The sequence below is a fragment of the Micromonospora sp. NPDC005298 genome (assembly GCF_040607375.1).
Classification (GTDB): Bacteria; Actinomycetota; Actinomycetes; order Mycobacteriales; family Micromonosporaceae; genus Micromonospora.
This window is the reverse complement of record NZ_JBEXGP010000006.1, coordinates 56633-112703: the sequence shown is the minus strand read 5'-3', so window position 1 is coordinate 112703 and position 56071 is coordinate 56633. Positions and strand designations below refer to the sequence as shown.

General features: G+C 73.5%; 52 protein-coding genes and 2 pseudogenes (2 of these 54 cut by a window edge). 28 read left to right on the top strand and 26 right to left on the bottom strand.

Annotation, left to right across the window (positions count from 1 at the left end):
- On the bottom strand, positions 1-1197 hold the 5' portion of the coding sequence (locus ABZS77_RS13735) for a bifunctional NAD(P)/FAD-dependent oxidoreductase/class I SAM-dependent methyltransferase (protein ID WP_354822233.1). Its footprint begins 378 nt before the window's first position; the window shows 1197 of its 1575 coding nt (coding positions 1-1197); it begins with the start codon at positions 1195-1197; the stop codon falls past the left edge of the window.
- Between the two features lie 75 nt (positions 1198-1272).
- Here ABZS77_RS13735 and ABZS77_RS13730 point away from each other — a divergent pair, with 75 nt between their 5' ends.
- Entirely contained in the window at positions 1273-1866 is a 594-nt protein-coding gene (locus ABZS77_RS13730; protein WP_354822230.1) for an XRE family transcriptional regulator, read from the top strand.
- 17 nt (positions 1867-1883) lie between these two features.
- Here ABZS77_RS13730 and ABZS77_RS13725 read toward each other — a convergent pair whose 3' ends face one another.
- Both ABZS77_RS13725 and ABZS77_RS13720 read right to left on the bottom strand, forming a co-directional pair.
- Positions 1884-2546 (bottom strand): response regulator transcription factor, encoded by a 663-nt coding sequence (locus ABZS77_RS13725; protein WP_354822227.1) that lies wholly within the window; start codon positions 2544-2546, stop codon positions 1884-1886.
- Positions 2543-3673, bottom strand: coding sequence for a sensor histidine kinase (locus ABZS77_RS13720; protein ID WP_354822225.1), 1131 nt, complete (start codon positions 3671-3673; stop codon positions 2543-2545). The genes ABZS77_RS13725 and ABZS77_RS13720 overlap by 4 nt, the downstream gene beginning before the upstream one ends.
- Before the next feature lie 144 nt (positions 3674-3817).
- Here ABZS77_RS13720 and ABZS77_RS13715 point away from each other — a divergent pair, with 144 nt between their 5' ends.
- Genes ABZS77_RS13715 through ABZS77_RS13705 form a run of 3 tightly spaced genes read left to right on the top strand, consistent with a single transcriptional unit; the run spans position 3818 to position 5529 of the window.
- Positions 3818-4807: a carboxymuconolactone decarboxylase family protein gene (locus ABZS77_RS13715; RefSeq protein ID WP_354822222.1), complete on the top strand. Its 990-nt coding sequence runs from the start codon at positions 3818-3820 to the stop codon at positions 4805-4807.
- A gap of 9 nt (positions 4808-4816) precedes the next feature.
- A complete protein-coding gene (locus tag ABZS77_RS13710) occupies positions 4817-5269 on the top strand; it encodes a DUF6220 domain-containing protein (protein ID WP_354822219.1) in 453 nt (150 codons plus the stop codon).
- Positions 5266-5529, top strand: coding sequence for a hypothetical protein (locus tag ABZS77_RS13705; protein ID WP_354822216.1), 264 nt, complete (start codon positions 5266-5268; stop codon positions 5527-5529). The genes ABZS77_RS13710 and ABZS77_RS13705 overlap by 4 nt, the downstream gene beginning before the upstream one ends.
- Before the next feature lie 63 nt (positions 5530-5592).
- Here the strand turns inward: ABZS77_RS13705 and ABZS77_RS13700 are convergent, their stop codons facing one another.
- The 6 genes from ABZS77_RS13700 to ABZS77_RS13675 form a co-directional block, all read right to left on the bottom strand.
- Positions 5593-7560, bottom strand: coding sequence for a discoidin domain-containing protein (locus ABZS77_RS13700; RefSeq protein ID WP_354822213.1), 1968 nt, complete (start codon positions 7558-7560; stop codon positions 5593-5595).
- Positions 7561-7713: 153 nt separating this feature from the next.
- Positions 7714-7893 carry a hypothetical protein gene (locus ABZS77_RS13695; RefSeq protein ID WP_354822210.1) on the bottom strand — a complete coding sequence of 60 codons (180 nt, stop codon included), beginning with the start codon at positions 7891-7893 and terminating at the stop codon, positions 7714-7716.
- Positions 7894-7912: 19 nt separating this feature from the next.
- The gene (locus ABZS77_RS13690; protein WP_354822207.1) at positions 7913-8791 is read right to left on the bottom strand and encodes a carbohydrate ABC transporter permease; all 879 of its coding nucleotides are present in this window, start codon (positions 8789-8791) and stop codon (positions 7913-7915) included.
- A gap of 11 nt (positions 8792-8802) precedes the next feature.
- Positions 8803-9777, bottom strand: coding sequence for a sugar ABC transporter permease (locus ABZS77_RS13685; protein ID WP_354822204.1), 975 nt, complete (start codon positions 9775-9777; stop codon positions 8803-8805).
- Positions 9778-9847: 70 nt separating this feature from the next.
- Positions 9848-11170, bottom strand: a complete 1323-nt coding sequence (locus ABZS77_RS13680) for a carbohydrate ABC transporter substrate-binding protein (protein WP_354822201.1) — start codon at positions 11168-11170, stop codon at positions 9848-9850.
- Between the two features lie 166 nt (positions 11171-11336).
- Positions 11337-12350, bottom strand: a complete 1014-nt coding sequence (locus tag ABZS77_RS13675) for a substrate-binding domain-containing protein (protein WP_354822198.1) — start codon at positions 12348-12350, stop codon at positions 11337-11339.
- An 81-nt stretch (positions 12351-12431) separates the two neighbouring features.
- Here ABZS77_RS13675 and ABZS77_RS13670 point away from each other — a divergent pair, with 81 nt between their 5' ends.
- Entirely contained in the window at positions 12432-14255 is a 1824-nt protein-coding gene (locus ABZS77_RS13670; protein WP_354822195.1) for a beta-galactosidase, read from the top strand.
- Positions 14256-14331: 76 nt separating this feature from the next.
- Here ABZS77_RS13670 and ABZS77_RS13665 read toward each other — a convergent pair whose 3' ends face one another.
- The 3 genes from ABZS77_RS13665 to ABZS77_RS13655 all read right to left on the bottom strand — a co-directional run bounded on the left by ABZS77_RS13665 (position 14332) and on the right by ABZS77_RS13655 (position 18363).
- Positions 14332-16161: a glycoside hydrolase family 15 protein gene (locus ABZS77_RS13665; protein ID WP_354822192.1), complete on the bottom strand. Its 1830-nt coding sequence runs from the start codon at positions 16159-16161 to the stop codon at positions 14332-14334.
- A gap of 55 nt (positions 16162-16216) precedes the next feature.
- Entirely contained in the window at positions 16217-16693 is a 477-nt protein-coding gene (locus ABZS77_RS13660) for a hypothetical protein (protein WP_354822189.1), read from the bottom strand.
- Positions 16694-17043: 350 nt separating this feature from the next.
- Positions 17044-18363 carry a hypothetical protein gene (locus ABZS77_RS13655; RefSeq protein WP_354822186.1) on the bottom strand — a complete coding sequence of 440 codons (1320 nt, stop codon included), beginning with the start codon at positions 18361-18363 and terminating at the stop codon, positions 17044-17046.
- A gap of 253 nt (positions 18364-18616) precedes the next feature.
- Between ABZS77_RS13655 and ABZS77_RS13650 the strand changes: the two genes are divergently transcribed.
- Positions 18617-19597: a DUF2804 domain-containing protein gene (locus ABZS77_RS13650; RefSeq protein WP_354822183.1), complete on the top strand. Its 981-nt coding sequence runs from the start codon at positions 18617-18619 to the stop codon at positions 19595-19597.
- A 15-nt stretch (positions 19598-19612) separates the two neighbouring features.
- Here the strand turns inward: ABZS77_RS13650 and ABZS77_RS13645 are convergent, their stop codons facing one another.
- Together ABZS77_RS13645 and ABZS77_RS13640 are read right to left on the bottom strand one after the other, a co-directional pair.
- On the bottom strand, positions 19613-21328 hold the full coding sequence (locus tag ABZS77_RS13645; RefSeq protein ID WP_354822180.1) for a sulfatase-like hydrolase/transferase: 1716 nt from the start codon (positions 21326-21328) through the stop codon (positions 19613-19615).
- A gap of 182 nt (positions 21329-21510) precedes the next feature.
- Positions 21511-22170, bottom strand: a pseudogene (locus ABZS77_RS13640) (CDP-alcohol phosphatidyltransferase family protein); the annotation flags it as partial.
- 118 nt (positions 22171-22288) lie between these two features.
- Here ABZS77_RS13640 and ABZS77_RS13635 point away from each other — a divergent pair.
- From ABZS77_RS13635 to ABZS77_RS13605, 7 genes are read left to right on the top strand one after another with little or no spacing between them, the layout of a single operon-like run.
- Positions 22289-23272 carry an NAD(P)-binding protein gene (locus ABZS77_RS13635; protein ID WP_354822452.1) on the top strand — a complete coding sequence of 328 codons (984 nt, stop codon included), beginning with the start codon at positions 22289-22291 and terminating at the stop codon, positions 23270-23272.
- Between the two features lie 2 nt (positions 23273-23274).
- The gene (locus tag ABZS77_RS13630; RefSeq protein WP_354822177.1) at positions 23275-23673 is read left to right on the top strand and encodes a 6-carboxytetrahydropterin synthase; all 399 of its coding nucleotides are present in this window, start codon (positions 23275-23277) and stop codon (positions 23671-23673) included.
- Entirely contained in the window at positions 23673-24752 is a 1080-nt protein-coding gene (locus ABZS77_RS13625; RefSeq protein ID WP_354822450.1) for a glycosyltransferase family 4 protein, read from the top strand. The genes ABZS77_RS13630 and ABZS77_RS13625 overlap by 1 nt, the downstream gene beginning before the upstream one ends.
- The gene (locus tag ABZS77_RS13620; RefSeq protein ID WP_354822174.1) at positions 24749-25570 is read left to right on the top strand and encodes a class I SAM-dependent methyltransferase; all 822 of its coding nucleotides are present in this window, start codon (positions 24749-24751) and stop codon (positions 25568-25570) included. Before ABZS77_RS13625 ends, ABZS77_RS13620 begins: the two co-directional genes overlap by 4 nt.
- Positions 25571-25617: 47 nt before the next feature.
- Entirely contained in the window at positions 25618-26571 is a 954-nt protein-coding gene (locus ABZS77_RS13615; protein WP_354822171.1) for a lysylphosphatidylglycerol synthase transmembrane domain-containing protein, read from the top strand.
- Between the two features lie 58 nt (positions 26572-26629).
- Positions 26630-27313 carry a GTP cyclohydrolase II gene (ribA, locus tag ABZS77_RS13610; protein WP_354822168.1) on the top strand — a complete coding sequence of 228 codons (684 nt, stop codon included), beginning with the start codon at positions 26630-26632 and terminating at the stop codon, positions 27311-27313.
- Entirely contained in the window at positions 27310-28011 is a 702-nt protein-coding gene (locus ABZS77_RS13605; protein ID WP_354822165.1) for a dihydrofolate reductase family protein, read from the top strand. The genes ribA and ABZS77_RS13605 overlap by 4 nt, the downstream gene beginning before the upstream one ends.
- Here the strand turns inward: ABZS77_RS13605 and ABZS77_RS13600 are convergent.
- Positions 27978-28448, bottom strand: coding sequence for a hypothetical protein (locus tag ABZS77_RS13600; RefSeq protein ID WP_354822162.1), 471 nt, complete (start codon positions 28446-28448; stop codon positions 27978-27980). The two genes, ABZS77_RS13605 and ABZS77_RS13600, sit on opposite strands and share 34 nt — an antisense overlap.
- Positions 28441-29679 (bottom strand): annotated as a pseudogene (locus ABZS77_RS13595) (molybdopterin-dependent oxidoreductase); the annotation flags it as partial. The gene ABZS77_RS13600 and the pseudogene ABZS77_RS13595, both read right to left, overlap by 8 nt.
- A gap of 220 nt (positions 29680-29899) precedes the next feature.
- Here ABZS77_RS13595 and ABZS77_RS13590 point away from each other — a divergent pair.
- Positions 29900-30979, top strand: coding sequence for an NAD-dependent epimerase/dehydratase family protein (locus ABZS77_RS13590; RefSeq protein WP_354822159.1), 1080 nt, complete (start codon positions 29900-29902; stop codon positions 30977-30979).
- On the opposite strand, the gene ABZS77_RS13585 is transcribed toward ABZS77_RS13590, so the two are convergent.
- A complete protein-coding gene (locus ABZS77_RS13585; RefSeq protein WP_354822156.1) occupies positions 30976-32367 on the bottom strand; it encodes a hypothetical protein in 1392 nt (463 codons plus the stop codon). The genes ABZS77_RS13590 and ABZS77_RS13585 overlap by 4 nt on opposite strands.
- Before the next feature lie 145 nt (positions 32368-32512).
- On the opposite strand from ABZS77_RS13585, the gene ABZS77_RS13580 reads away from it, so the two are divergent.
- The 3 genes from ABZS77_RS13580 to ABZS77_RS13570 all read left to right on the top strand — a co-directional run bounded on the left by ABZS77_RS13580 (position 32513) and on the right by ABZS77_RS13570 (position 34565).
- The gene (locus ABZS77_RS13580; protein ID WP_354822153.1) at positions 32513-33187 is read left to right on the top strand and encodes a glycosyltransferase family 2 protein; all 675 of its coding nucleotides are present in this window, start codon (positions 32513-32515) and stop codon (positions 33185-33187) included.
- Positions 33184-33864: a DUF2064 domain-containing protein gene (locus tag ABZS77_RS13575; protein WP_354822150.1), complete on the top strand. Its 681-nt coding sequence runs from the start codon at positions 33184-33186 to the stop codon at positions 33862-33864. The genes ABZS77_RS13580 and ABZS77_RS13575 overlap by 4 nt, the downstream gene beginning before the upstream one ends.
- A 77-nt stretch (positions 33865-33941) precedes the next feature.
- Positions 33942-34565: a class I SAM-dependent methyltransferase gene (locus tag ABZS77_RS13570; protein ID WP_354822448.1), complete on the top strand. Its 624-nt coding sequence runs from the start codon at positions 33942-33944 to the stop codon at positions 34563-34565.
- Positions 34566-34576: 11 nt separating this feature from the next.
- On the opposite strand, the gene ABZS77_RS13565 is transcribed toward ABZS77_RS13570, so the two are convergent.
- Together ABZS77_RS13565 and ABZS77_RS13560 are read right to left on the bottom strand one after the other, a co-directional pair.
- Positions 34577-35590, bottom strand: coding sequence for a HAMP domain-containing sensor histidine kinase (locus ABZS77_RS13565; protein WP_354822147.1), 1014 nt, complete (start codon positions 35588-35590; stop codon positions 34577-34579).
- A complete protein-coding gene (locus ABZS77_RS13560) occupies positions 35583-36278 on the bottom strand; it encodes a response regulator transcription factor (protein ID WP_354822144.1) in 696 nt (231 codons plus the stop codon). The genes ABZS77_RS13565 and ABZS77_RS13560 overlap by 8 nt, the downstream gene beginning before the upstream one ends.
- A gap of 120 nt (positions 36279-36398) precedes the next feature.
- On the opposite strand from ABZS77_RS13560, the gene ABZS77_RS13555 reads away from it, so the two are divergent.
- Both ABZS77_RS13555 and ABZS77_RS13550 read left to right on the top strand, forming a co-directional pair.
- Positions 36399-36521, top strand: a complete 123-nt coding sequence (locus tag ABZS77_RS13555; protein WP_354822141.1) for a hypothetical protein — start codon at positions 36399-36401, stop codon at positions 36519-36521.
- A gap of 69 nt (positions 36522-36590) precedes the next feature.
- Positions 36591-39257 carry an Hsp70 family protein gene (locus tag ABZS77_RS13550; RefSeq protein ID WP_354822138.1) on the top strand — a complete coding sequence of 889 codons (2667 nt, stop codon included), beginning with the start codon at positions 36591-36593 and terminating at the stop codon, positions 39255-39257.
- A 9-nt stretch (positions 39258-39266) separates the two neighbouring features.
- Here ABZS77_RS13550 and ABZS77_RS13545 read toward each other — a convergent pair whose 3' ends face one another.
- A complete protein-coding gene (locus ABZS77_RS13545; RefSeq protein WP_354822135.1) occupies positions 39267-39698 on the bottom strand; it encodes a Rieske (2Fe-2S) protein in 432 nt (143 codons plus the stop codon).
- A 151-nt stretch (positions 39699-39849) separates the two neighbouring features.
- On the opposite strand from ABZS77_RS13545, the gene ABZS77_RS13540 reads away from it, so the two are divergent.
- Positions 39850-40422 (top strand): nucleosidase, encoded by a 573-nt coding sequence (locus ABZS77_RS13540; protein ID WP_354822132.1) that lies wholly within the window; start codon positions 39850-39852, stop codon positions 40420-40422.
- Between the two features lie 9 nt (positions 40423-40431).
- On the opposite strand, the gene ABZS77_RS13535 is transcribed toward ABZS77_RS13540, so the two are convergent.
- A complete protein-coding gene (locus ABZS77_RS13535; protein WP_354822129.1) occupies positions 40432-41619 on the bottom strand; it encodes a low temperature requirement protein A in 1188 nt (395 codons plus the stop codon).
- A 164-nt stretch (positions 41620-41783) separates the two neighbouring features.
- Between ABZS77_RS13535 and ABZS77_RS13530 the strand changes: the two genes are divergently transcribed.
- From ABZS77_RS13530 to ABZS77_RS13520, 3 genes are all read left to right on the top strand, one after another.
- Complete coding sequence (locus ABZS77_RS13530) at positions 41784-42623, top strand: S1 family peptidase (RefSeq protein ID WP_354822126.1); 840 nt, start codon at positions 41784-41786, stop codon at positions 42621-42623.
- 87 nt (positions 42624-42710) lie between these two features.
- A complete protein-coding gene (locus tag ABZS77_RS13525) occupies positions 42711-43742 on the top strand; it encodes a sugar kinase (protein ID WP_354822123.1) in 1032 nt (343 codons plus the stop codon).
- A complete protein-coding gene (locus ABZS77_RS13520; protein WP_354822120.1) occupies positions 43723-44331 on the top strand; it encodes a bifunctional 4-hydroxy-2-oxoglutarate aldolase/2-dehydro-3-deoxy-phosphogluconate aldolase in 609 nt (202 codons plus the stop codon). Before ABZS77_RS13525 ends, ABZS77_RS13520 begins: the two co-directional genes overlap by 20 nt.
- 42 nt (positions 44332-44373) lie before the next feature.
- Here the strand turns inward: ABZS77_RS13520 and ABZS77_RS13515 are convergent, their stop codons facing one another.
- From ABZS77_RS13515 to ABZS77_RS13495, 5 genes are read right to left on the bottom strand one after another with little or no spacing between them, the layout of a single operon-like run.
- Positions 44374-44931 (bottom strand): GNAT family N-acetyltransferase, encoded by a 558-nt coding sequence (locus tag ABZS77_RS13515; RefSeq protein ID WP_354822117.1) that lies wholly within the window; start codon positions 44929-44931, stop codon positions 44374-44376.
- A complete protein-coding gene (locus ABZS77_RS13510; RefSeq protein WP_354822114.1) occupies positions 44921-46975 on the bottom strand; it encodes a penicillin acylase family protein in 2055 nt (684 codons plus the stop codon). Before ABZS77_RS13510 ends, ABZS77_RS13515 begins: the two co-directional genes overlap by 11 nt.
- On the bottom strand, positions 46972-47784 hold the full coding sequence (locus ABZS77_RS13505) for an ABC transporter ATP-binding protein (RefSeq protein ID WP_354822111.1): 813 nt from the start codon (positions 47782-47784) through the stop codon (positions 46972-46974). Before ABZS77_RS13505 ends, ABZS77_RS13510 begins: the two co-directional genes overlap by 4 nt.
- Before the next feature lie 29 nt (positions 47785-47813).
- The gene (locus tag ABZS77_RS13500; RefSeq protein ID WP_354822108.1) at positions 47814-48842 is read right to left on the bottom strand and encodes an iron chelate uptake ABC transporter family permease subunit; all 1029 of its coding nucleotides are present in this window, start codon (positions 48840-48842) and stop codon (positions 47814-47816) included.
- Positions 48839-49789, bottom strand: a complete 951-nt coding sequence (locus ABZS77_RS13495) for an iron chelate uptake ABC transporter family permease subunit (RefSeq protein ID WP_354822446.1) — start codon at positions 49787-49789, stop codon at positions 48839-48841. The genes ABZS77_RS13500 and ABZS77_RS13495 overlap by 4 nt, the downstream gene beginning before the upstream one ends.
- A gap of 230 nt (positions 49790-50019) precedes the next feature.
- Here ABZS77_RS13495 and ABZS77_RS13490 point away from each other — a divergent pair, with 230 nt between their 5' ends.
- From ABZS77_RS13490 to ABZS77_RS13470, 5 genes are all read left to right on the top strand, one after another.
- Positions 50020-51051 (top strand): ABC transporter substrate-binding protein, encoded by a 1032-nt coding sequence (locus ABZS77_RS13490; protein ID WP_354822105.1) that lies wholly within the window; start codon positions 50020-50022, stop codon positions 51049-51051.
- 158 nt (positions 51052-51209) lie between these two features.
- Positions 51210-52748, top strand: a complete 1539-nt coding sequence (locus ABZS77_RS13485; protein ID WP_354822102.1) for an aspartate aminotransferase family protein — start codon at positions 51210-51212, stop codon at positions 52746-52748.
- 35 nt (positions 52749-52783) lie between these two features.
- Positions 52784-54061, top strand: coding sequence for a lysine N(6)-hydroxylase/L-ornithine N(5)-oxygenase family protein (locus tag ABZS77_RS13480; protein ID WP_354822099.1), 1278 nt, complete (start codon positions 52784-52786; stop codon positions 54059-54061).
- Positions 54058-54636, top strand: coding sequence for a GNAT family N-acetyltransferase (locus ABZS77_RS13475; protein ID WP_354822096.1), 579 nt, complete (start codon positions 54058-54060; stop codon positions 54634-54636). The genes ABZS77_RS13480 and ABZS77_RS13475 overlap by 4 nt, the downstream gene beginning before the upstream one ends.
- Positions 54633-56071, top strand: the 5' portion of a protein-coding gene (locus ABZS77_RS13470) for an IucA/IucC family siderophore biosynthesis protein (protein ID WP_354822093.1). 388 nt of this gene lie beyond the right edge of the window; the window shows 1439 of its 1827 coding nt (coding positions 1-1439); it begins with the start codon at positions 54633-54635; its stop codon lies beyond the right edge, outside the window. The genes ABZS77_RS13475 and ABZS77_RS13470 overlap by 4 nt, the downstream gene beginning before the upstream one ends.

The window sequence follows — 56071 nt, the reverse complement described above, 5'->3', positions numbered from 1 at the left end:
GACGGTGTCGGCGTGCTCGGCGGCGCGGGCCAGTGCCGTGGTCGAGATGTCCACAGCGGTGACCCGCCAGCCCCGCTCGGCCAGCCACACCGCGTCGGCGCCCTCGCCGCTGCCCACGTCCAGCGCGCGTCCGGGGGGCAGGTCGGCGGCCTCGGCGACCAGTTGCGGGTTCGGCCGGCCGCTCCACACCGCCGGCTTGGACAGGTAACGCTCCTCCCACGCCGGCTCCTCGAACGCCGTGGCCACCATCTGCCGGTAGGCGGTCACCGCCGCGCGGGTGTCCTCGGCGATCAGGTCCGCGTTGATCGCCGCGCCGGCGGTGAGGCCGGCCGCGGCGGACGCGATGACCTGGCCACGGATGTCGGCCACGTTGCCCGCCACCCAGACACCCGCGACGGTCGTCGCGCCCGTGGCGTCGGCCGGGATCTGGGTGCCGACGACGTGCCCGCCCATGGTCACCTCCTCCGGCGCCAGACCCAGAGGGACCAGCAGGTCCGCGCGGGGAACCGTCCGGGCCGCGACCACGACCGCGTCCAGCGCCACGACCCGGCCGTCGGCGAGTCGTACGCCGGACAGCGCGTCCCCGGTCACCTCCACCTCCGCGACCGGTCCCGGCACCACGGCGATGCCCCGGGCGGCGAGCCGTTCGGCGGTCTCCGCGTCGGGCGCGGGGGCGTCGTGCAGCAGGAGCAGCACGTGGTCGCTCCACTGTCGCCACATCTCGGCCTGGTGCACACCCATCGGCCCGGTCGCCAGGACGCCGATCCGCCGGTCCCGCACCTCCCAGCCGTGGCAGTACGGGCAGTGCAGCACGTCGCGGCCCCAGCGCTGGGCCAGCCCGGGCACGTCGGGGAGTTCGTCGGTCAGCCCGGTCGCCACCAGCAGCCGGCGGGCCCGTACGGCGCTCCCGTCGTCGAGGGTGAGCCGGAACCCGTCGTCGTCGCGGGTCGCGGCCCGCACCTCGCCGGTGCGGAACCGCCCGCCGTACCCGGCCACCTCGCCCCGCCCGACGGCAAGCAGCTCGCCCGGGGGCGTGCCCTCGCGTCCCAGGTAGTTGTGCACGTGGCCGGCCGGCGCGTTGCGCGGCTCGCCCGAGTCGATCACCAGCACCGACCTGCGGGCCCGGCTCAGGGCCAGCGCCCCACTGAGCCCGGCGGCGCCGCCGCCCACCACCACCACGTCGTATGTCTCGTCCACCGGTTGTCTCCCTCTGTCCGTCGTTCCGCCCCACCATCCGTCGCCCCCGAACGGATGGCAACTATCCTTGCCGTTATGGCAAATGAGGACGCCGCCGCGCTGGCCGCCGTCGGCCCCCGACTGCGGGCGCTGCGCCACCGGCGCGGGACCACGCTGACCCAACTCTCCGAGCTGACCGGCATCTCGGTGAGCACCCTGTCCCGGCTGGAATCCGGCAGCCGCCGACCCACCCTGGAGTTGCTGCTCCCGCTGGCACGGGCCCACCAGGTGGCGCTGGACGAGCTGGTGGACGCCCCGGCCACCGGCGACCCCCGCGTACGCCCCACGCCGATCGTCCGGCACGGCATCACGTTCCTGCCGCTGACCCGCCGACCGGGCGGCCTCCAGGCGTTCAAACTGATCTTCCCGCCGGACACGCCCGACGGCGACCGGACCCAGCAGACCCACGAGGGTCACGAGTGGCTCTACGTGCTCTCCGGCCGGCTACGGCTGCTGCTCGGCGACCGCGACCTGACGCTCGACCCGGGCGAGGTGGCCGAGTTCGACACCCGCGTGCCGCACCGCATCCTCAACCCCGGTCCCGGAGCCGCCGAAGCCCTCGTCCTCTTCGGCCCGCAGGGCGAACGGCTGCACGTGCGCGCCCGCCCCACGAACACCGGGGAACGGTAGGCGCGCGCCCGAGGACGTCACCGGCGGCGCGGCGTGACCAGTCCCGACTCGTACGCCCACACGACCAGTTGGGCGCGGTCGCGGCAGTGCAGCTTCGCCATCGCCCGGTTGACGTGTGTCTTGGCGGTCAACGGGCTGATCACCATCCGCTCGGCGATCTCCTCGTTGGCCAGCCCCCGGGCGACGAGCTCGACGATCTCCTGCTCGCGGGCGGTCAGCACCTCGCGTCCGGCCGTCGGCTCGGCCGGCGGTGGGCCGGCCACGAACTCGCTGATGAGCGTCCGGGTGACCGCCGGGGCGAGCAGCGCGTCGCCGCGGGCCACGACGGCGACGGCCCGCAGCAGGTCGGCGGGATCGGCGTCCTTGAGCAGGAAACCGCTGGCGCCCGCGCGGAGTGCGGCGAACACGTACGGGTCGAGCCCGTAGTTGGTGAGGATGAGGACGCGCACGGCGGCGAGGTCCGGATCAGCGGCGATGCGCCGGGTGGCGTCGATACCGTCGAGCCCCGGCATCTGCACGTCCATGAGCACGACGTCCGGGCGCAGGCGTCGCGCCAGGTCGACGGCCGACGTGCCGTCGGTGGCCTCGCCGACGACCTCCACGTCGTCCTCGGCGTCCAGGAGTGCCCGGAATCCGGCCCGCATCAGCGCCTGGTCGTCGGCGAGCAGGACCCGGATCATGCCGGGCCGTCCACCGGAAACGTCGCCCGTACCGCGAAACCCCGGTCGTCGCTGGCGGCGGCCCGCAAGGTGCCACCCAGCCCGGCCACCCGTTCCCGCATGCCCCGCAGGCCCACCCCCGGCGTCGTCGTCCGGCCCGGCGACGCCTGACCGTCGTCGGTGACCGAGACGGTCAGCTGCGCCGGGGCGTACTCCACGTGGACCCGCGCGGTGGCGGGGCCGGCGTGCCGGGCCACGTTGGTCAGGGCCTCCTGCACGACGCGGTACGCCGCCTGGTCGACCTCGGCGGGCAGCTCCCGTGCCGGACCGGTGACGGTCACCTGCACCGGTACGCCGGCCGCCCTGGTCCGCTCGGCGAGCTCGTCGACCCGGCCCAGTCCGAGACGGTCCCCGTCGGTGGGGGAGCGCAGGACGTCCAGTGTGGTGCGCAGCTCCCGCATGGCGGCGCTGCTGGCCTCCTGGATCGCCAGCAACGTGGCCGACGGTTCCGTGCCGTGTTTGCGGGCCAGGTGCACGGCGATCCCGGCCTGCACCTTGATCACCGAGATGTTGTGGGTCAACGAGTCGTGCAGGTCCCGGGCGATGCGCAGGCGCTCCTCCCCGGCGCGACGCAACGCCATCTCCTCGCGGGTGCGCTCGGCCTCGACCGCCCGCTGCTCGACCTGTTCCAGGTAGGCCCGGCGCTGCCGCGCGACGAGCCCGGCGACGTTGGCCGCCACGAACCAGCCGAGCAGGAGGGCGGTCCGCTCGACGATCAGCTGACCGGGCCGGTCGGCGGGGGCGACCGAGATGTCGTGGGCCAGGAAGCCGCCGAGGAAGACGACGCTGGCGACCGCGGCGGCCGACCGGTGCCCCCGCCAGGCCGCGACGTTCACCACGCCGAGCACGGGGAACGCGGCGGACACTCCCGGGTGGACCCGGACGTGCAGGGCCAGCATGGCGGCGGTCACCACACCCAGCGCCACCAGCGGATACCGCCGGCACACCGCCAGGGCCGCCGCCATGGCCAGGACCAGGACGACGTCGAGCGCCCGGATCGTCGCGGCGTCCGGCGCGAGCGCGGCGCTACCGAGCAGGAGGCCGCCGAGGGCGAGGCCGCTGAGGGCGTACGGCAGGTCGCGGCGCATGTGTCGAACTGTAGAACGGGCCGTCGTCGGGGGGCATCCACCGCCCGTGGTAGGAGGACGTACCGCGGGCGCGGTATCGGCGACCTCGCAGGTGTCTGCGGCGGCACGACGCTTTCCCGGCCCGTCGCGGCAAGCATCGAGCCCATGACATACCGCTTCTTCACCCCCACCGCGGCCAGGGCCGCGACCGGTACGACCGCGCGGGTCTACCAGCAGTTGCGGGACGACTTCCTCGGGCCGGTGCCGACCTTCCAGGCCCTCGCGGCCGTACCGGAGGTGCTGGCCGCGACCTGGGCACTGATGCGCGAGGGTCTGCTCGCCGGGAGCGCGTCCCGGGTCGACCGTGAGGTCGTCGCCGCGGCGGTGTCCCGGGCCAACCGCTGCCCGTTCTGCCTCGACGCCCACGTGATGCTGCTGCACGCCCTGGGCGAGCACGAGCTGGCCGAGATCATCGCCAGGGGTGGGACACCGCCCGAGCCGAGGCACGCCGAGCTGGTCCGCTGGGCCGAGGCGAGCCGCACCCCGACGGCGACCGACTGGACCAGCCGGTACGCCCCCGAGGTCACCGGCACCCTGCTCGCCTTCCACTTCATCAACCGGATCGTCTCGGCGCTGCTCGCCCCCGACCTGCTGCCCGGCGGCCTGCAACGCTCCCCGCTGGTGCGCTCGGTCGGCGGCCGGCTCTACGCCAGGACGGTCCGGGGGTCGACGGAGCCCGGCCGCAGCCTCGCCCTGCTCGGCACCGGCGCCGGCACGCCGCCGGCCTGGGCGGGGCAGAGTCCGGTCGGCGTCGCGTACGCGGCGCTGCGGGACGCCGCGAACCGGTGCGGGGACCTGCTGGGCGACGTGGCGCGCCAGACCGTCACGGCCACCGTGCGCTGGGAGGACGGGCGGTTTCCGGCCCGGCCCTCGGACTGGGCCGTCGACCTGGTCCGGGACGTACCCGGCACGGACCGCGTCGGGACACGGATCGCGTTGCTCGCGGCGTTCGCGCCGAGCGCGATCAGTGCGGGCGACGTGGCGCTGTGGCGGCTCTCCCATCCGGGGGACGCCGACCTCGTGCGGCTCGTCGCGTACGGGGCGATCACGGCCACCGATCACGTCGCCCGGGCCCTGACCTCGGCGCACCTCTAGGAGCTCACCATGCGCGAGGCGTTCGTCATCGTCAGCATCCTGTTGCTCGTCTCGTTCGCCCTGCAGTTCGTCTTCGCCGCAGTGGGCGCGTTCACGAAGCCCGCCGGCGACGGCGCGTACGCCCTGCACAGCGTCAACGGCATGGCGGTCATCCTCGTTCTCACAGTGCTCACCGCCCTGTGCGCCGCGATGGCGAAGGCACCGGGCCGGATCGTCGGACTGGCGGTCCTGCCGATCGGGCTCGTGGTCGTGCAGGCGCTCATCGCCATGCTCGCGAACGCGTCCACCGACGCCGCCGGCGCCAGCACGCCGCTCGGCCTGACCATCGCCGGGCTGCACGCGGTCAACGGAATCATCGCGGTGCACGTCGTGGTCGGCGTGTTGAGGGCAGCGCGACAGCTGGACCGACCGGGACCTGTCGACGCCGCACCCGTGACGGTTCGCGAGGGGGAGCCGGCATGACCACCGGCTCGCTCCTCGCGGCCGACCTCGTGATCGCGGTCCTGGCGGCCGCCGGATGGCTGGGCGGTGGCGCGGCGTCCGCCGCTCGGCGTCGCCCGCTCGCGCTGGGGCTGGCGGCGTTCGCGCTGCTCGCCACACTCGCCCGCGCGGTCACGATCATCGCGCTCGCCCGCACCGGCTGGTGGTTCGCGGCCGAGAAGGTCCTCATCGCCGCCCCACTGTCGCTCGCGGGGATGACGCTGCACCTGATGTACTCGTGAGCCTCCGCCCACGGGTACGCGGGGAGCCTCCGGCGCGATGCCGGAGGCTCCCCGATGTGCCTGTCAGTTGAGGGCGTAGATCTCCGCGGCGGTCGTCCACGGGTTGCCGTTGACCTCGCTCAGAGCGCGCAGCCGCAGGTACTGCCCGGTCTTCGCGGTGAACCGGACCTCCTTCTGGCTGGCGTTGTTGGCGAAGGTGCCGGTGGCCACGGCCGTACCCCAGGTGACGCCGTCGGTGCTGACGTAGACCTCGTACTGGCCGATGCGTCCGTTGGCCGCGCCGGAGCCGCTGTCCTGCCGGGGCAGGTAGCGGATTCCGGAGACCGAGTAGCTCGCGCCGAGGTTGATCTGGATCTCGTGGGGCATCGGGGCGTTGCCGCCGGTGTACCTGGTGTGCCAGATCGTGCTGAGGTTGCCGTCGAAGGCGTTGGTGGCCGCCCCGTTCTCGGCGGCGGTCTCCTGGCTGTCCGTGTACTTCAGCGACCAGCCGGTGCGGGGGATGACGCCGGCGCTGGGCACGCAGACCGTGCTCAGCTGGTGCGCGCCCCGGTCGGGACGGCATCCCTGGGTGACGGCGCCACCGAAGTAGTCGCGGCTGCCCGGGGCGGTCATCACCTGGCCACTCGCTAGTGCCGGTGAGCCGGCGCGAAGCCGGTAGCCACCGGCGTCACTGATCGAGGTGGCGGTGCCCGGCGAGACGAACAGCGGATCGGCGGTGATCTTGTTCGAGTCGGTGGGTTCGCCGGCCGGGTGCTGGCCGTAGAACACGTTCGAGTCGAACAGCAGAGCGCCGGCGTTGTAGCTGGCCTGGGTCGTGGTCACGTAGAAGATGTTGTTGTAGAACTCGACGCTGGCACCGGCTGAGCCGTTGCCGTTGTTGATGATCTGGGCTGCCTCGCCCACGTAGAAGACGTTGTTGTAGATCTTCGTGTTGGTGAGCTTCCCGCAGACCAGGTCGAAGATCTGGCCGCGGTCGTTCTGGCTGATGTTGTAGCGCACGATGTTGTCCTTGGTGGTGGAACCCCCGCCGTTGCAGAGCAGGATGAAGCCGCCCTCGTTGTCGTGGCTGTAGTTGTACTGGTAGATGGTGCGGATGTTGCCCTCGTCCAGGTCGAGGCCCTGGCCGTCACAGGTGCTCCGGCCACCGCTGACCTCGTTGAACTGGAACACGGCGTCGTTGATGTTCCAGCCCCAGATGCCGGCGGCGCACTGCGCGGGCTCGCGGACCCGGAAGCCGTCGACCCGGTTGTTCTCGACCAGGGCGCTCTGGGTGTGGTGCACGTCGATGGCATCGCCGCCGATGTCGGTGACCGTGTTGCCCCGTACGACGACCCGGGTCTGCGGAAGCCAGTTTCCGCAGGTGGAGCCGCAGTTCGGGTTGGCCAGCTCGGGTCGGACCATCCAGCGGGTCCAGAAGTGGATGCCGTAGCGGTCGACGGTGGCGATCGTGTTGTTGTTGATCAGCACGTCATCGAACTTCGTCTGCGTGGTGTAGCCGAGGACCTCGAAGAAGATGCCGGCGCTGGCGTCGTCGTCCTTCTTGGTCTGGTTGCCGTTGACATCGTGGACGCTGAGCCCGGTCACCCGGTAGTAGGTGCCGGTGCCGGAGTTCTCGCGGATGATGTGCACGCCACGGCGGGTGGCGATCGCCGACCCCTTGTTGGAGATGTCCAGGTTGCGGATCTCCCAGTACTGCTGGTTGTAGAGCTTCACGACGTCGATGACGGCACCGTTGCCGGCCAGCACCGGCTTGGCGCCGCTGCCGTAGGCGTCGATGATGATCGGTGCGCCGGCCGCGCCGGAACCCTTGGGGAAGAGTTGCTGGTTGGCGCAGGTCGTGCCTCGCCGGATCAGGATCTGATCTCCGGCGGCGAACGTCTTGGCGTTCACCGGCGTGAAGCTGTTCCAGGGGCTGGCCTGGGTGCCGCTGCCCGAAGTGCTCGCGGAGCAGTCGACGTAGTAGTTCGTTGCGGCTGCCGCGGCGGGGGGCGCGGCGACCAGTATTGCGGTGGCTAGCGTGGTCAAAGCCACCAACGAGGACCTGAACAAACGCATCGGAAGTCCTAACCATGGGGGTGGTGGGGAGCAGTTCACTTCCTTGGAGCTGTGCTGCGCGTACGACCGGGGGTGAGGCCAGCGACGGGCCCGGGGGACCACGGGCTCCTCGGCCGACGCCGGTCCGGGTCACCGGAACTTTCTGTTGTAGTCCGCGAGAAGGCCGATCAGCACGGCGAGGGCCACGAGCATGATCGCGAGGTTGCCCCAGCCGACCGTGGGCCGGACGACCACCACGGTGACGACGCAGGCGAGCGCGACCAGTGTCCGGGCGACGACGAGCAGTGCGGCACGGGTCGGTTCCTTCATGACATCCCTTTCTCGGGCCTCAGCCCTTGACGCCGCCGGCGGCCATGCCCTGGATCAGGCGGCGCTGGATCAGCGCGTACAGGAGCAGCACCGGCACGATGACGATGACCATGCCGGCGTAGAGCCGCCCGGGGTCCGCGGCCGCCTTCTGCGCGGCCAACAGGTTGAGCAGGCCGACCTGCAACGTCTTGCCCTCACCGGGCAGCAGCGTCAGCGCGATGATGAAGTCGTTCCAGTAGGCCAGGAAGTTGAACAGGATCACCGTGGTGACCGCCGGGCGGGCCATCGGCAGCATCACCCGCGTCATGATCCGGAAGCGGGATGCCCCGTCCAGCAGCGCCGCCTCCTCGAAGTCCCCCGGAATCGACCGGAAGTACGCGCTCAACAGGTAGATCGTGAACGGGATCGAGGTCGCCGCGTAGACAAGCGAGAGCATCGCCGGGTTGTCGAGGAAGAACCCGTCCGGGAACACGTCGACAAGTGCGCGGTCCCAGTCGACAAGCATCAGGAAGATCGGCACCACGATGTAGTTGACGTTGACGAAGAGCCCGGCCAGCAGCGCCACCTCGACGATGCGCTTGCCGCGGAACTCGTACCGGGCGATCACGTACGCCGCCGGCACCGAGACCGCCAGCACGAAGATCAGGCCGAGGAGGGTGACGAGCACCGACGTGGCGAAGTAGCTGCCCATCTGCGCGCCGCCGAACGCGTCGACGTAGTTCTGCAGGTGCAGGCCCTCAGGCAGAGTCCAGGGGCTGCCGAAGAACTCGCTCTTGCGCTTGAGTGAGGCCACCAGCACCCAGCCGACCGGGACCACGATGAGCAGGGTGATCGCGCCGACGAGCAGGTGGGTGAGGCCACGGCCGGGCCGCGGACCAGATTTGTTGATCGTGGTCATGGGAGTGTCCTCTAGAACTGGAGGGGCTCACGCCGGGTCGCGCGGCTCACCAGGAGCGACACGAGGAACGAGAAGGCGAAGATCACCACGCCGATGGCCATGCCGTAGCCGTAGGTCGAGTTCGTGTACGCCTGCTTGTACATGTAGCTGAGCAGCACTTCGGACGCGCCGTCCGGACCGCCACCGGTCATCGCCCGGACCAGTACGAAGCTGAGGTTGACCGCACTGAGGATGAAGAAGGTGAGCGTCGTTCGCAGGTTCTGCCAGATCAGCGGCAGCGTGACGGCGAAGAACTGCCGGGCGGCCGACGCGCCGTCGAGCGCCGAGGCCTCGTACAACTCCTCAGGGATGCTCGCCATGCTCGACATGTAGATGACCATGTAGTAGCCCAGCGACTGCCACAGCATCGCGATCGCGACCGAGTAGAGCACCAGCTTCTGGTCGCCCAGCCACACCCGTTGCAGTCCGTCCAGCGAGAGCAGCCGGAGGGTGCCGTTGAGCAGGCCGTTCTCCTGGTCGTAGATGGCCGAGAAGATGGCCGCGATGACCACGACCGAGAGCACGTTCGGGACGTAGAGCACGAACCGGTAGAGGGTGTGGCCGCGCAGCTTCTGCCGGGTCATGACGGCCGCGAGGAACAGGCCCATCCCCATCGTCACCACGGTCACGACCACGAGCAGCGCGACAGTGTTCTGGAACGCGCGCAGGAACTGCTCGTCGTCGATCAGCTTGCTGAAGTTGTCCAGGCCGATGAACCGCATCTGCGCCGAGAAGCCGCTCCAGCTGTAGAGCGACATCCGGAACACGCTGACGGTCGGCCAGATCATGAACAGCGCGAACAGTGCCAGCGCCGGCAGCAGACAGGCGGCGACGAACCGACCGTCGCCGCGTCGGCCGCGTGCGGCGGTACCGCGCGTCGACGCCGGGGATCGACCGGGCGCTCGCTCGCTGGCGCCCGGGGTTGGTGGAGTGAGGGTCGTCGTCACCGTGACCAGTCCTTGGTTCTCGCGGGGGAGGGGATCGGCGGCAGCCCGGTCACGGGCTGCCGCCGGGGCGTCACTTGCCCGCCTGCCGCAACTTCTCACTGGCGTCGTTCAGCGCGGTCTGCCACTGGTCGACGGTCTTGTCGCCGCTGATGATGCTGTTCGCGGTGTCGAAGAGCGTGCCCTTGATGTTCACGCCCTCGACCGGCGCGGTGCTGGCGAAGCCACCGACCAGGGCGGAGATGCTCGGGTCCTCGTAGAGCTGGTAGAACGGGGCGATCTCGGGGGACAGCGTCGAGGCCTTGCCCTTGATCGGCTGGATCGCGTTGGCCTTGGCGAAGATGCCGGCGGCCTCGTCGGAGTAGAGGTACGCGACGAAGTCCTTCGCGGCGTCCTTGTTCTGGGCGCCGCTCGGCACCCAGGCCGACTCGACGATGGTGGTCAGGTAGCGCTTGGCGCCGGCGGCGACCGCCGGCAGCGGGGCCATCGCCCACTCGAAGCCGGTGGTGCGCGGCGCGTCCTTCATCTCGCCGACGACCCACGTGCCATTCGGCATGAAGAGGGTCTTGTTGTCGAGCAGGGACTGCTGGTTCTTGGTGAAGTCCTGCTCGTTCGCGTACCCCACTGTCGTCTTCGCCGCGTAGCTCAGCAGCTTGGCGGTGATGTCCAGGACCTGGCGCGCCTGGGCGGTCTTCCAGACACCCTCGGAGTACGTCATGGCGTCCTTGTAGAACTGCTCACCGCCGACGTCCGCGAGCAGCGCGAAGAAGAACGAGTCCAGGTAGCCCGCGGTCGGGTACGTGAACAGCGCGATGCCTTCGGCCTTGGCGGCGTCGCCGAGCTTGAACATGTCGTCCCAGCTGGTCGGGACCTGCCAACCCTTCTGCGCGAAGAGGCCCTTGTTGTAGACCAGGCCGGTTGGCGCGTAGTACATCGGCATCAGGTAGGTCTTGTCGTCGTTGTACGGGTTGGTGCTGAGGTTGCCGACGATCCCGTCGGCGAGCTTGGACCGCACGGTGGACTGTTCGCCCGGCACTGTCATGTCCAGGACGCCGGTGAGGTCCTCCAGCGCCTTGTCCTTGACAAGCGTCTCGGCGAGCGCGGCCTTGCGGCCCTGGGGCAGCACCACGACATCGGGGAACCTGCCAGCCTTCATGTTGGGGCTGATCTCGTCCTCAAGGGTCTTCGAGAGCTGCAGCTGCACATCTACGTCGGGGTGCTTCGCCTTGTAGGCGTCGACGACCTGGACGTACATGTCCCGGCCGTAGCCACCCTCGAAGGCCGCGATCTTCAGCGTCTTCTTGCCGTCGGCGGCGTCGTCGCCTCCGGAACAGCCAGCGAGCAGGCTCAGCGCTGTCGCTGCGGCGACCGCTAGGACGAGTGGTCTTCTCAACATGGGGGGTCCTCCATGGGCGGTGCGCACGGCGGTGCGGAATTGAGCGGCGTGGACGAGGCATGGCATGGGCCTACAAGATCGCGGGGCGGCCATGCGTTGTTACTGTGGCACCCGTAACATGAGCCGTCAAGAACGATGTGCCGACAGCGCGGAGGGGGTCAGGGGGTCAGCGGGACCGCGGCGCGGCGGTCGACTCCCGGACGATGAGGCTCGGCTGCGCCCCCGACTCGCCGGCGTCCTCGGTGCCCAGCAGAAGCGCCACGGCGGCGGCCCCGGAGCGGTAGAAGTCCTGGCGGACGGTGGTGAGCGGTGGGTGGCAGTACGCCGCCAGCTCGATGTCGTCCACGCTCACGATCGACACGTCCGCGGGCACCGAGCGGCCGCGCTCCCGCAGCGCCCGAATCACGCCGAACGCCATTTCGTCGCTGGCCACGAAAATGGCCGTGACCTCGGGAATCATCGCGAGGATCTGCCCCTGGCGGTAGCCGGACTCGGGCGACCAGTCGCCCTCGAGCGCTGGCGGCGCGTCGATTCCGGCGGCGGTCAGGCACTCCTGCCAGCCCTGCCGGCGCTGCCGTGCCTCGATCCACTCGTCCGGTCCCGCCACGTGCCACACCTGGCGGTGCCCGGAGTCGAGCAGGTGCTGGGTGGCCATCCGCCCGGCCTCGTGCTGGTCGATGCCCAGCACCCGGGCGCCGGTGGTGCGCGAGCCGTCCACCGTGACCGTGGGGATGTCCCGGGTGATGTCCTCCATCCGCTGGGTCACGGAGATCAGCGGGACGGCGATGACGATGCCGTCGACGCCCTGATCGGAGAGCTTGAGCAGGGACTTCTCCATCATGGCGGTGTCCAGCTCGGCGATTGTCGCGATGCTCACCGAGTAGCCCGCCTGCCCGGCGGCCGCCTCTACCCCGGCGGTCACCGCCGAGCGCGAGTAGTAGCCGCCGGACTGGAGCAGGACCAGGCCGAGCGTGAAGCTGCGGCCTGAGGACAGCAGCCGGGGAGCGCCGTTGTACCGGTATCGGAGCTGCTCGACGGCGGTGAGCACGCGCCGCCGGGTCTCGGCGTTGACGTTCGGCGAGTCGCGCAGGGTGCGGGAGACCGTCTGCGCGGACACACCGGCGGCGCGTGCCACATCAGCCATGCTCGGCTGCTTGCCACGCATTGTCGCCTCGGTCATCGGGCCGCCCTCCTGGAAACCTGTTACGGCCGCATCCTATCGGCATTGTTAGAAATGGCACGGGTAACATAGGCTGCCGCCATGATCGAGACGACCCGGCGGGGCAGCGCGGTAGCGCCGCCGACGAGACCCTCTCCCGCGCTCGGCTGGCACGACCGCCAGCTCCACCGGCACGGGGTCCCGCACCGCCTCCTGTCCGGCGCCCTGCACTACTTCCGGGTCCACCCCGACCTGTGGCGCGACCGGATCCGGCGGCTGGCCGACCTGGGTCTGAACACCCTCGACACGTACGTGCCCTGGAACTTCCACCAACCGCACGCGGATCACGCACCCCGCTTCGACGGTTGGCGTGACCTGGAGGCGTTCATCGCGCTCGCCGGCGAGGAGGGCCTCGACGTCGTCCTGCGCCCCGGCCCGTACATCTGCGCGGAGTGGTCCAACGGCGGGCTGCCGGCCTGGCTCACCGCCCGCGACGTCGCCCTGCGCACCTCCGACCCGGCCTTCACCGAACCGGTGGAGCGGTGGTTCGACCACCTCATACCCCGCATCGCGCGGCAGCAGACGCACGCCGGTGGACCGGTCGTGGCGGTACAGGTCGAGAACGAGTACGGCAGCTACGGCGACGACGAGGCGTACCTGCGCTGGAATCGCGCGGCCCTGGTCGACCGCGGCATCACCGAGCTGCTGTTCACCGCCGACGGCCCCACCGAGCTGATGCACGACGCGGGTACGGTGCCCGGAACGCTCGCCGCCGCCACCCTCGGCTCGAAGCCCGAGGCCGCCCGTGCCCTGTTCGCCCAGCGCCGCCCCGACGAACCGTTCGTGGTCGCCGAGTACTGGAACGGCTGGTTCGACCACTGGGGCGAGCGGCACCACGTGCGCGCCGTGGACAGCGCCGTCCGCACTCTCGACGCCATCATCGCCGAGAGCGGAAGCGTCAGCCTCTACATGGCGCACGGCGGCACCAACTTCGGGCTGTCGGCCGGTGCCAACGCGGAACGAGGCCGGCTGCAACCCACAATCACCAGCTACGACTCCGACGCGCCGATCGCCGAGGACGGGACGCTCACCGCGAAGTTCCACGCCATGCGCAGGGCGCTGGGCGCCACCGGCCCGCTGCGGGTGCCCGAGCGGATGCCGGTCCTCGCGCCGGCGCGGGTGCCGTTGACCCACCAGGCCGACCTGATCGCCGGCTTGCGCGCCGTACCGGCACCGGAGTCGACGGGGCCACGGCCGGCCACCTTCGAACAGCTCGGCCTGGACGCCGGGATGGTGCTGCTCACCGCCCACCCGAAGATCCCCCCGGGCGAGCACACCATCGTCCTGACCGACGTGCGCGACCGGGCCGTCGTCCTCGCCGACGGTGTACCGATCGGAGTGGCCGACGGTGCGCACCCGGATATCCCGATTCACGGCACCGGCGCGCCCGTGCGCCTGGAGATCCTGGTGGAGAACCTGGGCCGGATCAACTACGGCCCGCTTGTCGGACAGCACAAGGGCCTGCTCGGCCCGGTGCTCGTCGATCGCCGGATCGTGCACGGCTGGACCAGCTCCCCCATCGCCCTGACCGAGTGGACACCTGATGACCTGCGCCGTGCGACAGGTGCCGGACCGGCCTGCACCGGCGCCGGTTTCGCCGTCGCGACGGTACGCCTCGACGAGCCCGCCGACACCTTCCTGGCACTGCCCGGCTGCGCGCACGGCCTGGTCTGGGTCAACGGGTTCCTGCTCGGCCGCTACTGGGACATCGGCCCGCAGGTCACTCTCTACTGCCCGGCGCCACTGCTGCGCAGCGGCGAGAACACAGTCGTCGTCCTGGAGACCGACCGCCTCGGCTCCGTCCTGGAACTGCGCGACCGGCCCGAGTTGGGCCCCACCGAGGAGTACGTCGAGGAGTTCGAGTGACCGACGAGCGGGGTACGGTGCCGCGCTTTCAGCCCGATCGCGGCACCGGATCCGCCCGCCGTGGCCCGGCGCATGGTCATTCCCTGGCACCCTCATCGGCGCTCGGGGCGTCCCGGATCGCGAGCGCGGCCTGGATCAGCGCGGCGTGGGTCAACGTCTGGGGGTAGTTGCCGAGGAACGCCCCGGTCGCCGGGTCCACCTCTTCGCCGTAGAGGCCTAGTGAATTGGCACGTCCGAGCAGTTCCCGGAACAACTCGACCGCCTCCGCGCGTCGTCCGGTGTGTGCGAGGGCCTGCACGAGCCAGAACGAGCAGGGCAGGAACGCGCCCTCGGAGCCGGGGAGACCGTCGCGCCCCGGTGGATAGCGGTAGAGGAGCGGGCCACCGGCGGAAAGCCGGTCGCGGATGGCGTCTACCGTGCCGCGTACCCGAGCCGACCCGGGATCGTCGACGCCAAGCAACGGCAGGACGAGCAGTGCCGCGTCCAGCTCTGACGAGCCGTAGCCGCGGACGTAGCTTGCCTGCGACGGGTCGAAGCCCCGGAGCCGGACATCGGTGGCGATGGCATCCCGGGCGCGCTGCCACCGGCGGCGTTGCCGCTCGGAGAGCCGGTGGGTGTCGGCGATGCGTAGGGCACGGTCGACGGCGAGCCAGCCCATGAGCGTGGAATGCACATGCTGGACGGGCTCGCGTACCTCCCAGATGCCGGCATCGGGCTCCGGCCACCGCCGGGCGACCAGATCGGCGAAGCCGCGTACCGCCCGCCACATCTCCGAGTTCAGGGGGTGTCCCGCCTGCACGAGCACCCACGCGGCGTCGACCACCCAGCCGTAGCCGTCGAGCTGGTGCTGCTCGGCGGCGGCATTGCCGACCCGTACCGGCACGCTGTCGAGGTAGCCGCGCCAACCGGGCAGCTCCCGCTCTCGCGGTACGTGGCGGCCGTCCAGGGTGAGCAGCGCCGGCAGGCGTGGTCGCTGCAACCGGCTGGCGTGCAGCAGCCAGGCGAGGAATCCGTTGGCCTCGTCGAGTTTGCCGACGCCGAGGAACGCGTTGACACTGATGCTGGCGTCTCGCGGCCAGACATAGCGGTAGTCCCAGTTGCGCACCCCGCCGGGGTCCTCCGGCAACGACGTCGTCGGTGCGGCCACCGGCGCCTGCGAGGGAGAATAGGTCAACAACCGCAGGGTCAGCAGACTGCGTACGACGCTCTCCCGGAACGGCAGCGAGACGTCGATGTCCGCGGCCCAGCGTCGCCAACGGTCCTCGTCGGCGACGAGAAGGTCCCAGGCCGCAGCCGGCTCGACGTGGACCAGCGGTTCGCGATGGGCGATGGCCAGCACGATGGTGACCGGATCGCCCGGGGTGACGGTGAGCGCGGTGGGCGTACCCGGTTCGACGGTGAGGTTTGGTGCGCAGCCCAGCGACACCGCGAGGGACCCCCACTCACACACGAGATCCCGGCCGCGGTGGTGGACCCTCGGTCGGCGGTGCCGGGCGCCGAGCCGGGGATCGAATTCCACGACGGCGTCGACCGGACCTCCCTGGGCGGACAGGCGCCGCACGAGCAACGTCGTGGGCAGCAGCCGTCCGTCGAGTTCGGCCACCATGGCCTCGGTGAGGGTGAGGCGAGCGCCGTCCACCGTCCACGTCGTCTCCAGCGTGGCGCTGTGCCGCCGGTAGCGCCGTTCGACGACCGGGGCGGGCGCGGCGGGGCCGACCCGGAAAGCCCCCGCCGCCGGGCCGCCGACCAGGCGGCCGAACAGGGGGTCGCCGTCGAAACGGGGTACGCAGAGCCAGTCGATCCCGCCGTCAGCGCCGACGAGGGTCGCGGTGCGGGTGTCACTCAACAGCCCGTAGTCGGTGATGGGTGCCGGAGACCGCTGGTGGGCCAGGGGGACCCCGCTCACGGAGAACCACCGGCGACGAGCGGCGAGCGACCCCGCTCGCCACGCCCGGTGCCGCTCACCGGGCCTGAAGGAGCAGCCCGAGGACCACCCCGTAGATGACATGGACGACAGCCGTGACGGCCGGGGTCTGAACGCCGTAGTTGAGACCGAACAGGCCGGGCGGCTCCAGCACCGCCGTGCTGGCCGGGCCGGACCGATGTGACGCCATGCGCGGATGGACACCGGGCAGCAGAGGCAGGAGCACGGTCAACGCGATCGCGACGTGCAGCGCACCGAGCAGTGCTCCGATCCACCAGGTGGCGCGATGCAGTACGGCGAACACGGCCGCGTACCCGAGAGCGAAGCCCTGGCCTGCGGCGAGGTGCATGAAGAACCCCGCGACCCGGGCCCGGTCGGGATCCTCGGTGACGATGGTTCCGAGCACCAGCGGAAGGTCGAGACGGGTGAGCCCGACCATCTGAGCAGTGATCATCGACGCGGTCAGCGCCGCGGTGGCGACGATCCCGAACAGCGCCCATCCGGCCCAGTCCATCTCAGCGGGAGCCGGCGTCGTCGGCTTGCCGCGCGTGACACCTGTACGCGCCGGCGCGGACAGGCGGGCGTGGCGGCACCTGTCGAACGGGAACCATGCCGCCGGTCCGTACGCGGCACGGCCATCTGAGCCCGGACATCGCACGCCTTCCGGCTCGCACGGGAGAGGCAGGGACAGCACCGTCCGTGGCGTGAGCCCGCATTCGACTCTCCGCCCCGGCGGTCACCCGGACCTACCCTAGGCGCAGGACAGGCGCCCGACCGGCGGTTCGCCGGACAGGCGTGCTGACGGACAGCGCGTCGGGCCCCGGTCGACCGCGTGCGGCGGACGTCCGGAGCCCGACAGGCCGGTCAGGCGCGCTTGCGACGGCGCTTGAGCAGGAGGAATCCCGCGCCGGCCGCCAGCAGGGCGGCACCGCCGCCGGCGGCGGCGAGCGGCAGGGTCGAGCGACCGCCGGCGGTGAGGTCCTCGGAGCCGGACTCGGGGACCAGTTCCGAGCCGTCGGTCGCGGCCTCGGTGTCGGTGCCGGCGCTCGCGCTGGGAGTGGGGGTGGGGGTGGCGGCGCTCGGGGTTGGGGTCGCCGACTTCGAGGGAGCCGCGTCGACCGCGGAGAGCGGGTCGCCGTTGAGCGCGATCTTGACCTTGGCCTGACCGCCGCCGGAGGAGACGACGGCGACGGACACCTTGCTGGCCTTGTCCGTCAGTTTCGTGATGGCGTCCGTGTTGGCCGGTGCGTTGTTGGCGGCCGTCTTGTTCGCCGCTGTGGTGTCGATGAGTGACGAGGCACCGTAGGAGCCCTTGGGAACGCGGTAGGCGTGCACGCCCTCGAGCTTCGCGTCGAAGTTGCCGGCCGCGTGGCGGTACTCGATGACGAGCCGGTCGCCGCCCAGGGCGATGTCCAGGGCGCGGGTCCCACTACCCTTGCCGTGCAGGGAGCGCAGCGTGTAGACCCCCGACTTGGTGACCTTGACAGACGCCCCGCCGGAGAGCCAGCCGGCACGGATCATTTCCGGTGCGGAGAAGCCGGCCGGCCGGTACCCACCGGCCATGATGCTCGTGTGGCTGGCGCCCGCCGACTTGCAGGCCCCCAGGTTGCCGCCGGGGCACTGGAGGCGACCCTGGTGTCCGAAACCCAGGTTGTGCCCGAGTTCGTGGCCGACGACGTCGATGCCACTGGCGGTGCCGTACAGGTTGATCCAGGTGGTCGGGCCGGGCAGGGTGGCGAGGCCGGCCCAGGGGCAGTTCGTCTTCTGTGCCGGGAAGACGATCGAGAGGCTTTCGTAGTCCTTGCCCGCGACCAGGCCCCGCTTGGTGAGTTCCTCCCGGGTCATCTGGTTGATCTTGCCCTGCGGGCAGCCGGCGGCGCTCAGGTTCAGCTTGATCGGGCCGAGGAACTGCTCCTTGACGGCGGGCACCAGCGTGTACTGCCCGCGCGACACCTCGGACAGGTACGACGCGGCCGAGTCGCTCTTCGTCCCAAAGTAGGTGTCCGGCGTGGACGCCTTCACCTTGTCCGGGAACTGGAAGGAGGCGTCGCTGAACTCCACCAGGACGGGGAGCATCTTCCTCTTCACCGGTGCGGCGGCCGCGGGGGTGCCGGGGAGCACGGCGGTGGCCAGCACGGCGATGCCTGTGGCCGCAGCGATACGGCCGAGGGCAGACAGCTTCATGGGGTCCTATTCCTTGAGGGGATGCCGGAGGGCCAGGGACGCCGATGTCCGTGGCCGCCCGGCAGCGTCGGGCCGCGTGGGGCTGAGGCGGCCGATGGCGAGGGGGTTCCTGCCGGTCTCGTGCGGGTTCGTGGCCGCAGGCGGGGCCGGGACGCCCGGGCCTATGACATCGTATGTCCGATGTCGTATGACCGTAGGGCGCATCGATGTGTCCGTCAAGCCGGCGGGGCGGTGGGGCGCTATCGTGCACCTCGTGACGCACGAACGTGAGCTGTCCTCACCTGTCGACCTGTGCCAACGGGACGGGCGGCTCAATCCCGCCGCGGTGGGCTGGACCCGCCGCCCCCTGCACACCGCGAACCTGCGCGGCTGGGGCCGGACCAAGCGATGGGAGTACTGGGGCATCGTGACCCCACGGCACATCGTCGGGCTGGTCGCCTCGTCGCTCGACTACGCCGGCGTGCACAGCGTCTACGTGCTCGACCGGGACAGCGGCACCGAGACCAAGGCCGACACGGTGGTGCCGTTGGCGCGCGGGACGGCGCTGCCGCCGCACTGCGGCGTGGGCGAGGCGGGCGCACGCGGCGGTGACCTGGTGATCCGGATCGCCCAACGCCCGGACGGCACCACCATCTCGGCGAGCGCCCCCGGCGTACGGCTGGAGGTGGACGTGCCGTTGCCGGCCGGCCACGAGTCGCTCGGGGTCGTCGTGCCGTGGAGCCCCACCCGATTCCAGTACACCGTCAAGGACGTCGGCCGCCCGGTGCACGGCACCCTCGACCTGCACGGCCGGACGTTCGAGATCGGCGGCCCGGACGCGTTCGCCGTGCTGGACCACGGTCGCGGCAGGTGGCCGTACTCGATCACCTGGAACTGGGCGGCCGGCGCGGCCCCGGGACGGGCGATCCAGCTCGGCGGCCAGTGGACCGACGGCACCGGTGTCACCGAGAACGGCCTCTTCGTCGACGGTCGGCTGCACAAGATTGGCGACGAGCTGCGCTGGACCTACGACCGGTCGGACTGGCTGCGCCCGTGGCGGATCAGCGGGGAACGGGTCGAGGCCGAGTTCCAGCCGTTCCACGAGAAGGTGGCCCGCACCAACCTGGGTGTGGTGGCGAACGAGACGCACCAGTGTTTCGGGCACTTCTCCGGCTGGGCGACGACCGACGACGGGACGAGGGTGAGCCTCGACGGGCTCGTCGGCTGGGCCGAGGAGGCGCGCAACCGCTGGTAGTGATGCCGGTCGAGGTCAGCGCGGCGCGGCCATCGGCTTCGTCGACGGCCCGAAGGCGGTCAGGAACCGGTCCCGGAAGGTGTCCATCGGCCACACCGGCGCGTCCGGTCCCGGGCGCAACCCGGACTGCCAGCCCCAGCTCCCGACCTGGTCCAGCACCGCCTGGTCGCGCGCGACGATGGTGATCGGCACGTCCCGGCTGGCCCCCTCGCCGCTGACCACCGGCGCGGGCTGGTGGTCACCGAGGAAGACCAGCACCAGGTCGTCGTCCCCGTAGGTCCGCACGTAGGAGATCAGCGTCTCCAGGGAGTACGCGATGGCCTGCCGGTAGCCGGCCCGCGCGCGGCCGGTGTCCTCGGCGTCGCCGCCGTCCTGCGCCGCCTGGCCGCGGTAGACCGAGCCGTCACCCACCTGGTCCCAGCCGATCATCCGGGGCACCGAGGTCCACGGGGAGTGGCTGGAGATCAGCGGTATCTCCGCCATGATCGGACGGTCCGCGTCGGCGCGTACCGTCCGCTGGAAGAACGACAGCGTGTACTGGTCGGGCATCGGCGCGTAGCTGAACTTCGGCCCCCGGTAGCCCATCGCCTCGGCGTCGTAGTAGCGGTCGTAGGAGAAGAAGCCCTGCTCCGGCCAGGGTTGGGTGGCCGCCGGCAGCACCCCGACGGTCTGCCAGCCGGCCCGGCGGAACGCGCCGTTGAGGGTCAGCCGGTCGCTGGCCAGCAGGCTGCGGTGCCGTTGCTCGTTGTCCGTCCACAGGCCCGACAGCAGCGTGTCGTGCGCCAGCCAACTGCCACCGCCGAAGGTGGGGGAGGTCAGGAAGCCGCTGCGGGCCCCGTACCCGGCGGCGCGCAGCCGTTCGGTGCCGCCGTCGAGCACCGGGTTGACCTGCGGCGCCAACTGCGGATGCTCGATCGCGGCCCGCCCGTAGCTCTCCACGAACGCGAGGACGACGTCCTTGCCGCGCAGGCCGGTGAGCAGGCGGTCACCCGGGACGTCCTGGAACGGGTCGGTGGCGATCTGGGCGGTGAACCGTTCGCGGTCCCGCAGCCGCGCGTCCACCTGTTCGGCGTGCGCGCCCACCAGCGCGGTGACCCCGGTGTCGGCCACCGGCACGCCCGGGACGATCCGTACGCCCGCGACGGCGCAGACCACCCAGGCCACGGTCAGCGCCGCCACCACCCGCGTCGCCCCCCGCTCGTGGTGGACCAGGAGCGCCGCCAGCCGCCGCAGCGCCACGGTTGTCACCAGCAGCAGCACGCCGATCAGAACGACAGCGCCGACGGCCGCGCCGACCGCTCCGGCCCGGCCGGCCGAGTCCCGGACGAAGCCGAACGCGTCGTCCAGCAGCAGCCAGTCCAGCACCAGGTCGAACGGCCGGTCCAGGGCCGTGCGGAACCCCAGGTCGGCGAGCTTGACGACGGCCAGCAGGCCGAGCACCGGCCCGACCACGACCACCACCACGCGCCGGGGTCGCGCCGGCAGCGCCAGCAGCAGCGCGGCGACGAGCAACCCCTCCAGCGGGATGCGCAGGAACGCGCCGGGCGTCAGCTCGCCGAGCCGGTCCGGGCCGGCGAGCACCGCGTATACCAGGGCGACCGCCAGCACCGCGCCCACCGCCCGCCGGACACGGCCGTGCCCCCCGGGGGTACGGGTGGACTCGTCACGGGTCACGGCGGAGCGCGGGCGCAGCCGGCCGGCCAACCGGCGCAGCCGGGCGGGAAGGGTCATCACAGCCTCCAGTCGGAGTGGACCGTACCGCCCGAGCGGGACGCCATCGCGCGCACCGGCAGCAACGGCGGCACGACGACAGGCGTGTGCCCACCCGAGGGCAGCAGCGGCAACGCCGCCGGTGCGCCGGCACTGACCCTCGTGGGGGCCGCCACGGGAACCGGCGCCGGGCGGGCCGCCGGGCGACGCCGCCACAGCCACGCCACGTCACGGCCGAACGACTCCACAAGCAGCGCCAACGCCGCCACCAGCACCAGCGTCGTGCCCGGCTCCGGCAGCACCCGGGCCGCCGCCACGGCCAGCAGGACGCCCTGCGCGGCGGCCACCACCTTGCGCCAGAACCGTGGCGGCAGCGCCGCGTCCAGCCACGGCAGCACCGCCATCGCCGCGACGAACGCGTACCGCATCGCGCCGATGGCCAGCACCCACCCGCCCTGCGACGACGCGACGTACGCGCTGAGCACCAGGATGAGGAACGCGTCGACCTCCATGTCGAAGCGGGCCCCGAGCGCGCTGGCGGTGCCCGTGCGTCTCGCCACCTGGCCGTCGACGGCGTCCAGGAGCAACGCCACGGCGCTCACCGTCACCAGCAGCGCCACCGGCGTGGGCCGGCCGAATGAGTCCGCCACCAGCGCGGTGACCACGCCGACCAGGACGGCCCGGGCCAGCGTGACCCGGTCGGCGGGGCCGAGACGCGCCGAGCCGGCGCGGCCCAGTCCGCGACTCAGCGCGAGGCAGCTGACCACCGCGTAGCCGGTCCCGAGCAGCCAGCCCGCACCGCCCAGCCCGACGGTGGCGGCCACCGCCGCCAGCGCGAGCAGTTGCGCGCTCAGCCCGATCATCGGACCACTTCGAACTGTGGGCACCGTACCTCCGTGTTTATGATCGACGACCCCGACAGGGAACACGGAAAACGTGGCCGTTCGGTTCGGCCGGGAGCAAAAGGTGAGGTGCGCGACGGTGATCCGCGAGGCGTACGCGTGCTGGGTGCGTGAGCCCGGCGCGGCCGAGATCCGGCCGGTGTCGCTGCCCGCGCCGGGCCCCGACGAGGTGCTGGTGCGGGCGCGCTACTCCGGGGTCAGCCGGGGTACCGAGACGCTGGTCTTCGCCGGCCGGGTGCCCCCCGACCAGTACGCGGCGATGCGCGCGCCCTTCCAGGAGGGTGACTTCCCCGGCCCGGTGAAGTACGGCTACCTGAGCGTCGGCGTGGTCGAGCAGGGCCCGGCGGACCTGCTCGGGCGTACCGTGTTCTGCCTGCACCCGCACCAGAGCGCGTACGTCGTGCCGGTCAGTGCCGTGGTGCCGGTGCCGGACGGCGTGCCACCCGCCCGGGCCGTGCTCGCCGGCACGGTGGAGACCGCCGTGAACGCCCTGTGGGACGCCGCGCCGCTGGTCGGCGACCGGGTGAGCGTCGTCGGCGCCGGCATGGTGGGCTGCTGCGTGGCGGCGCTGCTCGCCCGGTTCCCCGGCGTGCAGGTCGAACTCGTCGACACCGACCCGCGCCGCGCCGGGATCGCCGGGGCGCTGGGCGTCGGGTTCGCCCAGCCGGCCGACGCGACCGGCGACCGCGACCTCGTCGTGCACGCCAGCGCCACCGCCGCCGGCCTGCAACAGTCGCTCGACCTGTTGGCGGCCGAGGGCACCGTGATCGAGCTGAGCTGGTACGGCGACCGCCCGGTGCAGGTGTCGCTGGGTGGCGCGTTCCACTCCGGACGTCTGACCGTCCGCAGCAGCCAGGTCGGCATGGTGGCGCCGGCCCGACGGGGTCGGCGCAGCTACTCCGACCGGCTGGCGCTCGCCCTGGATCTGCTGGACGATCCGGCCTTCGACGCGCTGATCACCGGTGCGTCGCGGTTCACCGAGCTGCCCGACGTGCTCGCCGACCTCAGCACGGGCGACCTGCCCGCGCTCTGCCACCTCATCACCTACGACGACGGGGAGTGACCGTGTTCAGCGTGACCGTTCGGGATCACATGATGATCGCCCACAGTTTCCGGGGCGAGGTGTTCGGCCCGGCCCAGCGCCTGCACGGCGCGACGTTCGTGGTGGACGCCACGTTCCGCCGGCCCGACCTGGACGCCGACGGCATCGTCGTCGACATCGGCCTGGCCACCGAGCAGCTGCGGGCGGTGCTCGGAGAGCTGACCTACCGCAACCTCGACGACGAGGCGGCGTTCGCCGGGGTGAACACCACCACGGAGGTGCTGGCCCGCACCATCGCCGACCGGCTGGCCGAGCGGGCGCACGCCGGCGAGCTGGGTGCGGGCGCGCGCGAGCTGACCGGCCTCACCGTCACCCTGCACGAGTCACACATCGCCTGGGCCAGCTACGAGCGGTCCCTGTGATCGTCGCGGGCGGGACGGCGCCCGCCGGCGGGCCGGACACGACCGGCCGTCCGGTGCACGTCGTCCTGCCCGGCGACATCGACGACCCGGCGACGCCCAGCGGCGGCAACGCCTACGACCGGCGGGTCTGCGCGGGGCTCGACGAGCGGGGCTGGCCGGTACGCGAACACCCCGTCCCGGGGGCGTGGCCGCATCCCGCCGCGGCTGAGCGGGCGCGGCTGGCCGGGCTGCTCGCCGCCCTGCCGGACGACGCCGTGGTGCTCCTCGACGGTCTGATCGCCTCCACCGTGCCGGACCTGCTCGCCCCGCACGCCCGGCGGCTGCGTCTGGTCGTCCTGGTGCACCTGCCGCTCGACGACGAGGCCGAGGCCCGCGCGCTCGCGACCGCCCGGGCCGTCGTCACCACCAGCGAGTGGACCCGCCGGGCGCTGGTGGCCCGCCACCCGCTGCTCGCCGACCGGATCCGGGCCGCGCCGCCGGGGGTGGCGCCGGCGCCGCCCGCACCGGGGTCCGCCGCCGGTGACCGGCTGCTCTGCGTCGCGGCGGTCACCCGGCACAAGGGCCACGACGTGCTCGTCGACGCGCTGTCCACCCTGGCCGACCTGTCCTGGACGATGGTCTGCGTGGGCACGCTGGACCGGGAGCCGGACCTCGTGGGGCGGCTGCGCGCGCGGCTGGCCGGCGCGGGCCTCACCGAGCGGGTCCGGCTGGCCGGGCCGCTGACCGGTGCGGCGCTGGACGCCGCGTACGCCGCCGCCGACCTGCTGGTGCTGCCCTCGCGGGGCGAGACGTACGGCATGGTCGTCACCGAGGCGCTGGCCCGGGGCCTGCCGGTGCTCGGCACCGACGTCGGTGGTCTGCCCGAGGCGCTCGGTCACGCGCCCGACGGTGACCGTCCGGGGCTGCTGGTGGCCCCGGACGACCCGGGCGCGCTGGCCGGCGCGCTGGCCGGCTGGCTGGGCGACGACGCGCTGCGCGCCCGGCTGCGGCGGGCCGCCCTGGCCCGGCGCGACACCCTGACCGACTGGCCGGTGACGACCGCGTCGCTGGCCGCCGTGCTGGAGGAGGTGGCGGCATGACCGTCGAGGAGACCATGCCGTTCGCCGACTGGCTGCGGCTGCGCGAGCCCGCCGACGCGGCGGCCCGCTCGGCGGAGCTGCTGGACGTCGTCGTCCGGACCCGGCTCACCGGCGACCGTCCGACGGTGGTCCACGACCTGGGCAGCGGCACCGGCTCGATGAGCCGCTGGCTGGCCGCGCGGCTGCCCGGCCCGCAGCACTGGATCCTGCACGACCGTGACGCCGGCCTGCTGGCCCGTGCCGCCGAGGGCATGACCGGCGTGACCGCCGCCGACGGCGCGCCGGTCACGGTCAGCACCCGCTGCGGCGACCTCACCCGGCTGACCGCCGCCGACCTGGCCGACGGTTCGCTGATCACCGCGTCCGCGCTGCTGGACATGCTCACCGCCGAGGAGGTCGACCGGGTGGTGGACGCCTGCGTCGGCCGGCCCACCCTGTTCGCGGTCTCGGTGACCGGGCTGGTCCGGCTCACCCCGGCCGACCCGCTGGACGAGGAGGTGCGGGCCGCGTTCAACGAGCACCAACGTCGTACCGTCGACGGTCGTCGTCTGCTCGGCCCGGACGCCGCCGCCGTGACCGCCGCCGCGTTCGCGCGCCGGGGCGTGCGGGTGCGGGAACGGCCCAGCCCGTGGCGGCTCGGCCCGCAGGACGCCGACCTGGCCGCCGAGTGGTTCCGCGGCTGGCTCGGCGCGGCCCTCGCGCAGCGCCCCGACCTCACCGGCCCGGCCCGCGCGTACGCCGAGCGCCGGCTGGCCGACGCGGCCGCCGGACGGCTCACCGTGCTCGTCGAACACCGCGACCTGCTCGCCGACGGATGAACTGATCGCGCCCTGGGTACGTGCACTAGGGCAAGTGGACGATCTTCATGGGGAGGCCGGCGCCGATGGTCTGGGCCTGGGCACGAGTAGCCGGCGGGGTGGGTCTGCTCGCCGTCCTGCTGTGGCAGGTGGGCGGCGGCCCGTTCCTCGCCGGGGTACGCCTGATCGACGCGCCGGCGTTGGCCGCCGCGCTGGTCATCGGCGTGCTCACCACGGTCTGCGCGGCCTGGCGGTGGAGCCTCGTCGCCGACGGCCTCGGCGTGCGGCTGCCGTTGGCGACCGCCGTCGCGCACTGCTACCGGGCCGTGTTCCTCAACGCCACGCTGCCCGGCGGGGTGCTCGGCGACGTGCACCGGGCGGTGCGCCACGGCCGCGACGCCGGTGATGTCAGCCGCGGCATCCGCGCGGTGGTCTGGGAGCGGACCGCCGGCCAGGTCGTCCTCGTGGGTGTGGCACTGGTGGTGCTCGCCGCGTTCCCGTCGCCGGTGCGGTCGTACCTGCCGGTCGCCGCCGCGCTGCTGGTCGTGGCGGGACTGGTCGTCGTGCTGGCGGCGCGCGCCCTGCCGGACGGCGGCAGGTCGCGCTGGGTGCGGGCGCTGCGGACCGCCGTGGACGACGTACGGGCCGGGTTGCTGGCGCGGCGTACCTGGTTCGGGGTGGTGGTCGCCTCCGCCGTGATGGTGGCCGGTCACCTGGCCACCTTCCTGGTGGCGGCGCGGACCGCGGGCGCGGACGCCCCGCTGTCGCGGCTGCTGCCGTTGACGCTGCTCGCCCTGCTCGCGATGGGCCTGCCGTTGAACATCGCCGGGTTCGGGCCCCGCGAGGGGGTCGCGGCGTGGGCGTTCGGTGCGGCGGGGCTCAGCGCAGCCCAGGGTGTCGCCACCGCCACCGTCTACGGTGCACTGGTGCTGGTCGCGAGCCTGCCCGGCGCGGCCGTGCTGCTGGCCCGACGGACCCGGGATCCCCGCACCCGGGAAGCGACGTCCGGCGATGACTGTTGAGCCGGTTGTGAGACGGTACGCGTCACCGCGGGACGGTGACGCCGGACAAAGGAGTCCCATGCCCGAAGCATTGCCGGTCGCCACGATCCGTACCCAGGTCACGGTGCCGCTGGCGTTCCCGGACGGCTACGCCACGACCGTGCGGGTGTTCACCTTCAAGGGCCTCGTGGACGGTCGGGAACACCTCGCTCTCGGCCTCGGCGACTGGGCGGGGGCACTGGACCGCCTCGCCGCCGGTGGCGAGGCGCCGCTGGTCCGCCCGCACAGCGAATGCCTGACCGGCGACGTGTTCGGCAGCCAGCGCTGCGACTGCGGTCCGCAGTTGCGCGAGGCGGTGCAGCGGATCACCGAGACCGGCGGGTTCCTGCTCTACCTGCGCCAGGAGGGCCGGGGGATCGGCCTGTACGCCAAGCTCGACGCGTACGCCCTGCAGGACGCCGGGCTGGACACCTACCAGGCCAACGTGGCGCTGGGCCGGGGCGAGGACGAGCGGGACTACAGCTCCGCCGCGCAGATGCTGGCCACCCTGGGGGTGCCCCGGATCCGGCTGCTCAGCAGCAACCCGGACAAGGCGGAGCAGTTGACCCGCCTCGGTGTGGACGTCGCCGAGCGGGTGCCCACGAGTGTCTTCCTCTCCCCGGCCAATGCCGACTATCTGGCGGCGAAGGCGGCCAAGGCGGCGGAGACCGAGGCCGCCGAGGCTCTCGCGGGCCGGACTCCCGAGCGGCCCGACGCCCCGTGAACGGCCGGCCGGCGCGGCCGTACGTGCTGCTGAGTTGCGCCACCTCGATCGACGGGTACATCGACGACTCGTCCGAGCAGCGGCTGCTGCTGTCGAACGAGGACGACCTGGACCGGGTGGACGCGGTCCGGGCCAGTTGCGACGCGATCCTGGTCGGCGCCGGCACGGTACGGCGGGACGATCCCCGGTTGCTGGTGCGCTCCGCCGTGCGCCGGGCCGAGCGGGTGGCCGGTGGCCGGCCCGCCTCGCCCGCCAAGGTGACCTTGACCGCGCGCGGTGACCTCGACCCGACGGCCCGGTTCTTCACCGCGGGGGACGCGGCCCGGTTCGTCTACTGCGCCACGTCGGCGGTGGAGAAGACCCGGGAACGGCTGGAACGGGCGGCCACGATCGTCGACGCGGGCGAGCCGATCGACCCGGCGTGGCTGCTGGCCGACCTGGCGGCGCGGGGCGTACGACGGCTCATGGTGGAGGGCGGCGGGACGGTGCACGCCCAGTTCCTCACCGCCGGCCTCGCCGACGAGCTGCACCTGGTGGTGGCGCCGTTCTTCGTCGGTGACGGGCGGGCGCCCCGGTTCGTCGGCGAGGGGAGCTTCCCCTGGCATTCGGGCCACCGTGCCCGGCTGGCCGACGTCCGGCAGATCGGCGACGTGGTCCTGCTGCGCTACGCGCTGTCCGACCGCTTCGGCGAGGCCTGACGACGCCGCAGGAGATATGAGACCGCGCTGAGCCCGAACAGGGCGGCGCTGAGCAGGAGCCAGCGCACCAGGTACGGCCGCTGGTTCTGACCGGTGGCCGCCAGGTGGGTGGTCTCACCCAGGCGCAGGATGCCCGGGGAGTAGACCAGGAACAGCAGCGCCGTGCCGAGCGCCGGCGCCCGGAGGTGGTTGAGCAGCGAGACCCGGCTGTGGGCGAGCGCCCGCAGCCCGCGGTCGACGGCCGCGTACACCGGGAAGAGCACCAGGTCGTGGGCGACGACCGCGCCGAGGAACCACAGCAGCATCCGGCCGGCGGTCGCCTCACCGGCCAGCCGCAGCGCCACCCAGCCGGCCAGCACGAGGGCGGCCGTCACCACCACCAGGTGCCAGCGGCCGGCGCCGTATGCGGCGCGCAGCCGGGCGGCCCGCTCAGCCATCGGCCCGGTCCTGGAAGTCGATCTCGGCGACCCACTTCGTGCAGTGCACTCCGGGCAGGGCGGGAACGATGACCCGGGCCGGGTAGCCGTGGTCGGGGGAGAGGTCGACGCCGTTGACCCGCAGGGCGAGCAGCGCGTCCGGATCGCCGACCTGGTTGGACGCGAGCACCGCCGTGCGGAACAGGCCGGCCCGCTCCAGCGACGACACCCGCGCCGAGGCCGGGTCGGCCACGCCGGCCCGGGCGGCCAGGTCCCGCAGCCGTACGCCGGTCCAGGTCTGCCGGGTCGACCAACCCTCCACGCAGGAGATCGGCAGTGCGGCGGTGTGCTGCGCCATGGCCAGCAGCGCGGACCGGTCCAGGGTCACCGTCCGGCCGCCGCCGCGCAGGGTGAGCCGCCAGTCGGCGCCGGTCTGCTCGGGGCGTACGCCGGCGGCGGCGACGGTGCGGTTGACCGGGAAGCCGTTCGGTCCCGGGCCGGGCTGTCGGCCCCGGGGCAGCAGCAGCGCGGTGCGGCGCAGGGGACCGTCGAGGCTCTGCCCGATCGTGAGGACGGCCAGCAGCAGCACCCCGCCGCCGACCAGGCCGACGGCGCCGCGCCGGCTGACGGTGGCCGGCCCGGGTTCGGTGGCGACCAGTCCGTCCGGGTCGGGTGGCTCGGGTCGGGTGTCGGCGCGTGGGGTCCGCAACTGCGCGCCGAACGGGCGGGACCGCAGCGCGGTCACCAGTCGGGGGAACTTGATGACCACGTGCGCCACGAACGCCCCGGTGAAGATCCAGGCGCCGAAGTAGTGGGCGGTGTAGAAGTCGAACCCGAACAGGTACGAGTACTGGATGTTGAGCAGGCCGGTGGCGATCTGGAAGAGGATGCCGCCGACCAGCAGCAGCAGCGTGAGCCGTTCCAGCGCCTGGGCCACCGAGCGGACCGGCGGCCAGTCGAACAGCTTCGGCAGCACCGACCACAGTTTTCCCAGCACCACCGGGACGAGCACGATCCCGAGCGTCACGTGCAGACCCTGGGTGACCCGGAACAACCAGGACGGCCGCGTCGGCCAGTCGAAGGCGGGCAGCCGCAACCAGCCCACGTCGGTGGGGAACGCCTGGTCGAACTGGGGACCGTAGGCGGCGTAGTCGAGCAGCCCCGTGACGATCACCAGGGGCAGCGCGACAAGCAGCGCCGCGCCGTACACGGCGGTGAGCCAGGGGCCGCGCAGCGGACTGCGCCAGCTCCGCTCGATCGTGTCCACCCCGGGTGGTTTCGGAGGCACCGCCACTCCTTCCTGACCGCCGTGTCCGGCGGTGGGACGCACTGCGGGCAGGCTAAACCGCACGGGTACGCCCGGGTCGGGTTTGCCGCATTACCGAACGCTTACCGGGCGGCCAGCTGTTGTGAACTCCTTACGGGTCGGGCGAACCGGCCCACCGGGCGCGCGTCCGGCCTACCGTGACCGGATGCGGGTACTGGTCACCGGCGCGGCCGGGTTCATCGGATCGCACGTCGTCGACCTGCTCGTCGAGCAGGGCCACGACGTGCTGGGGTTGGACGCGCTGCTGCCCCAGGCGCACGGCGGGGAGTTGCCCGACTGGTCGCGCCGGCACGACGTGGTGCGCGGCGATGTCCGCGACCGCGCTCTGCTGGACCGGCTGCTGGTCGGTGTGGACGCGGTCTGCCACCAGGCGGCGATGGTCGGGCACGGTCTGGACCCGTCGGACGCCCCCGACTACGTCACGCACAACGACTACGGCACGGCGGTGCTGCTGGCGGCGTTGCACCGTGCGGGGATCGGCCGGCTGGTGCTGGCCAGCTCGATGGTGGTGTACGGCGAGGGGCGGTACACCTGCGCCGGTCACGGCACGGTACGCCCCGCGCCCCGGCGGCCCGAGGACGTGGCGGCCGGCCGGTACGACCCGACGTGCCCGCACTGCGACCGGGGCCTCGACCCGGCGCTGGTGCCCGAGGACGCTCCCCTGGAACCGCGCAGCACGTACGCCGCGAGCAAACTCGCCCAGGAGCACCTGGCGGCGGCGTGGGCGCGGCAGACCGGCGGCGCGGTCTGGGCCTTGCGCTACCACAACGTGTACGGCCCCCGGATGCCCCGCGACACCCCGTACGCGGGAGTGGCGTCGATCTTCCGGTCGGCGTTGACGGCCGGGGAGGCGCCCCGCGTGTTGGAGGACGGCCGGCAGCGACGTGACTTCGTGCACGTCACCGACGTGGCGCGGGCCAACCTGCTGGCCCTGACCGGCACCGCACCGCCGGCCGCCGGCACGCCGGTGAACGTCTGTTCGGGCGAGCCGCACACCGTCGGCGACCTGGCGGTCACCCTCGCCGAGGCGATGGGCGGTCCGGCGCCCGAGGTGGTCGGCGGCGCGCGGGCGGCGGACGTCCGGCACGTGGTGGCCGATCCGCGCCGTGCCGCCGATCTGCTCGGCTTCACGGCTCGGGTCGGCTTCGCCGAGGGGGTGGCCGGCTTCGCCACCGACCCGTTGCGCGAACCGGCCCGCTTTGTTCCCGTGGGGCGGCGCGGCTAGGACACCGTCCAGATGAGGTGGTTGACAGCCAGTGCGGTGACGGCCTGGCCGGCCAGCCACCAGCGCGTCGACCCCTGCGGCAGCCGGGCGGTGGCCACCAGCAACCAGACGACGAACGGCAGCCAGATCCGCTCCACCTCGGCCTTGCTCAGTCCGGACAGGTCCGCGCCGAGCACCGCGACCAGGGCCGCCAGCGGCAGCAGCACGGTCGGACCGGCGTCGCGAAGGGCCGCGACCACCCGGGTCGTCAGCGGTCCGCGCGTCGGCCGGCACGACCGGGCGGCCGACACCGTCCGGCGCAGCGCCGGCCCGAGCACCGGCCCGGCGCTGAGCAGCACCGCGGCCAGGTTGGCCCACACCCAGTAGGCGTACGGGCGGTCGGCCGCCCAGCCCTGGTAGTACCGATCGACCACCCGCTCGTAGCCGACCCACCACGAGAAGCCGGCCGCGACGAAGACCGCCGTCACGGCGGCCACGCCGGCGCCGGCGGCGAGCAGGGCGCCCCACCGGTGGGTACGACGCAGCGCCAGCACCGTCAACGCCAGCACCCCGACCAGCAGGAACCCGTACGAGAGGTGCAGCGCGAAGCCGAGCGTGATGCCACCGGCAGCGGCGGTTGCCCGGCCGCGTACCGCCAGCAGGGCCAGCCCGGCGGCGACGACGGCGGCGAAGATCCCGTCGGCGGAGGCGCCCACCCAGACCGCGCCGGGCAGCAGCACCAGGAACGGGACGACCGCGCGGGCGGCGTCGGGTGCGCCGAGAGCCCGCAGCGTCACCGGCACCGACACCGCGACCGTGGCGCCGAGCAGCACGCACGCCAGCGCGGCGGCGGTGCCCCCGCCGAGGCCGATCCGGTCCAGCCCGACGAAGATCAACAGCGCGCCCGGGGGATGACCGGCGGTGTGGGTGGACCAGGAGCCCGATTGAAAGTCCACGATCCGGTCCGTGAACCCGGCAAGCATCGCCGGGATGTCGGTGACCCCCGGAACCTCGTGCAGGTACTCGGCCTGCGGCGTGAGCCGCTGCGCCAGGCCCGCCGACCAGCCGTCCACCAGGGCCAGCGACAGCGTCCACGCCACCGCCGTCAGCCACGCGGCGCCCAGCAGGGCACCCCAGCGGGCGGTGCGGGCCCACCGCGCGCCCCAGCCCACCACCGCGACCGCGACCAGCAGCGCGAGCGGGCTGCCCCAGCCGACGTGCGGGCGCCACGTCCCGTACAGCGGGGCCGCGTCGGCGTGCAGGCCGGCGCCGCGCGCGTTCAGCACGGCACCCACCACCACGGCCGTGGCGAGCAGCGCCGCCTCCACGCCCAGCACCAGCAGGTCGCCGGAACTGCGGCGCAGCGGCGTCCGCCCGGCGGCGGTGGGGGCGGCGGTGGTCGAGGTCATGACCACCGGACGGTACGGCGACAGTCGACCCTCGCGCCGTGGAACCGCCGGCCCGTCACCGGACGGTAAGAAATGTCCAGGTGGTAAGGGTTCGGTAAGCACATTCCGACCTCCGCCCACCGGGTGCCGTCCTAGCGTCGGCGGTATGGCGACTCAGATCGACGTGGTGCTGCCCTGCCTGGACGAGGCGGCCGCCCTGCCCGGCGTCCTCACCGCGCTGCCGCCCGGCTACCGGGCCATCGTGGTGGACAACGGCTCCCGGGACGGCTCGCCCGAGGTGGCCGCCCGGCACGGCGCGTACGTGGTCCACGAGCCCCGGCGGGGGTACGGCGCGGCGGTGCACGCCGGCCTGGAGGCCGCCGACGGTGACCTGGTGTGCGTCCTGGACGCCGACGGTTCGTTCGACCCGGCCGAGCTGCCCGCGCTTGTGGCGCCCGTCGCGGCCGGCGCCGCGGACCTCAGCGTCGGTCGGCGCCGGCCGGTCGGCGCCGGGGTGTGGCCGTGGCACGCCCGCGTCGGCACCGCGCTCGTCGCCGCGCTGCTGCGCCGCCGGGGCGTACCCCTGCGGGACCTCAGCCCGATCCGGGTGGCCCGCCGCGACGCGCTGCTCTCCCTCGGGGTCACCGACCGTGCCTTCGGCTACCCCCTCGAACTGCTGATCCGGGCCGCCGCCGCCGGCTGGCGGATCCACGAACTGGACGTCACCTACGCGCCCCGGGCGGCCGGGACCCGCTCCAAGGTGTCCGGCTCGGTCCGGGGCACCCTGCGCGCCACCCGTGACTTCGCGGGCGTGCTGCGGACCGTGGACGGCTCCCGGTGACCGTCCTGCTGGTGGTCGCGAAGGCGCCCGTGCCCGGGGCGGTGAAGACCCGACTCTGCCCGCCGGCCACCGCCGAGCAGGCGGCCCGGATCGCCGCCGCCGCGCTGCGCGACACCCTGGACGTCGTGCGCGCCACGCCGGGCGTCACGCCGGTGCTGGCGTGCGCGGGTCGACTCACCCAGGGGCAGGACGCCGCCGCGTTGACCGCCGCGCTCACCGGGTGGGAGGTGCTGGGCCAGCGGGGCACCGGCCTCGGCGACCGGCTCGCCAACGCGTACGCCGAGGTCGCCGAGGCGTACCCGGGTCGGCCGGTGCTCCAGATTGGGATGGACACCCCGCAGCTGACCCCGGCGCGCCTCGCCGCCGCCGTACGCCGGCTGGGCGCCGCCGACGCCGTCCTCGGCCGGGCGGCCGACGGCGGCTGGTGGTCCCTGGGGCTGCGCGACCCGCGACACGCCGGCGTGCTGCGCGACGTGCCGATGTCGACGCCACGCACCGGCCGGGACACCTGGGCCGCGTTGAGCGGACGAGGGCTGCGCACCGCGCCGCTGCCCGTGCTGCGCGATGTCGACGAGTGGTCGGACGCCCTCGCGGTGGCGGTGGAGGCGCCCGAGGGCCGGTTCGCCCGGCAGGTCGCGGCGGTCCGCCGCACGCTGGTGCCGGGGGACCGGCGGTGAACCCGGTCGACACGGCCGCGCGGGTCGCCGTCGTACCGGAGCCGACGGGAGGCGCCGGCGCGGACGGGTTCGCCGCCGTGCTCGCCGACCGGGCTGCCGACCGGCGGTGGCTGCTGGACGGCGACGGCGTGCGCAGGGCCCTGCCGGTGGGCCGTTGGCACGGTGACGCCGAGCCGGCGGTCGCCGCGCTCGTGTCCCGCTGCGCCGGGCCGACACTCGACCTCGGCTGCGGTCCGGGCCGGCTCACCGTCGCGCTGACCCGGGCCGGGCTCACCGCGGTCGGCGTGGACGTGTCGGCGACGGCCGTGCGGCTCACCCGTGCCCGTGGCGCGGTGGCGCTGCGCCGCGACCTGTTCGGTCCGCTGCCCGGCGAGGGCCGGTGGGCGCACACGGTGCTGATCGACGGCAACATCGGCATCGGCGGTGACCCGGTCGCCCTGCTCCGCCGGTGCCGGGACCTGCTGGTGCCCGGGGGCACCGTGCTCGTCGAGCTGGAGCCGCCCGGGGCCGGCCTGTGGCAGGGCCAGGCCCGGGTGGCCACCGCACACGGGACCGGGCGGCTGGTGCTCGGCCCGGCGTTCCGCTGGGCCCGCCTCGACGTACGGGCCGTGCACCCGGTCGCCGGCGCGGCGGGGTTCGTGGTGCGGCACCTGTCCCGGTGGGGCCGGCGCTGGTTCGGCGAACTGACGCCCCACCGCTGACGGGCCGCCTCTCAGGCCGCCGGGAGCTGGACCACGAATCGGCAGCCGCCGACCACGTTCTGCACGTCCACCCGGCCACCGTGGGCCTCGACCAGCCCCCGGACGATCGCCAACCCCAGCCCGCCGGAGCCCTCCCCGCCCGAGTCGGGCGTACGGGCCGGCTCCCCCCGGAACGCCACGTCGAACAGCCGGGGCAGGTCGCCCTCCGGGATGCCACCGCAGGTGTCGGCGACCGCCAACCAGGCGGCGTCGCGTTCACGCCCGGCGTCCACCCGGACGGTGCCGTCGCTCGGGGTGTAGCGCACCGCGTTGAGCAGCAGGTTGCCCACCACCCGGGCCAGTTCGGGCTCGCTGGCCAGCACGGTGGGCCACCCCGACTCGGCGGCCACCAGCCGGATGCGCCGTGCCTCGGCCAGCGGCGCGGCCCCGGACAACGCGTCGGAGACCACCTCGCCCAGCGGCACCGCCGCCATCGTCAGCCGCAACGCCCCGGCGTTGATCCGGGACAGCTCGAACAGGTCGTCGACGAGGCGTGTCATCCGGTCGGTCTGCGTGCGGATCCGCCTGTGGTACTCGGCCACCGTCGCCGGATCGTCGACCACCCGGTCCTCCAGCGCCTCGGCCATCGCCCGCAGCCCGGCCAGCGGCGTGCGCAGGTCGTGCGACACCCAGGCCACCAGGTCCCGGCGACCCTTCTCGACCCGCCGCTCCCGCTCGCGGGCCTGGTCCGCCCAGACCGCGGCCGTGGCCAGCCGCCGCCCGAAGTACCAGCCGACGGCGAGGCTCACCGACGCCGCCGCGGCGACGGTGAGCAGGACGACCTGGAGGTCGTGCGGGGACAGGAACATCGCCCGGGCGACCACCACGACCCCGGCGACCACGGCGGCGACGGTGATGGTGAGCAGGACGCAGACGTGCACGGTGATCGACCGGTCGCGCAGCAGCCGCAGGGTCAACGCCCCGAGCAGACCCACGCCGAGGGCCGCAGCGAGCGCCGCCGCGAAGATCAGCGCCAGGTCACGCATCGGCCGGCTCGTACCGGTAGCCGACGCCCCAGACCGTGACGATCCGGCGCGGCTCGGCCGGGTCGTCCTCGATCTTCTCCCGTAGCCGCCGCACGTGGACGGTCACCGTGGACTCGTCGCCGAAGTGCCAACCCCACACCCGTTCCAGCAGCTCGCTGCGCCGAAAGGCCCGACTGGGGTGCCGCATCAGGTGCGCCAACAGGTCGAACTCCCGCACCGTCAGGGCCAGCTCGCGCCCATCCAGTCGGGCGGTCCGCGGCCCCGTCGCTACCTCCAACCCGGCGTCGGCCAGCAGCTCGGCCGGCGGTCCGGATGACGGCTCGCCGGCTCGGCGCAGCACCGAACCGACACGCAGCACCAACTCCCGAGGGGAGAACGGCTTGCCCAGGTAGTCGTCGGCGCCCAGTTGCAGGCCGAGCACCCGGTCCGCCTCGTCGCCGCGCGCGGTCAACATGATGATGGGTACGCCGTCCGGCCGCTCCCGCAGCCGCCGGCACACCTGCAACCCGTCCAACCCGGGCAGCATCAGATCAAGCACCACCAGATGCGGCGCCCGGTCGCGGACGGCCGCCAGGGCGGCGAGCCCGTCCCCGACGTGGCTCACGTCGTACCCGGCGTGCTCCAGATAGCGGCAGACCACGTCGCTGACGGTCCGGTCGTCGTCGACCACGAGCACCCGCTGCGCCACCGGCCACCTCCCCGGCCAGCCTAGCCAGCCTCGACGGGGTCGACGACGGCGCAGATCTTGCGGTCCTCTTACGTCCCGCCGCTCGACAGGGTGGCCGCGCGCGACCGGGGATGGGATCGCGTGTACACGACGTGGGAGACGGGGGCCCACGGGCCGGAGCGGTTCTACCTGACGCTCGGTTTCCACCCGACCGGGGAGACCAGCGGTGGCCAGATCGTCGGGGTGCGGCAGCTGACCGAGTGATCAGCCGGGCGGCGTGGCCTGCGTACGATGCGGGGTCGAGTTTCCTCGTCGCGGCGGAGGTATCGGTAGATGGCAGGCCAGCACGAGGGTTTCGCCCTCGGCGTCGACCTCGGAACGTCCAACACGGTCGCGGTGCTGCGCTGGCCGGACGGGCGGACCCGTCCGCTGCTGATGGACGGTCAGCCGGTCAGCCCGTCCGCCGTGTACGCCGACCCGGACGGCACCCTGCACACCGGGTGGGACGCGCGACGGCTGGCGCTGGCCGACCCGGCCCGCTTCGAGGCGAACCCGAAGCGCCGCGTGGACGAGCCGTCCGTACCGCTCGGCGAGCGCTCGTACCCGCCGGCGGACCTGCTCGCGGCGGTGCTGGCGACTGTGGCGCGGGCCGCCGTGGACACCGTGGGTTTCCTGCCCCCGGCGGTGCTGACCTGCCCGGCGGCCTGGGACGAGACGCGCCGGCAGGTGCTCGCCGACGCGTTGCTGCGGGCGGGCTGGCCGCAGGCCGCCGAGCACACGCTCGCCGGGCCGACGCCGCCGGGCACCCGATTGCTGCGCGAGCCGGTGGCCGCGGCCCGCTACTACACGCAGGTGCTGCACCGACCGGTGCCGGTCGGCGGCGCGATCGCGGTGTTCGACTTCGGCGGCGGGACGCTCGACGTCGCGGTGCTGCGCAACGAGGGCGCCGACCCGTGGGGTGACTCGGGTTTCCGCGTGGTCGCCGACGGCGGGCTGCCCGACCTGGGTGGCCTGGACCTCGACGCCGCGCTGGTGCGGCGGGTGGGGGAGCTGGTCGGTGAGCGGCACGCCGCGCGGTGGGCCAGGCTGGTCCAGCCAGCGGACGCGGTGCAACGCCGCGACCAGGTCCGGCTGTGGGACGAGGTACGGGGTGCCAAGGAGACGCTGTCCCGTGCCGTGGTGGCGCCGGTCGCGGTGCCGGGGGTGCCCGACGCGGTGCAGCTGACCCGGGCCGACGTGGAACGCGTCGCCACCCCGCTGCTGCGCCGGGCGGTGGAGCGTGCCCGGGAGGTGATCGCCGCCGCCGGGTTGCGCCCGGACCAGCTCGCCGGGTTGTTCCTGGTCGGCGGTTCGTCCCGGATCCCGCTGGTGGCCCGGATGCTGCACAGCGAGCTGGGGGTGGCGCCGACGGTGCTGGACCAGCCGGAGCTGCCGGTGGCCGAGGGCGCGCTGACCGACCTTCCGCTGCGTCGGGCGCAGCCGGCGTACGCCGGGCCGCCCGGTGTCGCTGCGGCGGCCTCACCGCCCGGTGTCGCTGCGGCCGCCCCACCGCCCGGCGCCGCGCCCGCGATGTCACCGCCCGCTCCGGCGCCCGTACCCCCGCCGCCGTGGCCGGGTCCGCCCTCACCGGCGGTCGGCGGGTCGCGCTGGCGGCGGGCGCGTTGGATGGTGCCCGTGGCGGTGCTCGCCCTGGCCGGCGTGGTGACCGCGGCGACGCTGTACCTCACCCGGGACCGCTATCCGGACCTGGAGTTCGGGTCGCTGCGCGAGCTGTCCCGCCCGGAGGCCGGCAGCGAACGGCCGGCCGCCATGTGGACGGCGGTCCTCGGTGACCGGGCCTACCTCGGCTACCCGCTGCCCGATGACCGGCTGGAGGTGGTGGCCGTCGACGCGGGCACCGGCGACGAGCTGTGGCGCAGGGCTACCGACGTCACCGCCGGCGACTGGAAGGCGCTGATCGCGCTGCCCGGCGCGGTGGCCGTCCTCGGCGACGCCCCGGGCGACAGCACCGCCCGGCCGCTGGCCGTCCTCGACGGTCGGTCGGGCGCCCAGCGCTGGCAGCGGTCGGTCCGCGGCGACGACGACGTCTTCTTCTCCGACGACACGGCGGTGCTGGTGGACCGGGCCGCCAACCGGCTTGTCGGTCTGCGTCTGCGCGACGGCGACCAGGCGTGGACCACGCCCAGCCCCACCGACCAGTACGGCGGCGTCCGGACCGTCGTGCGGCCGGTCGGCACCGACGAGGCGGCCGGCGGCCCGGCGTTCCTCGACGGCACACCCCGCGACCCGTGGGCGGGCAAGGGGCGACGGCTCGTGCAGGTCGGCGCGGACCGCTCGGTGCGGCTGATCGACATGGCCTCCGGCGCCGTCGTGCGTCAGTGGGGCAGCGTCGCCGACCTCGACGACCTGGTGGTGGCACACGAGGACCGCCTGTACGTGGCCGCCAACGACGCCGGGTACCAGTTGCTGTCGTACGACCTGGGCTCCGACGCGGAGCCGGTGGTCCTCTTCCGGTCCGGGGACGACGAGTACCGCCCGAAGGAGCTGGTGGCCTGCGGCGAACGGCGGGCCTGTCTGGTGCAGGTGCCGGGCGGTCAGGCCGAGCGGACCGAGGTGGTGGCGGCCACCGAGGGTGAACGCGCGATCCGCTGGTCCGCGCCGGGGGTGACCAGCGTGATCCCGTTCGGCGAGCGGATCCTCGCCCAACGGGAGTACCCGAAGCCCACCGTCACCCTCTTCGACGCCGCCGGCAAGCCCGTGCTGCGCGATCGGGGTGGCGTGGCGGCCCGACTCGACGCCGGCAACCTGCTGGTGTTCGCCACGGCGCCCAGCACGGTCGCGGACAACCGGGTGCTGGCCGGCGTGTGGGCCGGGTCCGGCACGGTCGACGAGCTGGGCGAGCTCCAGGACGTCCGCAGTGCGTCGTGCTCGTGGAACACCCGGGTCATCGTCTGCGGCGCCGAGACGGACTTCGTGCTGTACCGCTTCGCGGACGAGTGACCGGGCGGGTCAGGCCCGGACGATCGTCGTGCCGTCGACCGTGATCGGGATCTCGGTGAGCCCTCGGGTCGCGGGACCGCCGAGGCGGGCGCCGTCACCGACCGCGAACGTGGAGTTGTGCGCGGGGCAGGTGATCACCCCGTCGGTGGGCGCGCCGACCCGTACGCCCTGGTGCGGGCAGGTCGCGTCGTACGCCTTGAACGTGCCGGCCTCCGGTTGGACGACCAGCACCCCGCCGGTCACCGTGCCTCCGCCCACCGGGACGTCTGCGGTACGGGCCAGCACGGTTCCCGCCGTGGCGGCCACCTGACCGGTCGGGCCGTCACCGGCGCCGCAGGCGCTGAGCAGACCGGCGGCGCCGACCGCGCCGGCCCCGGTGAGCAGGGCGCGCCGGCTCAGGCACCAGCGGTTGTCGCGGAGGAATTCCTGCCCGTCGTACACCCTCGTCACCTCTCTCGTCGCGGCCCGGACCGCCGTCGTCCGCTGGCTCGCCGGACCAGCCTGCCCCACCGGACTGGACGCGGGATGCGAGCGGGCTGGACGGCGGCTGGGTGCGCTCGGTGGGCGACGGTGCGGCCCGTACGATGCTCCGGTGATTCTTCGGGGTACGGTCCGCGCCGATCGTCCGCTGGTGGTGCTCGCCGTGGGGGAGGAGGCCCGCTACCTGCCGGCCGATCTGCCGGTGCTGCTCACCGGCATGGGCAAGGTCAACGCCGCCAGCGCGGTGTCGGCGGTGCTGGCCGCGGGGCCGCGCCCGAGCCTGCTGCTCAACCTGGGCACGGCCGGTGCGCTGCGGCCGGGGTGGGCGGGCATCCACGAGATCGCCACGGTGCTCCAGCACGACCTGGACACGACCCTGCTGCGCACGCTCACCGGCGAGACCTACGGGGCGCCGCTGGCGTTGGCCGCCGAGGGCGCGGTGCTGGCCACCGGTGACACGTTCGTGGCCGACGACGACGCGCGGGACCGGTTGGCGGAGCGGGCCGATCTGGTGGACATGGAGGGGTACGCGGTGGCGTGGGCCGCCGCGCAGGCCGGCGTGCCGTGCCGGCTGGTCAAGCAGGTCAGCGACGAGGCGGGCGACGGCGCGGCCCGGACCTGGAAGGAGTCGGTGGACGCCTGCGCGCGGGACCTCGCCGACTGGGCCGGTCGGCACCTCGCCTGACGGCCGGGGTCATCCGGCCGGCCGTCGCGGTCCGAGCCCTCGCCTGGTCTCCCGGCCGCCGCTCCTGGGGAGCAGGACGTGCCAGGCCAGGGCGAGGGCCACGATTCCGGTGACCAGCACCGGCGGCCAGCCGCCGGCCCAGGGCAGCAGCAGCAGGGGCAGCAGTTGCGACGCCACCCGCCCCCACGGCACGCGGCCGGACAGCAGATAGGTGAACAGGGCCCGGCCGAGCACGAACACCAGCGGTCCGCCGATGATCAACATCAGCCACCGTGCCGGGGTGGTCCCGGTCGGACGGTCGACGACCAGGTCGAAGGAGGCGGCCGTGACGAGCACGCCGACCAGCAGCACCAGATGGGTGTACGGAGCGATCCGGGTGGACCGGCCGGGCACCGACGCGGCCGCGGTCTCGAGCAGCTCGCCGGCCCGATAGACGTAGATCTGCCAGAGCAGCAGCATGATGGCGAACGCGCAGAGCAGGGCGGTGATCCTGAGGCGGTCGAATTCGCTGCGGCTGAGTTCCAGGGTGGGCACCAGGATGATGTCGCCGAGGGCCAGGATGACGAACTGCTGGTACCGCTCGCCGAGGTGCGCGGTGGTCCGGTCGTACTGGTTCAGGGGCACCCGGCCGAGCCACGGTGTGGGGTAGCGCGCCGCCGCGGAGACCAGATCGATCGCGATCGCGGTGATCCAGATCCACCACCGGTTGGCGTCGGTCACCGCGCCGATGATCCATAGGACGCCGGACACCAGGAACCAGAACAGGAACCGGGTGGCGCGCGCCATGGCCGAGCGGTGCTGCTGACGGTACAACGTGCCGACCAGGACGATGCCGCGCACCACGTGGGTGCCGACGTAGGCGAGGGCGAAGGCCGTGGCCTGCCCTCTGGTGACCATCGGCAGCGATGCCGCCATCCCCACCGACCCTGCCATGGCGACCATCAGGATGGCCTGGATGGGGCGCTGCTGGGGGTCGTAGAACTCGGTCGTGGTGGAGGTGACCGACCAGGTCCACCAGATCGCCGTCAGCATCAGCAACACGGCCGGGATGCGCGTCCAGGAGTCCTGGTCGGCGAGGAGCTTGGAGGTCTGCGCGAGCGCGGCCACGAAGACCACGTCGAAGAGCAGCTCCAGCAGCGTGGCCCGGGTCGACCCGTCCAGACGGCGGACCAACGCCGGGTTACCTCTGGTGGTCATGCCCGGCCTCCCGCCGTGTCCCTCGGAATTATCGGCGGCGTCGGTCGCGCCCGTCCGAGGATCGGCGAATCCCGCAGGTGTGCCGTGGGCGCGAGGTTGCCATGACACCGGCCACCGGGCGATGCTTGCTGCATCCACATATCTCGATCTCTGCGGAGGTTCGGATGCGCCGCTCCCCGCTCGTCGCCCTCGTCCTGACCGTCCTCGTGCTCGTCGCGCCCGGCGCGGCGCGGGCCGGCGTCCCCGACCGGTCCGCCGCCGCGCTGGCGGGGGTCCGCACGGCGGGCACCGCCTGGGGCCTCGACCCCGCCACCGGGCGGATGACCCTCACCGTCGACGACACGGTCGCCCCCGCCGACCTGGCGGCCCTGCGGGCGGTGGCCGACCGGGCCGGCGCGCTGCTGCGCCACGAGCCCGGAACGCTGCGGACCCTGATCGCCGCCGGTCAGGGCATCTACGGCGGCGGCGCCCGCTGTTCGCTCGGCGCGAACGTGCGCAGCGGCAGCACCTACTACGTGATCACCGCCGGGCACTGCACCGCCGCCGTCGGCACCTGGTACGCCGACAGCGCGCAGACCACCGTGCTCGGCACCCGCACCGCCACCAGCTTCCCGAACAACGACTACGGGCTGATCAGGTACACCGGCCGGATCGCCCATCCCAGCGCCGTCTACACCTACCCCGGACTGCTCACCGTCTACGGCGCCGGCAACGCGTACGTGGGGCAGGCGGTGTGCCGCAGCGGCGTCACGACCGGGGTGCGCTGCGGCACCGTCACCGGGCTCAACCAGACGGTCAACTACGCCGAGGGCGTGGTCTACCGCCTGATCCGTACCAACATCTGCGCCGAACCGGGTGACAGCGGCGGCCCGCTGTACGTGGCGTCCACCGGCACCATCATCGGCATCCTCTCCGGGGGCAGCGGCAACTGCACCTCTGGTGGCACCAGCTACTACCAGCCGATCACGGAGGTGCTCGCCGCGTACGGGCTGACCCTGCCCTGATCCCGGCGGGACGGCTTGCCGGCCGCGCGCGACAGGTCCTAGGCTCGGTGGCGCCCCGGCCCCCTGCCCGTGAGGACGTGCGCCCCCATGCCATCGGACCTTCGGCCCGACCGTCCGAGCGGCCCGGCGCCGGTCGAGGTGGCGGCGGTGGGGGAGACCATGGTGGTGCTCTGCCCGGCGCCCGGTGAGCCGCTCGAAGATGCCGCGCAGGTCGCCGTGTCGGTCGGGGGCGCGGAGTCCAACGTGGCCGGATACCTGGCCCGGCTCGGGCACCGGGTGACCTGGGTGAGTCGGGTCGGTGACGACCCGTTCGGCCGGGCCGTCGTCCGGCACGTCGCCGCCGCCGGCGTACGCGTGGACTCCGTACGGGTCGACCCGGCCGCCCCCACCGGCCTGTACGTGAAGGACCCCGGCCCGGCGGGTACCGCCGTGCACTACTACCGGGCCGGCTCGGCGGCCTCCCGGATGGACACCGGTGCGCTGGCCGACCCCGCGCTTGCCGGTGCCCGGGTGCTGCACCTGTCCGGGATCACCCCGGCGCTCTCGGCGACCTGCCGGGCGCTGGCCGAGCACGCGGTGAGCGACCGGCCGTTGCCGGGCGCGCTCGTCAGCTTCGACGTCAACCACCGGGCCCGGCTCTGGCCGGCCGAGCGGGCCGCGCCGGTGTTGCGTGACCTCGCCGACCGCAGTGACCTCGTCTTCGTCGGTCAGGACGAGGCGTACACCCTGTGGGGTACCGCCGACCCGGCGGCGGTACGCCGGCTGCTGCCCGGCCCGCACACGGTGGTGGTCAAGGACGGCGCGGTGGGCGCCACCGCGCTGTACCGTGACGCCGAGCCGGTCTTCGTGCCGGCGCCCCGGGTGACGGTGGTGGAGCCGGTCGGGGCCGGGGACGCGTTCGCCGGCGGCTACCTGGCCGGGCTGCTGCGTGACCTCGACCCGGCGCGGCGGCTGCGCCTCGGTCATCTCGTCGCCGCGCAGGCGTTGGGCAGCATCGGCGACAACGCGGCGCTGCCATCGTGGTCGTGGTTCGAGCGCCTGCTCGACGCCCCCGACGACGCGTGGTCACCACTGGACCTGACCTCGGATGGAGTGGACCATGACGACGACGGACTTTGACGAGATCTTCGGCGGCGCAAGGGTGATGGCGATCCTGCGCGGCCTGCCGGTGGCCGAGACCGTCCGGCTCGCCGTACGCGCCTGGGACCTCGGCATCGACGTGGTGGAGGTCCCGGTGGCGACGCCCGACGCGGTGCCGGCGCTGCGGGCCGCCGTCGAGGCCGGCGCCGAACGCGGCCGGATCGTCGGGGCCGGCACCGTGCTCGACGGCGAGCAGGTCGCGGCGGCGGCCGACGCGGGCGCCGCGTTCACCGTCGCGCCCGGTCTCGACCTCGCCGTCGCCGACGCCGCCGCCGCGCGCGGCCTGCCCCACCTTCCCGGCGTGGCCACGCCGACCGAGGCGCAGCAGGCGTTGCGGCACGGCCTCACGTGGCTCAAGGCGTTCCCGGCGATCTCCCTCGGGCCGGCCTGGTTCCGGGCGGTCGCCGGCCCCCTGCCGCAGTTGCGCTTCGTCGCCACCGGCGGCCTCGACGCGGGCAACGCCGCCGCGTTCCTCGACGCGGGCGTGCGGGTGGCGGCCGTGGGCTCGGCCCTGTCCGACCCCAGCCAGCTCGACGCGCTGGCCAAGCTGGCAAACCACCCGCGCTGAGCCGCCGACCGCGCCGTTCCGGCCGGCGGCGGTCAGGTGCGGTCAGCCGGTGGTCGCCGGCCGGTCGAGGAAGAGCAGCCGGGCGCGCTTCTCCGGCAGGTCGATCAGGGGTCCGGGCCGGAACCCGGCGCGCAGGAACCGGTTGATGGCGCGGTCGTTGCGGGCGTCCGGTTCCATCACGACCCGCAGCCGACCCGGGTCGGTGAGGACGAAGTCGAGGATCGCGCCGAACAGCGCGCCGGTGAATCCGCGCTCCACCGTCACCGGCGGCCCGACGAGCAGGTGGACGCCGATGTCGCCGGGGCGTACGTCGTAGCACTCGCCGACCGGGTCGGCCTCGGGCTGGTAGGTCTGCGCCAGCGCGACCGGCACGCCGTCGCGGTGCACCAGGTACGCGTGGTGGGTGTCCAGCGAGTCGAGGTACGCGTAGATCTCGTGTACCCGCTCGCGGCTGGCGTCGCGCATCCCCCAGAAGCGGGCCCGCTCCTGGGTGACCCAGTCGTGCAGCAGGTCCACGTCCTCGTGCGGGCGCACCGGGCGGATGGTGACCACCCCGAAGCCGCTGATGTCGCGCCGGTGGTGGTGGCGGTCAGTGTCCATCGGTCTCCTCGACGAGGTGGTCCCAGTTCGTGGTCACCGGCAGCAGCTCGCCGGCCAGCCAGGCGGCGCTCTGGTCGTCGTGGTGCGGGTCGCCGGGCACCCCGCACGCGCCCAGCGGGACCACCCAGCGGCTGTCCTCGCGCCGCGCCAGGTCCCAGACGAACCGGGCCGCCGGGCCTCGCAGGCAACGGTGGGTGACCCCGGGCACGCTCGATGTGGACAGTACGCAGTCGTGGTCGCCGTCGAGCCGGGGACCCGGTCCGGCGTCCGGGTCGGGCAGCGCCCGCCAGGGCGCCAGCCGGTGCAGATCACCCCAGAGCGTGGATCCGTCCGCCGTGCCGGACACCTCCGCGAGGGCCGCGCCGACAAGCGCGGCCATGTCCACGCCGGGCAGCCGGGTGCCGTCGAGCAGGTGCTCCAGCGCGAACCCGACCCGCGGCGTCAGCGCCAGCCAGGGCGCGAACACCGCCGGGTACGCGGGCGGCTCGGCCAGCGCCGCGAGGGCCGGGTGGGCGGCGATCCGGCGTACGACGGCGGCCCGCAGCGTGGCGAAGTCGGCGGCTTCGGCGCTGTCGGCGGTCATCCGGCGGTCCCAGCGCAGCAGCCGGTCGCGCAGCGCGGCGGCGTCCGGATCGAGCCCGGTCAGGTCGGCGAGCACCGTGAGCAGCGGCCCGGCCGAGGCCAGGTACGTGTCGGTGTGCACGGCGGCCATCCGCTGGGCCGTCCAGTCCCGGTCGGCGGCGAGCAGCTCGGCGATCCGGCGCGCGCGGTGCGGCGCGGCGAACTCGACGCCGAGCGGTGCGGCCAACCCGCGTTCGTTGGCCATCACCGCCTGCCCGCTGACCTCGGCGCGGGGCATCGGCGCGTGCCAGCCCCGCCAGGCGTGCCGCGCCTCCCAGGCGGGGACGATCCGCCGGCCGTTGTCCGGGTGTCGGACCGGCACCGCTCCCGCAACCCGGTGCAGCAGTCCACCGGCGGTGTCCGCCGCCTGCACCACGTTGACCGGCTCGACCCAGTGCCGCAGCGCCCGGTCCACATCGGTCACCGTGCGGGCGCGCAGCAGCTCCGGCAACGCGGCGAAGCCCAGCTCGGCGCGGACCCGGGGCGGGTAGCGCAGGCTCAGCGCGGTCGGCTCGTCCGGTCCGCCGGCGATCACCGGACCCCGGTCGGTCTCCAGCACCTCGACCTCGACCGGCGACGCCCCGGCCACCTCGACCGTCTCGACGTGCCGGTACGCCGGCCGCCAGCCGTCCGGGCCGAGCGCCCACACCCCGGGGCCGTCGCGGCGCAGCCGCTCGGCGTACACGTCCTGGTAGTCGGCCATCGCGTTGGTGATCGCCCAGGCCACCGCGCCGGTGTGGCCGAAGTGGGCGATGCCCGGCACGCCCGGCACCGCCAGCCCCACCACGTCGTACTCCGGGCAGGCCAACCGGATCTGCTGGTAGACGCCGGGGTTCTCGATGAACCGGTGCGGGTCGCCGGCGAGCAGCGCCGCGCCGGTGCCGGTGCGCCCGGCGTCCAGCAGCCACCCGTTGCTCCCGGCGACGGACGGCCCGTCGGTGGCGAACGCGTCGACCGCGTCCGGCCCGAGCTGCCGTGCCACGTGGGCGCGCCAGAGTTTGCTCGGGAACCCGGCGAACAGGATGTGGTGGCCCAGCCAGACCGCGAGCGGCGTCCACGGCTCCCACCGGCCCGGGGCGAGCCCGGTGGCGGCGAACTCCGGTGCCCGGGCGGCCCCGGCGGTCAGGCCGGCGTTCACCCCGGCCACGTACGCGCCCACCCACTCGGCGGTCGCCGCGTCGAGGGCGGCGTGGCAGCGCCGGGCGGTGTCGTCGAGGCGTACCTGCCGTGCGAACCGGTCCCAGGCGAACGCGTCGGCGCCGAGGAAGGCCGCGCTGGTGCCCCGGGCCCGGTGCCGTTCCACCTCGATCTGCCACGCCCGGTCGTACGCGGTCACCCGGCCCTGCTCGGCTGCCAGCGCCAGTGGGTCGTCGGCGCGCAGGTGCGGCACGCCCCACGGGTCGCGGAACCGGCGCGCGCTCACGCCGGCTCGGTGGCGCGGCGGCGGGCGGCCGGGACGACGAGCGGTGTGCCGGTCTCCGGGTCGTCGATCACCCGGCAGGGCAGCCCGAACACCTCGTGGACCAGGTCCGCGGTGACCACCGTCGCCGGGTCGCCGGCGGCGACCACCCGACCGTCGCGCATGGCGATGAGGTGGGTGGCGTAGCGGGCCGCGTGGTTGAGGTCGTGCAGCACCGCGACCAGGGTGCGGCCCTGCTCCTCGTGCAGCCGGGCGCAGAGGTCCAGGATCTCGATCTGGTGGGCGATGTCCAGGTACGTGGTGGGCTCGTCGAGCAGCAGCAGCGGGGTCTGCTGGGCCAGCGCCATGGCCAGCCACACCCGCTGCCGCTGCCCACCGGACAGCTCGTCGACCAGCCGGTCGGCGAGGTCGTCGACCCCGGTGGCGGCCATCGACTCCTGGACCACCCGCTCGTCCTCGCGGGACCACTGCCGCAGCAGACCCTGGTGGGGGTAGCGGCCCCGGGCGACCAGCTCGGCGACGCTGATGCCGTCCGGCGCGATCGACGACTGCGGCAGCAGGCCGAGGGTGCGGGCCACGCTGCGGGCGGACCGGTCGTGGATGTCCCGCCCGTCCAGCAGCACCGCGCCGGCGCTCGGGCGCAGCATCCGCGACAGCGCGCGCAGCAGTGTCGACTTGCCGCACGCGTTCGGGCCGATGATCACCGTGAACGACTGGTCCGGAACGGCCACGGTCAGGTTCTCGGCGATGACGCGCCGGTCGTAGGCGAGCGTCAGCGCGGTGCCGCCGAGCCGGGTGCTGCCGGGGTGCATGGGTGCTCCTTCGAGGGGGTCGCGGGTGGTCACAGCCGACCCGCCCGGCGTTCGACGGCCAGCAGCCAGACCAGGTAGCCGCCGCCGATCACTCCGGTCACCACGCCGACCGGGAGTTGGTGCCCGGCGAACGCGCGCTGGGCCAGCAGGTCGGCGCCGACCAGCAGCGCCGCGCCGACCGCCATCGACGGCAGCAGGTTGGGGCCGGGCGCTCGGGTGAGCCGTCTGGCGACGTGCGGCGCGACGAGCGCCACGAACGACACCGGCCCGGCGGCGGCCGCCGCGAACGACACCAGCAGCACCGCCGAGGCGAGCAGCACCAGGCGCAGCCGGCGTACCGGCACACCGAGGGCGCTCGCGGTGTCGTCACCCAGCTCCATCATCCGTAGTGCCGGGGCGCAGCCGAACAGGACCAGCGGCGCCAGCACGGCCGTGACGGCGAGCAGCGGGCCGGCGTTGGCCCATCCGCGCCCGTCCAGGCTGCCGGTGAGCCAGAGCACCGCGCGGGCGGCGTCCATCAGCGGCGCCCGGGTCAGCAGGTACCCGTTGACGCCGGTGAGGATCGCGGCCACGCCGATGCCGACCAGGATGAGCCGGTAGCCGTGCACGCCGCGCCGCCAGGCGAGCGCGTAGATCACCAGGCCGGTGGCGAGCCCACCGACGACCGCCGCGCCGGCGAGGGCCAGGCTGCCGCCGCCGAGGACGACCACCACCAGCGCGCCTGTCGACGCGCCCTGGGTGAAGCCGAGGATGTCGGGGCTGCCCAGCGGGTTGCGGACCAGCGACTGGAAGATCGTGCCGGCCAGCGCCAGGGCCGCGCCGACCAGCAGGGCGGTGACCAGTCGGGGCAGCCGCAGCTCGGTCACGATGAACTGCTCCGCCGGGGTGCCGCCGCCGGTCAGGGTGCGCAGCACGTCGGCCGGGCCCATCGGGTAGTCGCCGCTGCCGACGGCGACCAGGCCGAGCCCGGCAGCGAGCAGGGCGGCGCCGGCGCCGACGGCCAGCGCGCGGGGGCGGAACCGCACCGAGAGACCGCCGGGGGTACGGAGAACGCTCACGGGTGCGCCACCCGCGATCGGCTGACCAGCCAGAGGAAGAGCGGGCCGCCGAGCACGGCGGTCACCATGCCGACCTGTAGCTCACCCGGGCGGCCCAGCACCCGGCCGAGCACATCGGCGCCGAGCAGCAGCACCGGCGCGAGGACCGCGCAGTAGGGCAGCAGCCAGCGCAGGTCGGGGCCGGTCAGCGCGCGTACGAGGTGCGGCACCAGCAGGCCGACGAACACGATCGGGCCGCAGGCGGCGGTCGCCGCGCCGCAGAGCAGGGTGACCGCGACGATCACGGCGGCGCGGATCAGCGCCGGCCGGGCACCCAGGGCACGGGCCGTATCGTCGCCGAGCGCGAGGGCGTTCAGCGGGCGCGCGGCGGCCAGGGCCACCAGCAGCCCGACCAGGATGAAGGGCGCGACTCGTGTCACCGTCGCCGCGTCCGCGCTGGCCAGCGAGCCGACGGTCCAGAACCGCAGCCGGTCCAGCGAGGCGGTGTCGAGCAGCATCACCGCGCTCACGTACGAGTAGAGGGTGGCGTTCAGCGCCGCCCCGGCCAGTGCCAGGCGGGCGGGGGTGGCGCCGCGTCCGCCGCCCACCGCGTAGACGAGCGCGGTGACCACGGCCGCGCCGAGCAGCGCGAACCAGACGTACCCGCCGATGGCCGTGACGCCCAGGAAGGCGGCGGCGGTGGCGACGGCGGCGGACGCGCCGGCGTTGATGCCGAGCAGCCCGGGGTCGGCCAGGGGGTTGCGGGTGAGGGCCTGCATGATCGCGCCGGCCACGCCGAGGGCGGTGCCGGCGAGGAGCCCGAGCAGGGTACGCGGCAGGCGCATCCGGTGTACGACGGCGTACTCGGTGGCGTCGCGGTGCAGGAGACCGGACCAGACGTCGGCGAGCGGCAGCGACTTCGCGCCGACGGCGATGCTGAGCAGCAGGATCACGCCGAGCAGTGCCACGGCGCCGAGGAGCCCGGCGGCGCGGGCCGCCCGGCGCCGCACCGGGGGAGGGGCCGTGGACCGTGGCGGCACCGGTGGCGCCGCTCTGGTGACGGTGGGTGTGGCGTCCAGTGTGGGCTCCGGAGTTGTGGCGACACGTCGGTACCGCTGTTGACAATGACCGAGGTTAGGCTAACCTAACCGCGCTGTCCTGGTCGACCCCGACCCTCCCTTGATCGAAAGACGACACCATGCCCGATGCGCTCTCCTCCCGTCGCCTCTCTCGTCGTGGCCTGCTGGCCGCCGGTGGCGCCGCCACGCTTGCCGCCCTCCTCGCCGGCTGCGGCAAGGACGATGCCGCCAAGGCCCCCGCCAACACCGGGGGCGGCCCCTGGTCGTTCACCGACGACCGCGGTAAGAAGATCGAGGCGGCGGCCCGCCCGAGCCGGGTGGTGGCGTTCACCGGGGTGGCGGCCGCTCTGGTCGATTTCGGTCTCGACAAGCAGCTCGTCGGCGTGTTCGGCGAGACCAAGCGCACCGACGGCACCGTCGACCCGCAGGCGGGCGACCTGAACGTCGAGGCCGTGGAGATCATCGGCAACGTGTGGGGCGAGTTCAGCCTGGAGAAGTACGCGGCGCTGCGTCCCGAGCTGCTGGTCACCCACATGTACGACCCGGACGCCCTCTGGTACGTGCCGGACGAGAGCAAGGACAAGATCCTTCCGCTCGCGCCCAGCGTCGCGGTCACCACCGCCCGGGTGCCGATGACCAAGCCCATCGAGCGGTACGCCGCGCTCGCCGAGTCACTCGGCGCCGACCTCTCGGCGAAGAAGGTCACCGACGCGAAGACCCGCTTCGACGCCGCCGCCGAGGCGGTCCGGCAGGCGGTCAAGGCCAACCCCGGCATCAAGGTGATGGCCTGCTCCGGCAGCCCCGACCTGTTCTACGTCTCCAACCCCAAGGTCAGCACCGACCTCATGTACTTCGCCGAGCTGGGCGTCGACATCGTCATTCCGACCAAGCTCGAGGCCGGCGACTACTTCGAGGCGCTGAGCTGGGAGAACACCGGCAAGTTCCCGGCCGACCTGATCCTGCTGGACAACCGCAGCACCGCCCTGCAGCCCAAGGACCTCGCCGCCAAGCCGACCTGGCAGCAACTGCCGGCGGTCAAGGCCAACCAGGTGACCCCGTGGGACGCGGTGCCCCGCTTCTCGTACGCCGGCGCCGCGCCGTTGCTGGAGAACCTCGCCACCGCCATCCGGAACGCGAAGAAGCTCAGCTGACGCCCGGAGCGACTCCGCCGCCGGCCCACCGGCGACGCGGAGTCGCTCCGCTGGCCGCCTGGGGGGCGGTCCCCATCGCAAGGCAGCACGACCCCCGGCGTGACCACGCGCCGGGGGTGGGTCCCGGCTGCCCATCGTCGAGAACGTGGAGGACATCCGTGACCGTGCCGACGTACCCCGTCGAGACCACCGCGCCGCCGACAGCGCCGGCGGCCGCGCGGGCACAGTTGCTGCACCAGGGCTCCGTCGAGCAGTACCGGCAGGCGATCGCCGCCGGCGTCGACCGGGTCGCCCGCCGGGTGACCGACGTGGACCGGCCCGGCACCGGTGTCACGCCCGCCGAACTGGCGCCGCTTGTCGACGGCGTGGACCTGGACCGGCCGCTGGGTGACGCCGGAGCCGCGTTGGACGAGCTGGAGGACGTCTACCTGCGCGACGCCGTCTGGTTCCACCATCCCCGCTACCTCGCCCACCTCAACTGCCCGGTGGTCATCCCGGCGCTGCTCGGCGAGGCCGTGCTCAGCGCCGTGAACTCGTCGCTCGACACCTGGGACCAGAGCGCCGGAGCCACCCTCATCGAACGGCGCCTGATCGACTGGACGGCCCGGCGGATCGGCCTCGGCCCGCACGCCGACGGGGTGTTCACCAGCGGGGGCAGCCAGTCCAACCTCCAGGCGCTGCTCCTGGCCCGGGAGGAGGCGTGCGTCGACGCGCTCGGCCCGGCGGCCCGCGCCGAGCTGCTGCCCCGGCTGCGGGTGCTCACCTCGGCGGCCGGTCACTTCAGCGTGCAGAAGTCCGCCAAGCTGCTCGGACTCTCCCCGGACGCGGTGATCGCCGTCCCCACCGACGCCGCTCGGCGGATCCGCCCGTGCGCGGTCCGCGACGAGATCGCCAGGTGCCGGCAGTCCGGACTGGTGGTGATGGCCGTCGTCGGCACCGCCGGCACCACCGACTTCGGCTCCATCGACCCGCTCGCCGAGCTGGCCGGGATCTGCGCGGCGGCGGGCGTGTGGCTGCACGTGGACGCCGCGTACGGCTGCGGTCTGCTCGTCTCGCCGACGCGCCGGCACCTGCTCGACGGCATCGAGCGGGCCGACTCGGTGACCGTCGACTACCACAAGTCGTTCTTCCAGCCGGTCAGCTCCAGCGCCCTGCTGGTCCGCGACCGGCGGGTGCTGCGGCACGCCACCTACCACGCCGACTACCTCAACCCGGCGCGGATGGTGGAGCAGCGCATCCCCAACCAGGTCGACAAGAGCCTGCAGACCACCCGCCGCTTCGACGCGTTGAAGCTGTGGCTGACGCTGCGGGTGATGGGCCCGGACGCGCTCGGCGCGCTCTTCGACGAGGTGGTCGACCGGGCCGCCGACGCGTGGCGGCTGGTCGACGAGGACCCCCGCTTCGAGGTGGTCACCCGCTCGCAGCTGAGCACCGTGGTCTTCCGCTACCTGCCCACCGGGCCGGGCCGGGAGCTGGCCGACGCCGCCAACCTGCACGCCCGCGAGGCCCTGGCGGCGTCCGGCCTCGCCGTGGTCGCCGGTACGCGGGTGGACGGCCGGCACTTTCTCAAGTTCACCCTGCTCAACCCGGCCACCACCGTCGACGACGTCGGCCACGTGCTGGACCTGATCGCGACCCACGCCGGCCGGTACGTGCACGACCACGCCACCGCCGACCTGATCTGCCCCGTCGGCTGACGCCGGTGACCCCGAACCCGCGCCTGGAGACTCCGATGTCCACCCACGACTTCATCGCCATCGGGCTCGGCCCGTACAACCTGGGTCTGGCCTGTCTCACGGCGCCGATCGACGAGCTGGACGGCGTGTTCCTGGAGGCCCGCCCGAGCCTGGCCTGGCACCCCGGCATGCTGCTGGAGTCGGCCCGGTTGCAGACCCCGTTCATAGCCGACCTGGTCAGCCTCGCCGACCCGACCTCGCCGTACTCCTTCCTCAACTACCTCAAGGAGAACGGCCGGCTCTACCCGTTCTACATCCGGGAGAGCTTCTACCCGCTGCGCAGCGAGTACGACGCGTACTGCCGGTGGGCGGCGGCGAAACTGCCGAACCTGCGCTTCGGTCAGACCGTCACCACAGTGGAGTTCGACGCCGCCGACGACAGGTACGTGGTGCGTGCCGCCACCGGCGCGGGGGAGAGCGTCGAGTACCGGGCCCGGCACCTGGTGCTCGGCACCGGCACCCCGCCGCACCTGCCCGACGCCGTCGCCGGCCTGCCCGGCGACGCCGTGCACAACTCGCGCTACCTGGAGAACCGGGACGCCCTGCGCACCAAGCGGAGCATCACCGTGGTCGGCAGCGGGCAGAGCGCCGCGGAGATCTACCAGGACCTGCTCGGCGACATCGACAGGTACGGCTACCAGCTCAACTGGGTGACCCGTTCGCCCCGGTTCTTCCCCCTCGAATACACCAAGCTGACGCTGGAGATGACCTCACCGGACTACGTGGACTACTTCCACGCGCTGCCCGAGGGGACCCGCTACCGGCTGGAGGCCGAGCAGAAGGGCCTGTTCAAGGGGATCAACGCCGACCTCATCAACGACATCTTCGACCAGCTCTACGCGCACAGCGTCAACGGGCCGGTGAACACCCGACTGCTCACCAACACCGAGCTGGTCGGCGCCGAGCACCGCGACGGCGCGTACGCGCTGCGGCTGCGGCAGGTGGAGCAGGAACGCGACTTCGCCCTGCGGACCGAGGGTCTCGTCCTCGCCACCGGCTACCGCTACCAGGTGCCGTCCTTCCTCGACCCGGTGTCCGACCGGATCCGTTGGGACTCCCACGGCCGGTTCGACGTGGCCCGCAACTACAGCGTCGACCACACCGGGCGGGGGATCTTCCTACAGAACGCGGGCACCCACACGCACAGCATCACCTCGCCCGACCTGGGCATGGGCGCCTACCGCAACTCGTGGATCATCCGTGAGCTGCTCGGCCGGGAGCACTACCCGATCGAGAAGAGCATCACCTTCCAGGAGTTCGGGGTGCCGTCGTGACAGGCGTCTTCAGCCGCGTCGACGACCGGCTCGGCGAGTTCGCGCTGCGTACCCTCGACCCGGACGCCGACGCCGCGCTGCTGCACGGCTGGGTGACCCACCCGAAGGCGTCGTTCTGGCTCATGCGGGACGCCGACGAGGCCGAGGTGGCCGAGGAGTACCGGCGGATCGCCGCGCACCCGCACCACGACGCGTACCTCGGCCTGTGGCGGGGCCGGCCGGCCTTCCTCGCCGAGCGTTACGACCCGGCGTACGTCGAGCTGGTTGGCCGGTACGACCACCAGCCCGGCGACGTGGGCATGCACTTCCTCTGCGCGCCGGTCGACGCTCCGGTGCACGGCTTCACCCGGGCGGTGCTCGCCACCGTCATGGCGTGGCTCTTCGCCGACCCCGCCACGGCGCGGGTGGTGGTCGAGCCGGACGTGCGCAACACCGCCGTGCACGCGGTGAACGCCGCCGTCGGCTTCGAGGTCGTCGGCCCGATCGCGAAACCCGAGAAGGACGCCCTGCTCAGCGTCTGCACCCGCGCCCAGTTCCACGCTGCCCTCACCAACCTCGAAGGAGCCCAGGCGTGACCGCCACCGCCGTCCCGACCCCCGCCGTCGCCGACCCGGTCGGGCATCTCACCCCACGGCGCTGGGCCCGGGCGAACCGGCTGCTGGTGCGCAAGGCGCTCGCCGAGTTCACCCACGAACGTCTGCTCAGCCCGGAGCCCGTGCCGGGCGACGACGACCGGCAGTGGTACGAGGTCCGCAGCGACGACGGCACGGTCACCTACCGGTTCGCGGCCCGGGTGCTGGCCCTGGCGCACTGGCAGATCGACGCGGACAGCATCACCCGGCACCGCGACGGAGTGTCGCTGCCGCCGGACGCGGTGGACCTGATCGTCGAGCTGCGCGGCGCCCTCGGGCTCTCCGCACGGGTGCTGCCGGTCTACCTGGAGGAGATCACCTCCACGCTCGCCGGCACCGCGTACAAGCTGGCGCGTTCCGGGCCGAGCGCCGCCGAGCTGGCCGGGGCGGACTTCCAGACCATCGAGACGTCGATGACCGAGGGGCATCCGTGCTTCGTGGCCAACAACGGCCGGCTCGGCTTCGGCGTCGACGAGTACCACCGCTACGCCCCGGAGGCCGCCGAGGCGGTCCGGCTGGAGTGGCTTGCCGCGCACCGGGACCACTCCACCTTCAGCAGCGCCGCCGACCTCGGCTACGACACCCTCATCGAGAGTGAACTGGACGCGCCGACCCGGGCCCGGTTCGCGGCCACGATGGCCGGTCTCGGCCTGGACCTCGCCGACTACCACCTGATCCCGGCGCACCCGTGGCAGTGGTGGAACAAGCTGGCGGTCACCTTCGCTGGTGAGCTGGCCGAGCGTCGGCTGGTGCACCTCGGCCCCGGGCCGGACGCGTACCTCGCGCAGCAGTCCATCCGCACCTTCTTCAACGTCACCGCGCCGCGCCGGCACTACGTCAAGACCGCGCTGTCGGTGCTGAACATGGGCTTTATGCGTGGACTGTCCGCCGCGTACATGGCGGCCACCCCGGCCATCAACGACTGGCTGGCCGACCTGATCGCCGGGGACGAGGTGCTGGCCGGCACCGGGCTGACCGTGATCCGGGAGCGGGCGGCGGTCGGCTACCGGCACCGGCAGTACGAGGCGGCCACCGAGCGCACCTCCCCGTACCGCAAGATGTTGGCCGCCCTGTGGCGGGAGAGCCCGGTGCCCGACCTGGCGCCGGGGCAGCGGCTGTCCACGATGGCCGCGCTGCTGCACGTGGACGACGACGGCGGTTCCCTGGCGGCGGCCCTGATCGACCGCTCGGGGCTGCCCGCCGACAGGTGGCTGCGCCGCTACCTGGACGCGTACCTGACCCCGCTGCTGCACAGCTTCTACGCCCACGACCTGGCCTTCATGCCGCACGGCGAGAACGTCATCCTGGTCCTCGACGAGCGGGACACCGTCGTACGGGTGATCTTCAAGGACATCGCCGAGGAGATCGCGGTGATGAG

Bases quoted from the DNA above. Each gene is read 5' to 3' on its own strand.
- ABZS77_RS13730 (WP_354822230.1), top strand. From the start codon at position 1,273: ATGGCAAATGAGGACGCCGCCGCGCTGGCCGCCGTCGGCCCCCGACTG.
- ABZS77_RS13725 (WP_354822227.1), bottom strand. From the start codon at position 2,546: ATGATCCGGGTCCTGCTCGCCGACGACCAGGCGCTGATGCGGGCCGGA.
- ABZS77_RS13720 (WP_354822225.1), bottom strand. From the start codon at position 3,673: ATGCGCCGCGACCTGCCGTACGCCCTCAGCGGCCTCGCCCTCGGCGGC.
- ABZS77_RS13715 (WP_354822222.1), top strand. From the start codon at position 3,818: ATGACATACCGCTTCTTCACCCCCACCGCGGCCAGGGCCGCGACCGGT.
- ABZS77_RS13710 (WP_354822219.1), top strand. From the start codon at position 4,817: ATGCGCGAGGCGTTCGTCATCGTCAGCATCCTGTTGCTCGTCTCGTTC.
- ABZS77_RS13705 (WP_354822216.1), top strand. From the start codon at position 5,266: ATGACCACCGGCTCGCTCCTCGCGGCCGACCTCGTGATCGCGGTCCTG.
- ABZS77_RS13695 (WP_354822210.1), bottom strand. From the start codon at position 7,893: ATGAAGGAACCGACCCGTGCCGCACTGCTCGTCGTCGCCCGGACACTG.
- ABZS77_RS13690 (WP_354822207.1), bottom strand. From the start codon at position 8,791: ATGACCACGATCAACAAATCTGGTCCGCGGCCCGGCCGTGGCCTCACC.
- ABZS77_RS13680 (WP_354822201.1), bottom strand. From the start codon at position 11,170: ATGTTGAGAAGACCACTCGTCCTAGCGGTCGCCGCAGCGACAGCGCTG.
- ABZS77_RS13675 (WP_354822198.1), bottom strand. From the start codon at position 12,350: ATGACCGAGGCGACAATGCGTGGCAAGCAGCCGAGCATGGCTGATGTG.
- ABZS77_RS13670 (WP_354822195.1), top strand. From the start codon at position 12,432: ATGATCGAGACGACCCGGCGGGGCAGCGCGGTAGCGCCGCCGACGAGA.
- ABZS77_RS13660 (WP_354822189.1), bottom strand. From the start codon at position 16,693: ATGGACTGGGCCGGATGGGCGCTGTTCGGGATCGTCGCCACCGCGGCG.
- ABZS77_RS13655 (WP_354822186.1), bottom strand. From the start codon at position 18,363: ATGAAGCTGTCTGCCCTCGGCCGTATCGCTGCGGCCACAGGCATCGCC.
- ABZS77_RS13645 (WP_354822180.1), bottom strand. From the start codon at position 21,328: ATGACCCTTCCCGCCCGGCTGCGCCGGTTGGCCGGCCGGCTGCGCCCG.
- ABZS77_RS13620 (WP_354822174.1), top strand. From the start codon at position 24,749: ATGACCGTCGAGGAGACCATGCCGTTCGCCGACTGGCTGCGGCTGCGC.
- ABZS77_RS13615 (WP_354822171.1), top strand. From the start codon at position 25,618: ATGGGGAGGCCGGCGCCGATGGTCTGGGCCTGGGCACGAGTAGCCGGC.
- ribA (WP_354822168.1), top strand. From the start codon at position 26,630: ATGCCCGAAGCATTGCCGGTCGCCACGATCCGTACCCAGGTCACGGTG.
- ABZS77_RS13600 (WP_354822162.1), bottom strand. From the start codon at position 28,448: ATGGCTGAGCGGGCCGCCCGGCTGCGCGCCGCATACGGCGCCGGCCGC.
- ABZS77_RS13590 (WP_354822159.1), top strand. From the start codon at position 29,900: ATGCGGGTACTGGTCACCGGCGCGGCCGGGTTCATCGGATCGCACGTC.
- ABZS77_RS13585 (WP_354822156.1), bottom strand. From the start codon at position 32,367: ATGACCTCGACCACCGCCGCCCCCACCGCCGCCGGGCGGACGCCGCTG.
- ABZS77_RS13580 (WP_354822153.1), top strand. From the start codon at position 32,513: ATGGCGACTCAGATCGACGTGGTGCTGCCCTGCCTGGACGAGGCGGCC.
- ABZS77_RS13565 (WP_354822147.1), bottom strand. From the start codon at position 35,590: ATGCGTGACCTGGCGCTGATCTTCGCGGCGGCGCTCGCTGCGGCCCTC.
- ABZS77_RS13550 (WP_354822138.1), top strand. From the start codon at position 36,591: ATGGCAGGCCAGCACGAGGGTTTCGCCCTCGGCGTCGACCTCGGAACG.
- ABZS77_RS13535 (WP_354822129.1), bottom strand. From the start codon at position 41,619: ATGACCACCAGAGGTAACCCGGCGTTGGTCCGCCGTCTGGACGGGTCG.
- ABZS77_RS13530 (WP_354822126.1), top strand. From the start codon at position 41,784: ATGCGCCGCTCCCCGCTCGTCGCCCTCGTCCTGACCGTCCTCGTGCTC.
- ABZS77_RS13525 (WP_354822123.1), top strand. From the start codon at position 42,711: ATGCCATCGGACCTTCGGCCCGACCGTCCGAGCGGCCCGGCGCCGGTC.
- ABZS77_RS13520 (WP_354822120.1), top strand. From the start codon at position 43,723: ATGACGACGACGGACTTTGACGAGATCTTCGGCGGCGCAAGGGTGATG.
- ABZS77_RS13515 (WP_354822117.1), bottom strand. From the start codon at position 44,931: ATGGACACTGACCGCCACCACCACCGGCGCGACATCAGCGGCTTCGGG.
- ABZS77_RS13505 (WP_354822111.1), bottom strand. From the start codon at position 47,784: ATGCACCCCGGCAGCACCCGGCTCGGCGGCACCGCGCTGACGCTCGCC.
- ABZS77_RS13490 (WP_354822105.1), top strand. From the start codon at position 50,020: ATGCCCGATGCGCTCTCCTCCCGTCGCCTCTCTCGTCGTGGCCTGCTG.
- ABZS77_RS13480 (WP_354822099.1), top strand. From the start codon at position 52,784: ATGTCCACCCACGACTTCATCGCCATCGGGCTCGGCCCGTACAACCTG.